Source organism: Paenibacillus phytorum (assembly GCF_013141715.1).
Lineage (GTDB): Bacteria > Bacillota > Bacilli > Paenibacillales > NBRC-103111 > Paenibacillus_E > Paenibacillus_E phytorum.
Genome location: NZ_WHOA01000131.1, coordinates 1 through 54,460 on the forward strand (window position 1 = coordinate 1; position 54,460 = coordinate 54,460).

Genomic DNA, 54,460 nt, shown 5'->3' on the forward strand with positions numbered 1-54,460 from the left:
CTACATTTGGGACAGCCCCCGGAAATTATGATTGCATGTACATTAGTAATGAAAAACAAAGAATGCCCGTGATAACGAGAATGGTGTCCATACCTCGCCACTGTAAAGTGTTTTTCCTCAGCAGCAGCTGTTTGCCGTCGATTTTTTTCAGTTCCATCGCAATGGTCATTTGCTCTGCCTTATGAAACATAGCGAGCAGCAAGGGGACGACCAGCGCCGGGATATCTCGTGAACGAACAATCCCCGGTCGGATTGATGCTTTGCCTCTGGCTCTTACGATGGCTGAGAACCGCTGCCACTCCCGCAGGATGAGCGGAATGAAGCGGAAAATCAAGGAAACGGCCAAAGAAAACGATTCAACCGGCAGCTTAACTTTGCGGAAATATTTCAAGGCCCAATTGAGCCCTTGCACGAGCTGACCATAAGGCGTCGTAACGGCTAGCCAATAGCCTGCCATGAGGACGAGAAACAAACGTGTCAACGTGAGTGCCGTGCTCCAGCCACGCTCCGACGAGAAACCAAGCGGAAACTGCCCTTCAGCGGTTGACCAGTCCAGCCCTGCCAGAAGGATCGAAATGAACATGAAGATCAGGAATGGCAGGGCGATCTTCATGCTGCCGCGAAGGACGGATCGCGGGAGGCCGAGAAACGCGAGGCTGAGGAGCAGCATGGCTGCCGCGAGGCCGCTCCACTGCTGCTGCTGCATCGTCCCGATGACGAGCAGCAGGTAGAGCAGCCACTTCGCGCGCGGGTCGAGCCGCAGCATCGCGGCCTGCGGCGGCTTCGAGGCCACGCCCGCTTCGCGCGTGGCCTGCTGGATCGGCGCTTCCGCTTGCGGCGCCGGCCTAGGGCTGGCGCTGGCGCATTCGCGCAGCGCCTCTGCGATCGCCGGCGCGGCAAGCGCCGGCGTGAGCCGGTCCGGCGCGATGGCGATGCCATAGCGCGCCAGCTCTATAGCGGCCTCCACGCAGCTCGGGAGGCCGACCCCCGCGCGCGTCAGCACCTCCGGCGCGCGGCAAAGCTCTTCCGGCGAGCCGTCGAAGACGAGCGCGCCGCGGTCTAGAACGAGGACACGGTCCGCTAGCGGAAAGAACGTGTCCAGGTCGTGCGTGGCGATGACGAAGCCGCCACGCTCGCGCACGCGAATGATGCGCAGCAATTCGCGGACGGCTGCCGCCTCTAAGCCGGCAGTTGGCTCATCCATGAGGAGCCAATCCGGCGCAGTGGCGAAGGTTGTGGCCAGCGCGAGCCGGCGCTGCTCGCCGCCGCTCAGCGAGAAAGGCGAGCGATCCATGGCGATGACGCCACGTGGATCGAGATCAGAGCAAGCAACGCGAATGCGGCGCTCGCGTTCGTTCGCCCCGAGCCGGTAAGGACGCAAGGAGTACGCGAATTCTTGGCGTACACTGCGCGCGAACAGCTGCTGCTCGGGGAATTGAAATATCAGACCTAGACGCAGAAGATGGGCTTGGTCTACTTTCCGTTTGTGCCACAATGGCTGCTCATCAAGGGTAATCGTTCCTAAGGTTGGTTCCAGAATACCGGCCATGACCTGCAGCAGTGTTGATTTCCCAGAACCCGTATGACCAATCAACAAGGTCAGCGATCCTTCCGACAAGGTGAAGTTGATATCTTTCAGCAGTTGATTGTTAGGGTCATCCGGAGCATCTACCCGAATGTCCTGCAGAGCTATGGACATAAGGTTGCCACCGCCTTAGCCAGCTCTTCCATATCTAGCGGGAGGAGGTCAAGCTGACAACCTTGCTGCAGTAGACCAATGGCTGTCTTGACCACAAAAGGCGGATCAAACCCTAATTCCATACATGGTGTCATGACCGGTAATTCTCCCCCTTCTCCATAAAAAAACGCTCTCGGCTCCCCATCAAAGCTTATCCGTCCCTCTCCAAAACCAACGACACGGGTGGCATCCGCCAACTCTTCCAAACGATGGGTAATCCACACAATCGTCATCCCACGTTTATTCGCTTCACGTACCGCTTGGCGTACTTCCTTCCTTGCCGCAGGGTCCAGCATCGCGGTCGGCTCATCTAATACAAGAATCTTTGGTTGAGCAGCAAGCGCTGCTGCGAGATTCACCAACTGCTTTTGCCCACCGGATAACGTGTTAAGCGTACGCTCGATCGGGATCGTCAGTCCAACGGCAGACAAGGTTTCAATGTACCATTCTTTACGTGCTTCTGTGCTTAAATTCTGCCCATCCGGCAGGTAGTCAAGCTCTTCCTGAACCGTATCTCCAACAAACTGGGCATCCGGTATTTGCAGCACACCTCGGGTTAGCCTATGCTGGTTTTGTTTATGCACGAACTGCCCATCAGAGAGCGGACTTAAGCCCAGTAATACGCTGGCTAGTGTGCTTTTGCCGCTGCCATTGGGTCCTATAACTACAATCCACTCACCCTGATGAATATCCATGGAGACATCAGACCACACTTGCCTTCCTTCTCCCGATTCTGTTCGATAGATCACGGAGGCTTTCTCCAAAGAAGCTAAAGTCTCACTGTTTGCCATATGTAAAATGTTCCTTTCACTTTCACAAAAGATGTGCTATCATCTGAATTGTTAACCATTGTTGATCAAGTTGGTTGACAATACATCAACAATAACAGAAACAGGAGCGATGAACAATATGAAACTCACTCTACGCGGCGTTGTTTTTAGTGCACTATTTGCCGCTATTCTCGTTTTATTCAGCTTTGCGAAAATTTCTCTTCCTATGACACCCGTGCCTATTACATTGCAAACACTCGCGGTTATGCTGGCTGGCGGACTTCTGGGAGCACGCTATGGATTCCTTAGTATGGCACTCGTTGTCGTCCTCACAGCCATCGGCTTTCCCCTGCTTCACGGGAATGGCGGTTTAGGTGTCGTCCTCGGACCTACTGGCGGCTTCATTATGATTTGGCCTATTTCGGCCATGCTTATCGGTCTTATTTTACCTCGTATACGGATGAATGGCATCATGGGATACATCGCAGCATTCTTTGTCCTTGAAGTATTCGGCTCTCTCATTCTATATCTGGCTGGAGTTCCTTGGTTAATGTACAAAGTACCAACTTATACATTCGCCAAAGCTATGGCAGCAGCGTGCTATCCATTCTTACTAGGGGATGCTATCAAAGCCGTGGTTGCAGCACTCATCATTGCTCCTGTTCGCCAAGTATTTCCGCCACAAAGACTTACGGGTTCCTCTTCACATAGCGTGGTTAAAAGTAATAGTCCTACAGATCTTAGCGTTTAAGACTCTAGTTTCCATGAAGGTGGGACCGTTCACCTAACTAAAAATTAACGAACAACGGCCTTACAGCCGTAGAAGATCTGAGCACATACTCAAATCTTTTACAGCTGGAAGGCCGTTTTTTGTTTTGCTTTTCCGAGTGGGGATATCAAATTTTTACGATTTTGTAATGTGCAGCACGGAATTTTTATTCGATTGTAATGCCCTGACGTGTAAGCTAGTTCTTGTAGACAACAGCACGATGCAAACAACAGCGCAATCCAAACATCATCGAATAGGAGTGTTATATATGAAAAACAGCAAAAAGACATTAGCCGCATTAACGATCACAGCAACCGTAGGTTTATCAGCCATTCTTCCGTTCAATGCACTAGCAGCTAGTCCTTTCACGGATTCTGCCAACACAGCTCAAGTTCAAACAGCGATCGAACAATTAGCACAGCAGCAAGTTGTATCCGGGTATGAGAATAACACCTTCAAACCGAATCAGACTGTGACTCGCGCAGAGGTTGCCAAAATAGTCGCATTAGCGCTTCATGTGAGCATGGACCCAGCTGCAGCCAACCATTTTAACGATGTAACGAAAGGCGATTGGTTCTATTCCTATGCAGTTGCCCTTGAGACTCTAGGTGCCATGAAAGATACTTCCGGACAATTCCGGGGAGGTCAATCCATCACTTCCGATCAACTTGCTGACTTGATTGCGAACGTGTTAAAAGTTGAAAAAACAGCGGTAGAAAAGCTGCCAAGCTTTGCATCTATCACAGGCAGTCAAGTGACTCGTGGTCAAGCCGCTCTTCTTATCTTTGAAGCGCAGCAATTAGCTCCTATTCAAGTGACTAAGCTCCAAGCTTTGAATGCCATAACACTGCAAGTTACTTTCTCGGCACCTATTCCGGCGGCAGAATTGGAACTGGATCAAGCGTCCAAAAACTTTGTTTTTGACAACGGCCTAGCGATCAATAATGTTCCACGGTTAAAAACAGGATCCAAATCCACCTACATCATACCAGTACCTACCCAAAAAGTCGGGACAACTTACACGCTGACTTATAAAGGTAAGCCTGCTGGAACTTTCACAGCGAGCACGGAAAAAATTGCCCTGAAATCCACGGCGCAGGTAGCGAGTGATTTGTTTGAAGTTGAATCCCATTTGGCTGATGGTGTTGCTGATTACGGTTATGTGATTGCTGCTTACAGCAAAGGCCGCCCAGGTTCATTCATCGTTGACGAAAACAACACCTATAATGGCAAAACGTATCAAATTCTTTCATCCATGCGTAACCGTCAGGTGCAAATTACCCCAGAGGGCGGCGCAACAATGACAGCGAACTACTTGCCATTCACACAAGCAACTGATGGCCGACAAGCACCTAAGTTTATCCTACCTAACGGTGAAACGTTCCATGCTGGTGTCAAATATACCGTTTCGGCTGACTGGGCTACTCTCGCGAATCCAACTTTTACAGCCAAAGAAATCGCACCATTGACGATCCAATCTGCTGCCGCGGTTGATACGAAAACCATTGCTGTGACTCTTTCGCAAGATCCTAAGGATGAAATTTTCGTCTCCCGCCGTGTTACACTTACCGCAACTGACGGTACTGTGTTAACTGCTGAATACACGCTGACTTCACGTAAAGGCGCTGTAGGTACTTTCGCTCTTCTTAATAACGCTCAACTCGTTCCAGGCACTTCTTATACCATTGCTCCAGTAGGCAAATGGTCTAATGCAACAGGCGTCACTTTGACTTTAACAAAATAATCTTCACATTAAGATAGAGATCCGAGGGTACCTTGAATGAGGTGCTCTCGTTCTATTATTTATCCCTATCCCACAAATCCGAGGTGAATTCCCTTGTTACGTAAAAACCTTTCATTCCTGACATTACTGACTCCGCTCACACTGCTTCTTCTATTAATTGGCTGCGGGTCACGTCCCGACGCGGCCGTTGGTTCCAACATCACAGCAACTTCAGCACCTGTTCCCACACCGTCAGTACCTTCAACAACACCTGTCGTTAGTCCAAAACCAATAAATACCACTCCTTCCGATGCTTCCGAAACCATTTTGATGGTTACACACTCGAAAAGTGACTATCTATCTTTCTTAAACCCAGCTTCCGGCAGCTTCGAGAAACTCATCGTCGGTCAATCTCCTTTCGCTATTGCGGAAGGGCCTAATCATCGCGCCTATGTATCAACAGCGGAAGGTATCGCTGTGGTGGATACTCAGTTACGTAGACGCGTAGCCCTCGTGCCCTACCAAGCAGATGTAGGTAAACCTCAATTTGGCGAATATCGTCCCGGCGGCATGGGTATCGCTGTGTCGCCCGACGGCCGATACGTCTATGTAGGTGTTTACTTACCCGGCAGAAGCAGAAGCCAATTAGAAATCATGGACACGGAGAATCTCGCCATGACAGGCAGTGTCACCGTCGGAATCCGACCGTTCGATGTCATTGCCAGCCTTGATGGCCGTGAAGTTTACAGCATCGACCATGATTCTTACTCCGTGACGGCTATCGATCTTGCCAGTAACAAAGCTCGCACCCTTGAGGTAGCTCCGTATGGTCGCGGCGGATTCGAGAAGCCCCATTATGCGGCGGTTCGATCCGATGGCCGTCTACTTTTGCCTTACCAAGGCCGCGGCCTCGTCGTTCTTGACCCTGTCAGCGGCAAGTATGAGACGAAGCCGCTAACCGGCAACACGCATCAGGAGGGCGTTGCCCTCACACCTGACGGCAAACAGCTGCTCATCTTCGGCATCGGCTCTGCCGGCAGCGCAACCGGCAAGCCTAACTTAACAGTGCTGGACATAGCTACTCATGCTGAGAAAATCATTCTTCTGGCCCGTATGCACCAAATGATCGCCACCAGCGCAGACGGTCGTTACGCCTACCTCACAGGCGGCGTTACTTATGCCGATACCGGTTGGAACGGCATGACCGTTGTTGACTTGGCGTCTGGCGCAGTCCGCGACTTCGAGATCCCTGATTACCCTTTGGATGTGCAGCTGCTGAGTCGGTAAGGTGGTTTTTCATCGTTAAATAGTCTCATGCCAGCTTGAAATAATCTGGATCATTGCGCGGAAATAAGAGTCCCTAGAAGCTTCTATTTCGAGAAAAAGTAGCTAATGGTGGGAAATAAGAGTCTCCAGAGACTCTTATTTGATGCCGAACACAGTGAATCTGGAACATTCCGTGGAAATAAGAGCCCCTAGAAGCTTCTATTTCGAGAAAAAGTGACTATTGGTGGGAAATAAGAGTCTCCAGAGACTCTTATTTGATGCCGAACACAGCACAAATAAACTTTAATGATGCAAATCATCGTCTCAGCGGCTTTATCATCAAAATGATGGCCTTCAGACACTCTTTTATGATGTTTTACATCACTAAAGTTGTCCTCTTAACGGAAAACACCTACTTTAGCGATAAAAAACATCGTTTCAGCCTCTGACGTGTAACTTTTCCGATAGTGAGAAGTCCATTTCGCCTCTCTCAGTTTATTTTGCATGTAATGTAAAACCAAAAGTCCCTTACCCGATAAACGGGCAAGGGGCTTTTTCTATGGGATCTTGCTTTATGGGAAGTTGCTTAGCAAACGGCCGCATGCTTCCTTCACCCATGCTTCGCCATGTAGCCCACCCCAGGGTAGGTGACAATAATCTCCTGCCCCTCTGCAAGGCTCTTAATTTTTTGGCGAATTCTCGCTATCGTGACCCGCAAATATTCAACTTCATCGCGGTATTCACTTCCCCAGATTTCACTTAGCAGCTGTTCATGGGTCATAACTTTGCCCGCATGCTGCAAGAGCAAAGCAAACAAGTTATACTCGGTCTCCGTAAACTTAACCTCAATATCTCCCAGCCATATTCTACGCTGAGCAAGATTAGCCGTCACGGGTCCGAGCGTGATCTCGCTCGTTGTGACGGGCGTCGCCATTCGGCCATCCATCCGGCGAAGAACTGCATTCACTCTAGCGAATAGTTCATCTAATGAGAATGGCTTCGTCAAATAATCGTCTGCTCCTAGGTTGAGTCCCTGCACTTTATCCGCCCCATTGCTTCGCGCAGTCAGCATGATGACTGGTACGCTGGAGTAGGAGCGCAGCCTTTTGAGCACGTCGAATCCGTCCATGCCCGGCATCATCAGATCAAGTAAAATCAAATCCGGATCAAATCCCTCAATCTTCTCAAGCGCCTCAGCGCCGCTTTGGCAGGCCAATGTTTCGAAATCCAACGATTTGAGGTTCGCTGCAACGAAACGCACGATTTTCGGCTCATCATCAACGATCATAATCTTCTTCTTGTTCACTTTCAGCTCTCCTTCCCTTGGAAGCTCGGTATGGAGAGGATAAATGTACTTCCCTCACCAGGCTTGCTCAATACGCGGATCTCTCCGCCGTGCGCTTGCATGATCCCCTTGCAGATCGCTAGACCGAGTCCGGTCCCGCCGGTTTGACGGCTTGATGACACATCAACTCGGTAGAAGCGGTCAAATATTTTATCCACCTGCTCTGCAGATATCCCGATGCCATTATCTTGAACTTCCAGATGAACATAACGCTCATCCGCTTCAGCGGTAATTCGAATTATCGGATGCTGCTCGTTATAGCGAACTGCGTTCGTGAACAAGTTCACGAGGACTTGCTCCATGCGCAGCTTGTCCGCGTAGACCAAAGGCATATCATCGGCCAGATGCACCTCGAATTGGGTATGCTCATAGTTCGCTTGCTGCGGGAGCCTTCTTTTGGCGCTTTCCACGACTGCTTCCAATCGGAGTGGCTGCGGATTGATCCGCATGGCACCCGATTCGATCTTCGATATATCCAACCACTCATCGATCAGATCCTGAATGCGCCCGATGTCTTCATGAATTCCCTCCAGCAGCTCCTGTTTAAAGCTTTCTTCCCACTGAGCATCCACACGAAGAAGCGTCTCGACACCACCGCGTATACTAGTAATTGGGGTTTTAAATTCATGGGATGCAAGGGAAATCAGATCATTCTTAAGCGCATCGATTTCATGCTCCTTGGTCATATCACGCCACACATAGCCGCGGCCAAAAACTCGCCCTTCTCTAGCCACTTGAAACGCCGAAACCATCATAAAGCGCTCTTTGCCCTGCTCGGATTTCACCGTAAAAGCACCCTGCACCCTCGGCTCAGCAGTAAGCATCTGCAGTTCGTCTTGACGTTCGGGCAGCAAAAGAGCAATCCTTTCAAACAGCGCAGCCTCATTCATTGCCCCCAACTCCGACATCGGAATTGCGAAGATTTCGGCCATCCGATGATTGGCATACACAACATTATGCTTCACGTCGATCAGGACAACCGCATCGGACATGCTTTCCAGAACGGCATTTAAGGTCGCATGCTCGTCCTGCAGCCGCTGGGTTCGTTCCTCAACACGATTCTCAAGCTCACTGTTGAGCTGCAGCAGCGCTCCTTGATTTTCCTTAATTTGCTCAGCCATCCGGAAGAAATGATCAGCCAGCAATTGTAGTTCCAGAGGTGAACCCTGAGGAACGACTTTGCTGTCCGGCTTGGCGAAGGTGCCTCCTGCTAGACGCTGCGTGTAGCCAACCAAGGCATGAATGGTTCCATTCAGCCGTTTCGCCAGAAAACTGCCTAGCAGTACGGTCAAAATGAGTGTGAACACCAGCAGCAATATCGTGATACGGAGAGATTCGATGAAAGCAGCATTGACTGCGGCTTTGGACTTACTTACCCACACGATCCAATCGATTTCGGGAATGGCCTTATAGGTAATCAGTTCTTTGTGAGTGGAGGTGCTTAATTGGTAAGTTCCTTCCCCCTGTCGCTGGACTCGTGCATCTTCGGCAACAGGCTCCTTCGATAAATCCGCCATGGATTCAGTCAGTGCTGCGTTCGGATGATAGATGGGTTTACCCGCATGATCCAGAACAACTGGATACGCTTCTTTGCCATAATCATATTTAGTAACGAGCTCCTTAATGGGAGCTAATTCGAGCACGGCGAGCACAAAGCCATCAGCTTGCTTATTTCCCTTATATATCGGTACAGCAATCGCGACTGCCGACTGATTCAAACTTTCTGGTCCCCGGAATAGCGAGGATATGACGGTCTTTTGTGCGGCTTGTACACGTTTGGTGTAATCTCGCTCCTTGACGTCGGCGCCAATGAGTGAAGCATTCGCTGCAGTGTGCGTCGCTTTGATGATCCCATTTTGATCTACAACGTAGATGCCCGTGAAGCCTGCCAAGTTTTCTTGCAGCGATTGCAGCTTTAGCGTTAAGCTCTCGCGTGTACGGAAGGCAGCATCAGACGCCGAAATTGTAGCAGCCAACGTTTCAACCGCATTTCGATGATAGTACATGTAATCTTGGATGGCATCCCCCAGTCGATAGGTTGTCTGCCGCTGATTCTGATTGGACTCCTGCGTAATATGGGTAATTTGAGAAACTTGAAAACTGCCTAGAATTAGTATCGGAATCATCGCCATAATAGCGAAAGTTATGGTCAAATGCGATCGCATAGAATAATGTTTCAAAACAGGGTTCCTCCGCTCTAGCAGCACTATTCTTAGATGTGTTCATTAGCTCTATTTTACCATTAGCAAAAATGTAATGAAAATGAAATCTGAAATTCATCTGATTTTAATGAAGTAAGCTTATAATAAAGTTCGACCCCCCTTTAAAATATATACTTAGACCCGCGGCCCGTTGCTGTGGGTCACTTTTTTGTTATAATGTATAGAAATGTATAGAAACTAAACAAAAAAGGGCGGCTTCTTATGGAAAATGACCTAGAGTTGATTACGACCAAATTTCGCGAAATTAAAAATGTCATCTCCTCTTATTTGATGCAGGTGCTGCCTCACTTTCAGATTTCACCGATTATGATGTATGTCTTGGAGTTTCTGCGCAAACACCCTGAGTGCATCGCGGTGGATATCTCGAATGAATTCGGGCTAACCAGAGGCGCTATCACTCAGCTGTTAGATAAATTGGAATTGCAGGGTTTGGTCATCCGCAAGCCGCATCCCACTAGTCGCAGAAGTCAGCTCGTTCAAATGACGGATAAAGGAAATGAACTGATAATTAGCATCTTAGCTGCGTACAATAAAAAAATCGAACAGCTATTTACCAGCTATTCCAAGGAAGAATTGGCTGCGCTCAAACAGCTTTTAGAAAAATTGCCACTATAATCCCAACGTTCCTGTTGGGATTTTTTATTTTCATCTTGACTAATTTGTTTAATCAATATATTGTTTAATTAATAAACAGTTTAAAACATAAACACATAAGGAGTGTTTTGATTGAATAAAATTATAGCGATCACCGGAGCCTCATCGGGTATAGGCTTAGCGACTGCACTGCAATTTTCTGAGATTGGTTGGACGGTTTACGCAGGAACGCGCAACGTGGAGCGTGATCAAGAGAAATACGGCCATCAGGCTAATCTTCATTTTATCGAAATGGAAGTCACCAGCCCTGAATCTATGGAAAATGCATTTGCCGTTATCGAAAAGAACCACGGTCACCTTGACGTTTTGTTCTGTAATGCGGGCTTTGGATTTTTGAGAGCCTTGGGGCAAGCGACTATGGAGGAGATTCATAACGTTTTTGATACGAATGTTTATGGAGTTATGCATACGATTCGCGCAGGGCTTCCGCTGCTTCGCAAGTCAGATGCTGGACATCTGATTGCAACAACAAGTGTTGGCGGCTTGGTCGGGCAACCCTTTAATGAGATTTATTGCGCGGCTAAATTTGCCGTTGAGGGTTTGTTAGAAAGTTTAGCAACCTACTACAAGCCCACATTTAATATCGATGTTACGCTGCTTGAGCCCGGCGCGATTGCAACCAATTTTAACAGCACCGTCCTCGGTCACGTTCAAAAAACCGGCGGCATTCTAGAAGATGAATATAAGCCGATTATCACGCAGTATTTGGACACCTTCACCAAGCGGAATTTGGTGCCTCAAACGTCAGAATCGGTTGCAGAGGTGATGGTTAAATTAGTCACGGAGCTGGATCCGAAGCCATTACGCATTCGAACATCGGAAGCTGCGGAAGCTTTCGTCCAATATAAAGTGAGTCAAGATCCCACTGGTCTGGACGGCATGCTCAACACTCGTAAACTGCATTTGAATAGGTAAAAATCAAATACCACTTCGGAACGTCACAACGTTCTGCAGTGGTATTTTTCAGTAGATAAGAAAGTATAAGATTTATACTTTTGCTTCGCATCTACCTTGACAAACGCGCTCGTCCCAGAAGGACGACGGAGTCGTTTATCCTTGAATCCAAAAAAAAAATTGCATAAACTAATAACATTAGTTAATATATTATTATAATTAGTTTGCCCGTGAAAGGGAGTGTTGTTATCATGATGATCGTGATGAAAGCCGCCAATTTAGGCTTACGTTTTCTGTTAGAACTTTGCATCCTTGCTTCCCTTAGTTATTGGGGATTTCACGTTGGCAAAGGAGGGCTGCTCAAAGGCGTTCTGGGCATTGGCACTCCGCTGCTGGCAGCCATCCTATGGGGCATGTTCGTTTCACCGAAAGCTTCAATAACCGTCTCTCAGCCTCTTCAATTTTTCATCGAACTCGTTATTTTCGCAGTTGCCATTATAGCCCTTTATGTAACCGGCAAACATTCTCTCGCTATTTGTTTCGCTCTTTTTTACATTCTTCATCGCATTCTGAAGTTCCTCTGGGATCAATAAATCGCGGTCACATTTGGGCGACGAGCAGCCCATCTTTTACAATAACGGTAAACGCAGTTAGACTTTTCGAAGGCACGTTCAGACACACACCTGTATGAGAATCGAATTCCCAACCATGTAAGGGACATACCAGCTCTCCACGTTCCTCTTCTACCATTCCCCCAGCATGCGGACATTTGCGCGACACTAAACGGTAGCTATCTGGTTCGTCGTTTTTCAAAATCCAGTACTTTTGGTTTTCAATCTCAACTTCTGCGGGTAGATCTGTGAATCGTTGTTCCGGACCCAGTTCAATTTCTTTCATCCTAATCCTCCTAGCAAAATGTTGATTACTCCGTCTTAACAGTTTATCGCAATCCAAAGGCTTCTACACATAATTTCCCACAATGTTACGATAGGATGTCCATAATCTTTCGGTACAGTAAGAGTGTAAGGGAAATGACTAACATTCCCTACAAGCTACATATAACCGAGAGGAGTTTTCTAAAATGAAAACACAATGGAAAAAACGCGCAGCTCAAACTAGCCTGCTAGCCGTAATCGCAACTATCGCATTCGGAGCCGTAACTGCATCCGCAGCAGACACGAACAAAGATACGAAATTGATTCAAGGTATTCAAATCTCACAACCTGAAGGCAGTAAACCAGCCATGATGTTCCGTGCGACTAGTGCTAGCTCAGGTCTACTAATGCAGCCATCGCATGAGCGAAACTACTGGAAACTGCTTGCCAGTACCTATTCACCAGAAACTTTATCCGACTGGAAGAAAGCGTTGGAAGATCGCAAACAGGTAGAAAATGAGTTTCCAAAGCCTACTTTTGCTAAAAAAGTGATCTTTAAAAAAGATGCTGAGACTGGTAAAACAGAGGAGAAAGTCCTGACTGAAGACGATGCGCTTCAATTGGAGGGGCTCACAGATTCCGTTACTGCCGTTCCTGCCCTTCCTTCTGTTGCTATCAATTCAGATGGTGTTATAACGCCGCCTACCAAAGATATCATGATCAAACAACTGGTTACCCAAGCACTTCCACTTGAGGGTGCTGTAGCTGGTGATATAATGAAAGCGGAGCTACCGGAATCTTTCAAACGCCAGCAGAAATTAACAGAAGCGGTGGAAGCTGATGATACCGCGGCGATTAAAAGCCTATTGCCTGAATTGTTGAAGGATTATGTGAAGCAAACCGAAGAGCTTCGCGAGTTGACGAAGAAATTGAAAACAGAAATTCCAGCACCCGCTGAGAAATAAAGATTGTTTAGCTGTTTGAATCTAGTGGAACCGATCGCATTTTTAAGCGGATCGGCTCCACTTTTTCCCTATGTAATCAGGAGAGTAGGAGATTATGCAAATGTATCACATTTATCTGGTAGAAGATGAAGAGGATTTAAGAGGCGTCCTGGCAGCATATTTAGAGAAAGAGGGGTGGCAAGTGCGCTCGTTCCCCGATGGAACCTCAGCCCGAGAAGCAATCTCGGAGCGGCCGGACTTGTGGGTCCTCGATATTATGCTGCCCGGCGTAGATGGTTATCAACTGATGCGGGAAATCAAGGCGGATCAACCGATGCAGCCTGTTATCTTTATCTCCGCGCGGGATGCAGATATTGATCGGATTATAGGACTGGAGCTAGGCAGTGATGATTATCTGGCCAAGCCTTTTTTACCGCGGGAACTCGTGATTCGCACACGTAAATTGCTTGAACGTGTCTATGGGGAACGTCTTGGTGGATCGCTGGCAGCCGCCCAAGAACGCCGCGTGAAACTGACCGTTGGACCCTATCTGATCGATGAGCAAGGCCGCATCGTGACCGACGCCGATGGAACGAATCCGGAGCTTACGTCGAAGGAATTCGAGCTGCTGCTTTACCTGGTGAACCACCATGGACAGGTGCTTGAACGTCAGCAGGTGCTTACCGCTGTCTGGGGCATCGATTACTTCGGTACGGATCGTGTCGTCGACGATTTGGTGCGAAGATTACGCCGGAAGCTGCCGGAATTGCGACTTGAAACCGTATATGGTTACGGATATAGGATGGTGAAAGCATGAGAATGCGTCTGGGAAATTGGCCTCTTGCGGTTAAGCTATGGGGGGCGTTCGCCTCCTTAACACTTTTGATTTTTACGCTGCTCGCCATTCTGCTTCCTTGGACATTGAAGGGATTTTTCACTGAGCAGTTGTATGATATTTTACTCGATACTCAGAGCGGTCTTCGTGTGGAAAGCAGCAAAGCATCAACTTTGGCAATCCCCGCGGAGCCAATCATTCAACTTCCGGTTCCCAGTTTTGTACAGGGCATACCTATGGACAAGCGCATTTTGGTCGTACCGAAAATGGACCCCAATGAAACAAGCAATATCCTCCCTAATGAAACTTTGGGGATACGAGCAATCTCGCCTCTTCAAGCGACGACATTGAGCGGACCCGCGATTCAGCATTTCATGATAAGCGGTACTGCTGCCAGCAATCAAACATTTGCTTCGAGCGCTACCATAAGCGAGCCCTTCATGCAGGCTATGGAGCATGATGCCTTCGCACAACAACTGCCCGTAGAAAAATATACACGGAGTATTGAGAATAAGAGTATCTTCTATGTGATTCGAAAAGAAGGTGATCTAACGAAGCCCAACTTCATCGTCTCGTATGCTTGGGGAAACTATCGTAACGATCTCGTGATGACGATGTTTGGCCGGCTCATGCTGCTGATGGTAGGTCTTATTGTCATTAGCTGGCTCCCCTGTCTGGGAATTGCTCGCTACTTCACACGTCCACTCGTTCAGATGGAGCGCCATGTCGGGCGAATGGCTGAACGTGACTGGCACGAGCCTATCTCAACAAGCCGCAAGGATGAGATTGGCCGGCTAGCCAAAGCGATTGAATCCATGCGGCAGCGGTTAGTGCGCCAAGATCGGGCGCAGCAGTTCTTCCTGCAGCACACGTCTCATGAGCTGAAGACGCCTGTGATGGTGATTCGCAGCTATGCGCAATCCATACAAGACGGCGTTTATCCAAAGGGAACCCTCAATGAAAGCGTTGGCGTTATTATGAAAGAGGGCGAGCGGTTGGAGAAGCGGATTCGTGACTTGCTGCTGCTGAATAAATTGAACTATTTAACGGCCCGAGAGAAGCCTTTTCAGCCTTTTGAGATTAATGCAGTCATTGAAGATGTGGTTGAGCGACTGCGGTATCGTCGTCCAGAAATCAAGTGGGAGATGGATCTCGCTCCTCACACCACACTACTTGGTGACCAGGAACAGTGGAAAATAGCCTTGGAAAATATGCTCGACAACCAGCTCCGCTATGCCAAAAGCTGCATTCGTGTCTTGATCAAATCACAGTTACTCGACAATGCAAATGCGATAAAAGGGCAACCCTCCTTATCTGAGTTTTGTATAAGTAATGATGGCCCGCTTCTTGATCAAGCCATCGCGGACAGCCTGTTTGAGCCCTTCCGCTCCGGTGGCGATGGCCAATTCGGACTTGGCCTCGCCATTGTGAAACAAATTATGGACCATCACGGCATGACGGTTCGCGCGGCGAACCAGAGAAATGGCGTATCCTTTTATATCGAACCAGGAAAGCATGCGGACAAAACTAGCGTCCCAAAAGTTTCATAAAGACAAAAAAGCACAAGCAACAGGAAACCGATTCCTGATCGCTTGTGCTTTCTTCCATTGTTCCATAGATGCTCATCTAAATGGGACGATTATGATTTTTTTTCGAGCTTGGCGGAAATACCAGTGAGTAAGACGGCAACTAAAACCATCAGTCCCCCAATCCATGGCGTATGCACAAGTCCCATAGAGCCTACAACCACACCGCCAATTATAGAGCCAATGGCAAATCCGATGTTGAAGGCCCCTATATTGAGGGCTGAAGCCACATCTACTGCGGATGGAACTGTTGTCCCAATACCGAATGCACTGATGGCAAGGGCAAGAAGCGCCCATTTCCCTGAATTCGATGTTTCTTTTTGTATAGTAGCGGACTGTGCGAATGAACGGCTCTACCCTTTAACATTTCGGCTCTGAGTGCTATTATATTTGTATAAGAACTTTTTGATAAGTACGCACTTTGAAGTAGTATAGATACATTTAAGGTATATAGGTACTATATAGTACCCTTATTTTCAAAAGGAGGTTTACCTTTATGCCCTATAATATTCCAGTTGAAGCCACGCTTGATGTGATCGGTGGTAAATGGAAGGTCGTCATCCTGTGCCATTTGGACAAAGGGGACAAACGAACAAGTGAGTTAAAAAGGTTAATGCCCGAAATTACCCAGAAGATGCTTACCCAACAATTACGCGAGTTGGAACAAGACGGAATGGTGAAAAGAACAAGTTATGATCAAGTGCCACCGAAAGTGGTCTACTCCTTGACCGATTATGGTTGGTCATTCAAACCCATTCTGGATGCCATGTGCAACTGGGGGGAGCAGCATATGAAAGAAAAAGATATGGCTCCCATACTAACTCATTAAGCTAAGGTGATACAAGTAACTAATCCCAGGAGGTGTTTGCTTTGAAGATCATGATTTCAGCTTCGGAAGCCATGGAAAAAGGGGTCTGGGCAGAGATACTTCGTCTCTTCGGGAGAGATAAAGATGAGGAAATATGGCCTCAGGAGGAGTTTATATTAACTGAGGAGCAGGCTCTTAAGTTGAATCTTATAAAGAAATAAGCGATTCTATTGAAGACCATCCAGAGGGTGGTCTTCTTTCTAATGGTTTTAGAGCTGGTAACCGCTTCACGGATATATGCAGCCTTCTACCAAAGGTAGACTCCTTTATACGAACCGTCGTTCCGTTAAGAACAACTGCCAAAAAAATGACCCCTCCTGATGGCGGAAGTCCTCATGGATACTAGCAACCATCGCAAAGCAAAAAATGCCCCCGATAACCGGGAGCATTCGTATCATTTCACTATTAAGCTTTGACTTTTGCTTTGATCTCTTCAAGCGGCTTGTGGTTACCATATTTCGGATACTCGCGTGTGGATGGAGCCGCCCAGTGAACCGCATTGCTGATAACGCGGCGGATTTGCTCATTGTAGTACGTACGGTACGTCTCGTGCCCAGGACGGAAGTAGAAAATTTTCCCATTTCCGCGATTGAACGTGCAACCGCTGCGGAAAACTTCGCCGCCTTCGAACCAAGAAACCATGATCAGCTCGTCCGGCTGAGGGATATCAAAGTGCTCACCGTACATTTCCTCTGCTTCAAGATCGATGTACTCACCGATGCCTTCAACGATTGGATGGCCAGGAGCAACAACCCAAAGACGTTCCTTCTCATCAGCTTCACGCCATTTGAGGTCACAAGAAGTGCCCATTAGCTTTTTGAACACTTTGGAGAAGTGTCCGGAGTGCAGCACGATAAGCCCCATGCCTTGCCATACACGTTTTTGAACGCGGTCTACGATCTCGTCCTGCACTTCGTTATGTGCCTTATGTCCCCACCAAATGAGTACATCTGTATTATTCAAAACTTCTTCGGACAAGCCGTGTTCAGCATCATCTAATGTCGCATACGTGACATCAACGGCTCCGCTCAAACCTTCACCAATCGCCGTATGGATACCATCTGGATACGCTGCGCGTACGACTTCGTTTTCTTTTTCATGACGGAACTCGTTCCAAACCGTTACTCTAAGCTTCTGACTCATCTTCTTATTCCCTCCAGGGTAGCGTATTCATTCATACTTTTGAGTATAGTCACTCCCTCGCCGAAAATAAAGGCAAGATCCTGCCTAATTCTTATTCAATAGTGTCCTTCCTCTTCAAACAATGATATACTCATTACTGATAAACCTTACATTTCACCACTTTTTACGTATTCAAAAATGTCTTTTACAGTAGTGAGGTATACATATCCATGGACCCTATATATAGCTCTAGCACCTTCACCGAGATTGTTAATGAAGAAGTCATTTACCAGAACCCATTGCTCTTCTTGAAAATATGGGAAATGAGTTCTGATACCCCGCAGTTCGGGCCTCCTACTCCTTGGCGTTGGCATTCACATATGCAAGTTGAATTTCTTGTGGTCATAGAAGGTCAACTCGGCATCCAAACGAAGCACGATTTTACGGTGATGGCCCCTGGAGATGTCATGGTCTTGGGCTCTTCCCAGCCGCATCGTACGTATAAGCATTCAGCGGATGCCTTGAGACAGATCGTTTTTCAGATTGATCTAAAGCAGCACTTTGACCTTAGCACCATGCCCTACCTGCACTGCTTTTCGGAACTTACTCATCCACTTGAGCAATTTAATGAGCTGTTTCAAGGCAATACAGCCGTCAAGCAAGCTGCTTACAACTTCATCATGCAGATTTACGAAGAGTCGCAATCCCGTAAGATTGGGTACGAGTTGGCGATCAGTGCAGCGATCAAAAATCTCTTACTCTTGATGCTGCGCAATGACAACCGAGATTTCTCGGCTCTTGCCGAGGACTCTGGCATTTCTCGCGTGCGTCCGGCACTAGACTTTATCGACGAGCATCTGAGCGAACGGATTTCGGTTGAAGACATGTGCAGTGTGCTCAATTTGAGCTATCATTACTTTATTAAGTATTTCAAAAAGGTGATGGGGATATCCTTCGTCGATTACGTTAATTACAAGCGGATCAAAAAAGCCGAGCGTCTCCTTCTCACAGGCGACCTCAGCATTATGGAAGTAAGCTTTGAAGTAGGCATACTGAATATGGCGCAATTCTACAAGCTGTTTAAGCGTCATAATCAATGCTCGCCCAAAGAATTTAAACAACGCATGCGCAGTCAATCAGGGCTGACGCCTCTGCTTGCGCAAGCGGACTAGCGCGCTTAAAGCCTCCATGGGAGATCCCGCAGGAGGCTTTGTTATATCCATCAAGGCAGGAAGCCTTGTTGGCTGACAAACACACGCTCCTGCGGGAAATGCCGCAGGAGCTGTTCGCGCACACGCTCGTACGCATCCCGACTGTACCAGTCTGGCAGCTCCAGCGCGTCATAGATAGCGCGCACGCCGATGCGTTCCGTGCGCTTGCCCCCACTGCCATCGCCCATGAAGTAATCGTCGATGCACACCCGATCCACGATGCCCGCAAGCAGCTCGGCGAAATGCTCCGAGCTCGGCAGCGCTGGCGCTATCGTGGCCTGCACTGGAATGCCGCGAGCTGCGAGCTTGCGAAGGGCATTTAGCCGCGTCGGAATCGGCGGCGCGGACGGCGTGAACGCTCGGCGTATATCCTCGCGGTCGGTCTCGACCGTCATGCTGACTCTTACGCGTTCGCCGAGCAGCTTTAATAGATCCGCATCCCGTGTCACGAGCGGACTGCGGGTCTGAACGAACAAGAAGTCCGGCGGATTCGCGGACATCACCTCAAGGAGCGAACGGGTGATTCGCTCCTTATGTTCGATCGGCTGGTAGGGATCCGTGGCCGATGACATGAAGATCGTAACCGGCCCTTTGCTCTTCGCTTTAGTCAGCTCCTTCGCTAGAAGCGCGGCCGCATTTTCTTTTACATCGACCCAATCGCCCCATGCGCCGCTGCGGAATAATGCGACCGGCATCTGCCTCACATAGCAGTAGGAACAGGCGAAGGAGCAGCCGGTATAGGGGTTTAGCGTGTGCGTATACCCCTTAAGAAAGCCGCTCGCTTTCGTGAGCAGCTGCTTCGCCGTCTTCCGGTTTACGTCAATCTTCATAGACTCACCTCCGCTTTTCCCTTTCGAGATCATCTCCTCGATAACCTAGTTAAATATCATCTAATTTCATCTATTACATTGGAGGATAGAGACCATCGATTCATTTCATCCAATCTAGTACTACATTGAGGTGTCTTAATCCAATGTTATATATACTCGCTTGAGGTTGCCGGATGAATGAATCCCTATCTCTGTTGAATGATGTTGTAGAATGTGCAACAATTGCTGCCTAGATATCGCCTTGCTAACTTCGTTGTTGCAAAATAGCCTCTAGGTGTGCGAATTATTGTAGAAATTACAACATTGGCACCACTATACCCATCATAACCTTCACAAAGCTGCTGAACGATTCTAAAATCAAATTTTGGTGTCACGGCCTACCCGTAGTGAGGAGGCATCATGAATGTATCGGCATTGGAGAAAATCCAATGAAATCTCAATTTTGACTTTAGCTTTTGTACTTTCATTGGAATAATCCAATGGAATTTTTTATTTTCTATGAAAATTGTCGATTCTACGAGTTTTAATTGGATAAACTCCAATAGAATCGGTTATCCATAGGCTTAAATTTAAAAGTACTGTAAAAACTCCAATGGATTAGAGTTAAGTGCACCCATATCCAATCATAATCCTGCTCGCTCCAACAACAGCAGCTTCTCCTTGTTCTGGAGTCCACCGCGGTAACCAGTTAGCGACCCATCCTTCCCCACAACACGATGACACGGCACCACGATGAGCACGGGGTTAGCCCCAATAGCAGTGCCCACAGCCCTAACTGCACTTATTTTATCCAGCTCCTGGGCTACCTGTGAATAACTAAACGTTTCCCCATGTGGAATCTCATGAAGCACACGCCACACCGACTGCTGAAAAGCAGTACCACGCAGATCCAACGGCAATGTAAATGTCGTGCGTAGTCCTTTCAAATACTCCTCTAATTGAAGGATATAGGGCTGCAGCTTCTCAGTATCCTCTACCCAGTTAGGCTCAGGCAGCTGCGAACGAGCCCATTTCGCTAATTCCAACCACGAACCCTCATCTACACCACCTGCAGGATCTCCTTCTTGAAATTGTAAATAGCAAAGCCCCTCATCCGTTGCCGCCATCAAAAAGTTATTTTCCAACAAACGAACGACTCCCCAGTAGATCAACTTCGTCTGCTTGGTTTGCATCTCAGACATTCCCTGCTTATATTGCTCCCCGGCTTTCACCCGCATAGTTTGCATCTTCGTTCCCTCCTCGGTTATGTTTAGAATGATTTTATTTGACGGAATTCCGTTGGCGAAAAACCGGTCTTTTTCTGAAACATCGTGGCAAAATGCGCCGCATTCGGTATCCCCACTTGAACACCAATTGCATTCACAGGAGCATTCGTCTCTAGAAGCAGCCGTTTGGCCGCTTCGATGCGTACTTGTTGAAGATACGTTAGAGGTGTGATTCCCTGCAGACGTTTGAAAGTCCTTTGCAGATGATAGACACTTGCATAAAAGTGATCTGCCAGGATCGTCAGCGTCAGCGGCTCAGCATAATGTTCATCGATGTGAGCTGTCATGAGCGACACCCATTCTTCATCAGGCAGCCTCACGCCGTCTGGCCTGCACCTTTTGCAGGGACGATAATTTTCCGAGAAAGCTGCTTGTCGGTTCCCAAAAATCCGGACATTCTCCCTTTTAGGCACCCTTGATTTGCAAGATGGCCTGCAGAAGATCCCAGTTGTCGTCACCGCATAATAAAACGTACCATCATAAGCCGCATCATTCGCAACAATCGCTTTCCAAAACCGTTCTTGCATGACTACCGCTCCTCTCAGCTCCATTTCCCTACTAGCTCAGTATACCCAAACTATGCTGCTCTTGTAAGGGATGGAGGATGAGAAAGCAAGATTACGAAAGCCGCCTTCAGCGATAATAGAGGAAGAAACTTTATCAGATACGAGGAGAACTTAACATGCCACATCTTCAACCATTCGACCCTTCTATCCTAAAATGGTGCGAGCAGACAAGCTCCCTTACACTGCCGCTTCCTGATCCTTTTCGATATGAGCAAAATCTCGGTTATCTATCCCGATCAACCAATGAATGCTTATTCCATGTGGATAACTTGGCTATTTACAAGCTGCTTCCGGCCCAGGATAACCATGTCCTAATCGCTGTCAACAGTGAGGATAATTCCCGGCTGCGTATACAACTACTCCATAGTACCGACGGTACCCTCACCTCCTCCACTCGTGAAGACGTGGCTCGCTATGTGTGGGAGTGGTTTGACCTTGGCACCGACCTTACGCCTTTCTACGAATTGGCCAAGGGTGATCCTCTGCTGAAGCAAGTCACTCAGGACTTTTATGGGCTGCGCCTGATGGGGATTCCAGATCTATTCGAGGCGATGAGCTGGGGCATTATCGGACAGCAAATCAACCTGACTTTTGCCTATACGCTCAAAAGACGTCTTGTTGAAGCTTTCGGCACGCGGCTAGACTGGGAAGGACGGACGTACTGGGCATTTCCTACACCAGAGCGAATCGCCGAGCTTACGTCTGATGCTTTGACCGCCTTACAGTTCACGGGTAAAAAAGCAGAATACTTAATCGGCGTTGCCAAGTTGATGACTGAGGGATTGCTTGTTCAAGAGGAGCTGCTGAAGCGGAACGATTTTGCCGATATGGAGAAAGAGCTGTTAAGTATTCGCGGCATCGGCCCGTGGACGGCCAATTATGTGCTGATGCGCTGCTTGCGGAACCCAGCTGCTTTCCCTCTTGCCGACGTTGGCTTACACAATGCTCTGAAGCATGTGCTTGGCTTAGAGCAGAAACCGACTATTCCTCATATTCGACAGCTTGCTGAAGGATGGAATGGGTGGGAAGCTTATGCGACTTTTTATTTATGGCGTGTATTATACTAGCCGAAAATGATGCGATTACGTGAGACTACCCTACAGATAACTAGACTAAGGTCCTGACCAAAACTTGACTTTCTGACGGTTCATAGCTTTACTTGAAACAGGTATAATTTATGTAAGATGGTTCATTTCTGCTGCGCAAATTAGAGATATTCATGCAAATTTCCACAAAAAATATACGGTTTTTTGTTACAAGGAGAGCATAAGTCATGAAGTTTATGGGACTAATTGAACAATTATTTGCACAATTTGGCTATTGGGTATTGTTGATCGGTTTGCCATTGGACGCTATTGCGCTTCCGATTCCTCCGGGAAATACGACGATGACGTATACGGGTTTTTTAGCTTATAAAGGGGTGCTTAATTGGTTTTTAGCCATGATTGCGGCCTGGGTCGGAAGTTTGATAGGCATGACGATTACCTATTGGATCGGATATAAACTGGGCACGCCTCTGATTGAACGTTATGGAAAACTTCTGTTTTTGAAGCCCGCGCATCTGCAGAAATCTAGAGAATATTACGCGAAGTATGGAAACAAATTGCTACTTTTCAGTTATTTCATACCGGGAATCAGACAATTTATCTTTTATTTTGTAGGCATCATCCGCGTTCCATACCGAATTTTTGCTTTATTCGCCTTCACAGGTTCCGCTTTATGGGTGGTTGTATTTTTCGGAATCGGTTACCTTTTCGGTGATCAGTGGCTTATCATTTTTATGTGGGTAGAAAAGTTTTTGATTTACACCTTGATTGGGTTGTGTATTGCGGTGGCTGTTTTTCTCCTCTTCAAATGGCGTAGTCGTTTGAAAACGGGGCTGCAAAAGCCTCAATAAAGCAGATGCCTAAATCATTTTATATACGAAAAAGGTTGCCCCTTCGGTCTTAGTAAGATCGAAAAGGCAACCTTATTTGATTTATTATGCCGCTGCTTTTTTACGGGTGAGTAAAATAAAACATAGGATCGCCCCTATTTCCATCACGGCTATGATGATGCCTAACGGAACCGCGGTTTGGCTGCCGCCAATACCGACCAACGGAGCAACTAGGCCTCCTATTATAAAAGAAAGCAAACCTAACAATGCTGCCGCGCTGCCTGCTGTTTTCCCTTGATTTTGAAGAGCTAGGGAGGAAGTTGCCACAGAAACAGGTCCAACGCTAGAAACGATAAAGAAAAAAGCCGCCAAAATCATATATAACCCTGCCCCGATTAGGGTAGAAATGAACAGTAACAAGCCGCCGAAAGCGGCAATGGCAAGACCACCAGCTAGCAATCGATGATTGCTTACTTTACCTGCTAACTTGCCCGTGATTTGACCGGCTATGATGACACCTAGACCGTTAATCGCGAAGCAAAGACTAAATATTTGCGGGGAAACGCCGAAAATATCCTGCAGCACGAACGGGGACCCCGAAATGTAAGCGAACATGCCGGCAAAAACGAGTCCCTGCGTTAACGCATAGCCCATGAACATACGGTCTGTGAGCAGTCCTCCGAACGTTCGGAGCGTGTTGGTGAGTCCACCTTTGGAACGACGCTCTGGCGGATGTGTTTCCTTCAAGCCCAACACAGTAGCAAAGAGCATAACCACACCGATCAGACTCAAGACAAGGAATACGCCACGCCACGAGGTGAACTGCAAAATTTGTCCACCTACGATGGGAGCAAGTATAGGCGCAGCCCCATTGACCAACATTAGAAGGGCAAAAAATTTCGTCAGCTCCACACCTTCATACATATCACGAACAATCGCACGGGAGATAACGATGCCAGCTGCACCAGCCATGCCTTGAACGAAACGCAGACCCAGAAATACCCAGATCGTTGGCGAGAACATGCATAGGACCGAGGAAATCGCATAAACAACAAGCCCAATCAGCAGTGGCATTCGCCTTCCGCGCACATCACTCACCGAACCGGCGATGAGCTGACCGATCGATAAACCGAGCATGCAGGCGGTTAAACTCATTTGTGCCAGCGAGGTGGTGGTATGAAGATCATTCGCGAGCACAGGCAGCGCGGGTAAGTACATATCGAGAGAGAGCGGGCCGAAAGAGGCCAGTGAACCGAGCACGAGCACAATCCATAAACGGTTTGAACGACTTACAGATAGCCTTGCTTGGGAAGCAATAGGATTAGACATCACGTATCACAAACTTTCATTCGTAGTAAATTTACGCTACCATCGAGATGTGATTTTGTCTAGTAGGTAACTTTTACAAAGCTGCGCCCAGACGAAAAAAGAGCCTCCAACAACTCCAGCCGGAATCGTTAAAGGCCCTTTTTCCAGAACGTCATCTCTTACTTCGTTACTTTCACCGTAATCTTGTCGCTCGAAGTGACTCCGCCCGCATTGACCAATTCGCTGCGGTACTCATACACGCCAATGGCTCTGCCGGCAATCGTCGACACTGCGCTTTGTGCACTTGGAGAAGCTGCATTCAAGCTCTTCGTTTCGATCAAGATGCCATTCTCGTATAGGCGATACTCGGTAGCGTTGGTGCCCCACCACATGTTCATTGTCACTTTGTAGTTGCCATCTCCATCCCAATTATCTTGAGATAGTACCGGTTTACCTGGAGATGCGTCTGTAATCTTGACCACAAGTGGGCTGCTAGCTGTTGTTCCGAAGGAATTAATAAGTTCACTTGTATACGTGTAAGTGCCGTTCGCTTTACCTTTCACATCTACTTTAGCCACTTGCGCTGCTGGAGATGCGTCTGTCAATGTTTGCGTACTAATGAGTACGCCATTTTCGTACAGCTTGAACACGGAGCCGTTATTTCCCCACCACATGTTCATTGTGACTGTATAATTACCATCTTTTAATCCAGTTGCCTGACCGCTGTTATCTGACAAAACTGGCTTACCTGGCGCCCCAACCGATAACGGCTTCACAACCGTAATAGTCACTGCGTTTGTTGGTACTATTTTTCCATTCAGGGTGACGGTAGCTGTAATTTGTGCAGTACCTTCTGCCAAAGCGCTAACTTTACCTTGTGCATCTACAGTAACTACCGCTCCATTACTTGTGTTGTAGGCAACTATTGCACCACTGAGATCAGCTGGCGTTCCGTTGCTTAATGTACCTGTAAGATGAGTAGCCGTCGTTTCACCCGGTTTCAGAGACACCACGTCAGCAGTAAGGGTAGCTTTACTGAACGTAACGCTAGCACTCACGTTGAATATTTGTGTCGATTGCACCAAATTGCCCGCTGCATCCACTACACTGTATTGCACCGTATGTGCTCCTAGTGCTAGACTTCCCGCAGCAATCGTTTGACCGTTGTTAATCACACTGCCATCCAAAGTCAACGTCTGCGTAGCCACACCGGAGTGTGCATCAGTACTGTTCAAATCAAATCTCAGCGTATCCGCATCTGTTACATTCGCTACTGCGTGACCGGACTCCGTCAACACAGCGACGGGTGCTGTTTTATCTATTTTTACCTGCAAAGATTTCGCCGCTTCCACATTCCCTGCGGCATCTGTTGAGAAATATCCGATCGTACTCGTACCTTCGTTCTGAACTACAATTGGTGCAACGTAAGCAGCTGCTGTCCCACCATTGATACTGTATTCGGTCCCCACCGCACCCGCTGATTCATCCACAGCCGTCAAGGTAACCGTCACATCTTCTTTAAACCAGCCCTCGCTATTTGGAGAACTCGACAATGCCGCCGTCGTCACAGGTGCCACTGTGTCAGCCACTTTGGTGAAGTCGCTCAATCCTCTTGGTTTCAACTGGAATACACCTTTGAAAATAGCAGCCACACCTTTGATATTCACGGTTTGACCTGCCTGGTACGGGAACGTACTCTGTGTTAATCCAGTCCGTGCGTCTACCCGAACATGATTGCTTACCGCTCCGCTAACCGCATCAAATTCAAAAGAGCCAGTCGGTGTAGCACTAATGATATTATTGATAGTTACATTGCTGAGCTCGACCAGTTGACCTTGATTATCGCTTGTTACAGCCGATACAGAAGCTGGTGTAGGTACAGCAGCAACCCCAGTTTTGGCAATTTCCACTGGATCCGTCAACTCGAACTCTGTGTTAAATAGCGCTGTCGAAGCCGTCACTTTCACGGTATCTCCAAGATGGAATCCACTTAAGCTCTGGAACACATACATACCGCCGGTAGCATCCTGCAAGTAAAATGATTGCCCGCCAAAAGAGCCCGGTTCCGTAATTACAACGCCCTCAACAGTCACCAATGTTCCTGCAGCTTTCCCCCGTGCTTCAGCGACGGTGATCTTTGCTGGAATCGGATTCTGCTCTTCCGGTAATGGTTCAGCCGGAACGTTGCCAAGTGTAACGCCTTCGGTCTTCAAGTTCGTTCCGTTTTGACGCAACCTCAAGTTGGCCGCAGCCGTCGTTCCCGGCTTAATTCTAACATTCAAATCTTTTGTAGCATGTCCGTTAATATCTGAGGTCACGCTAAACGTGGAGCTGTACGCGTATGCAGTAGGCCATGTGCCGTCTGCATTTTGAATCATGGCAATTTGAGCGCCCCCGCTGACCAAATAGATACCCACACTGAACCCAGCTACCGTCGTAGACGCAGGCAGGTTATCCACAACTACCCGTACGGGGAAGTCGACTGCATTGGGTAGTGTTGCTTGATGCACAAAGCTGTAAGCTGCGCTCGCTGTTGCTGTTGGTCCGCCGTATGACCCCGGTTTAAATGTACTGCGGTCATACCATTTGTAGCCTGCGTTTGGCGCAGCCCAAGGCTCTGGCTGTGGTTCCGTTGACGCAGCCGGATTTTCAAAAGGCAGAAGTGCCGTCGGCTGATCCAATTGCAAGCCGCTAACTTGAGATAAGCTTGTATAGCTTTCTTTCTTCGAAAGCCAGTTCACCATATTTACAAGCAGCACACCATCATTCTGCTCTTTAAAGCCGTCATAGGTCGTCTTCTTCGCGCCCGTATCCTCGCGGACGTATTTCGGTGTCGCATCTTCAACCGGTGAGGAATCGCCGATAAATCCAGCCTTTCCTGCACCCGCTTTAGCAACAGCCACATAAGGGCCTTCGGCAATGCCGCCTCCGTTATAAACACCTTGATCAACTGCATTTGCCCACGCATCACTTGTTTGCGGCAGGTACACAATCCCCTTCGCCTTTGTCGGATCAAGAATGGCTAATGTAGAACCTGCATGCATAGCCACTGTTGAGACACCGCTGGTAATCCCGAAAGCTTGCTCTGGCGCTACTATTTGATTCGCCGTAATATCTCCTAAAGCATTATAGCGGAAACGCAAACCGAACTGTGTAGCCAACCAGTCCGAACTTGCTACATCCTGCATCGCCGACGAAGCGATCTCTTCTGCGTTCATGCCGCTAGCCGGGTTCGTCCATGCGCCTCTGCGGTAGCCATTGAATACTTCCGAACCGTCCCAACGGTTCTTGTTGCGGTCTGCATTGTAGTGATCTCCGATGAAGAAGATACTGCCGCCTCCCTGCACGTATTGCTCCAGAGCGGCCTGCTCGCTCGTCTTATAAGGAACATTAGACTCCGCAACGACGAATACATCGTAACCACTCAAATCACTCAAAGTAATTGGTGTTGTTTTGCGCAGCTCTTTCACATAATAACCATTATTCGCTAAAGCATTGGCGAAATCGGAGAAAGCGCCATCAATAACCCAATCGGCAGCCCCAGCCGTTTGTTCATGCGTATTGTCGAAAAGCACCTTCTTGCCAGCATTTTCATTCACAACTTTGGCTTCAATGAAAGGAGCTGGATCACTCGGTCCTTCCGCCATAACAGCTTGCCAACTGCTTGTGGCCAATACTTGAAACGGTAACGCGATTGTTACGGCAAGTGTTGTTTTCAAAAGTTTTGCTTTCCATCCTGCTAGCCTACTCATTACAATTCCTCCTTAGCATTTGCTGAGTCAAAAAATTTCTTCATAAGCAGAGGCTTTATGGACAGACAAGCCCAATAATACCTCTAAATTTTACCATGATCTAAAAGGAAAAAGTGATATTTTTTTGTAAAGATAAGGAAGTTTGTGCAGGTTTACAACCGCCATAGATGATTATCTAAAATCAATGAAAATGAGACCTGGAATAATAATGGATCCACACACAAATAAAACCTGGCCGATGGCCAGGTTCTTGTCGAAAGCCTACGTTTGAGCATGGGGAACGAACTTCTCTTTGCTATCACTCGCTCGTTTAGATACCAATCCGCCTTCTTCTCGTCTGTAATGATGAATTATATCGTTACAGACACGATTCCATATCCCTTCGCATCTGTAACGATGAAAAATATCTTTACAGCCTCGCTTAGCGCACAAAACTGCACTTCTTCACTAAAGACCGGGACTGATTTATCCGTTTGTTTACAAACACCGTTCAAAGTACCGGATCGAGAAGTTATGCATCGTTATGGGGGTATCTTATTCTTCCAAAAAAACAGACTTGTTCACATGTGAACAAGTCTGTTTCTTCTCCGTTAAGACGGCTGATTCGCTTTCGTTTGTCCACGATAAGCATTCGGCACAAACCCTGTATGCGCTTTGAACAGCTTACCGAAATAATTCTTATTTTCGTAGCCCAACGAATCGGAAATTTGTTCAACGCTCTTATCTGTGATTTCCAAGAGCTCCTTCGCTTTCTCCATCTTCAGCCGTGTGACGTATTCAATGAAATTCTCCCCGGTTTCCCGCTTGAACAATCGGCTTAAATAGCTTGGATGCAGATGAAGATGGGTCGCAGCATCTTCGAGGGAAATTTTCATATGTAGATGATTATATACAAAGCGTTGACACTCTAGAATTTCACGGTTGTGGGACTCGCGATACACCTGGCCTGCCCATTGAATGGCCTGCTGAAGGTAATCCTTGAGCCATAACTCAAGCTCACGGAGGGATGACAAATCATGAACATCATGATGCAAGAGCTCCGAAGAAAAGGTTGACTGATAGTGCTGAAGAGACTTGAGCCGCATCCGTACGTCGAGAATCATCTTCAGCAGCCATTCCTTTACTTCCATCGGGCGAAATCGGTTATATTGGATAAAATCTATCCACTTCGAGACAAACCCATCGATCATATCCAATCGCTCATCGAAAACAACACTCCGAAACTCATCTAGTGCTTCGGAGTACTGCGCTAACAGCAACCCTCCGTCCCCGAATCCTTCTCTAACATGCCCCGATTTAATGATAGATGACTCCGGCAAATAAAAACGTAGATTCTTCCCTTCGACCATTCGAATCAATTGATCTTTCAAAGATCGTGCATCTTTGATTGGGCTTCCCGTTAGAAAGGTGAATGAAAGCTTCGAGTATTGCTGTAAGCTGCTTTGCAGCTGCCTTAGTGTCTGCTCCACCTTCTGACTGTTGTTGACGTGAAGCTCCGAGTAATGTGGAAACAACAAAACAAATTCTCCGGTATCATAAGTGAAAAGTGCTGTCTCCTTCTGATCGACAAGCAGCTCTTCAACAATATTCTGGATGGTGTATTCAAACAAATCTTTGGATTGAAAGCGATTGTCTGCCTCCTTCACACGATTCGCGTAACCAAAGACCGGAAGTACTCCTTGTTTTCCAAGTCGAATGCCGAAACCTTCAGCTTTCAAAGTCCACTCTTCCGCATCAAACAAGGGCTCATTCACCGTACTGCGGATAAATTGACGCTTGGACGCACCGCGGTGTTGATAAGCCTCCTTCTCGAGATTGCGGCTCTTCGACACTACTTGAACCTCCGCGTCCAACTGTTCCTTCAACCTTCCGAGCAACTCAGAAATGTTGCCAACATTCATCGTTTCCTTCAAGATATATTCGCTTACCGACAGCTTCATCGCTGTTTGCGCATAGTGAAAATCATCGTGACAGGAAAGAATCACGGCCTTCATGCGAGGATGAACCTCACGCAGATGCCCAATGAGTTCCAGTCCATTCATGCCAGGCATGCCAATATCGCTTATAAGCACATCCGTCTTTTCCTGGCGTCCGGCTTCGAGCGCATCCAATGGATTCTCGTAAGCGCCCGTCAATGTATACCCTAATTCTGCCCACTGAATTGAAGTCTTCAGAAATTCAAGCACAGGTAAATCATCATCCACTATAACAACGGAGTACATGGTTACCCCTCCTTTCCTGCTTGTTGTGGAAAGCGCAGCACAATCTGCGTTCCCTGATCTGGTCCGCTTTCGATTTCATAATCAAAACGATGACCATATATTAAACGAAGTCGTTCAAATACATTGTGTAAACCAATGCCCGACAAGGAAGGGCTGCTTGTTTCCTGAAATTTCTGGGTAGGAACGACATCCAAATGATTGCGAAGTGCAGCTAGACGTTCAGGAGGCATCCCGACCCCCGTATCTCTTACCTCCACTTGCAGCCTACCATCCTCACAAATTCTCGAGGCTATGGTAATTTCCCCTGCCTTACTTTTAAGCCCATGTATATAAGCGTTCTCAATAAGCGGCTGTAGTAAAAACCTAGGTATTTCAAGAAGAAGGGTGTCTGAAGCCGCAGAAATCTGCAGTTGTACCCGATCACCGTGCCGAGAATTTAGCAGTCGAATATAATGTTCGTTAATCTCAATCTCCTCATGCAGTGAAATGTATTCATTGTTGCGGTTGATCGTCATCCGCAAGAGAGAGGATAATGAACTGATCAGCTCCGCATTCTCAGAATCACCCTTCATCATGATTTTCAGACGGATTGAATTAAGCACGTTAAATAAAAAATGCGGATTAATTTGCGCCTGCAGCATCGCTAACTCTGCCTTACGCTTTAACTCTTGTTCGCGGCGGTTCTCTTCTAACATCCGTTCAATACGGTCGATCATTCGGTCGAATACATAACCTAGCCGCCCTACCTCATCTCCCCCGCTGACGTTAGATCGCTCACTCAGTTGGCCGGATTCAATACGGACTACGGTTTGGACAAGCCGCGCAATCGGCTTCGTAAGCGTACGCACCATATAAAGGAGCACTACGCCGAATAGGATTAAAAAGAATAACTGAATCAGGAAATCCGTCTTTCGGAAGGACTCAATTTTCTGGGCAGCGGTTTTATAAGGACTCATATTAACAAGCTTCCATTCGGGCGTTAAATGATTGCTATGCAATATGTAGTCTTCTCCATCTACCTTCACAAACGAAGATCCATCCTGCGCCGGAAGCTGATCATAGTAAGGAAACGGATGACCAATTGTGGTGGAGTCTTTATCGACCAGAATACGCCCCTGACCGTCAACAATGACCATCGATTCGTTGTTTTTATATTGATCAAATAACTGTTGGATTGTGCTTAGTTCCATTCCAACAATCACATATCCGTATGTTAATCCATTTATACGAAGCGGTTTTGCTGCCGCCAATATATAAGGTTGATCGGTTGCTTGACTATAATTGGGCTCAGCGCCTATCCATTTGACATTATAACCGGACGCCTTATCCACATCGCTAAACCAACTTTTTTGCAGGAATTCATTCGGGTTAAAAGCAAAGGTTGAATACGAAGCAACATACTCACCATTGGGCAAAAGCAGTGTGACGTATAAATTACCAAATGAGTTGATGACCGTTGACATTTTCTTGAATATCGTCTGTTTATACGCCAAGACATCCCCTTTATCCGTTTGGTCATTTGCTCGGCCTAATTCCCGAATAGAAAGCTGTAGATCCTCATCAAATTGAATGAAATTCATCACATAAAGCATATTTTTCATTTGTCCGTTTACAATCTGATTGACGATCCGCATCGATTCCTGGGAATTATCAGCCACTTGCGACCTCACTGCATCCCGTGTTAGCAGACTGGAGACGTTCATGGAAACGATGGAAGGGAGAACGAGACAAATCAGAATCGTCAGCACCAATTTATTGCGTAGTGATAAGGTACGAAGCCAGCTCGGCACTGCACTCTCCTGCCTTTCGGTTGCATCATGAAATGGGAAAAAGAGGAGCCCTAGGCCTCCTCTTTCAATTATATCAGGAATGGTGCGCCGTTCGTTAATAACTACTTGGCATTGCTCTTACGGATATCTTCAATTTTCGTTTTTGCCGTCTGAATCGTTTTCTCTAGATCCTGCTTGCCTGTCAGGAACAGCTCAACTTGCGTTAAGAATTCCTTCTCTTGCTGCAGGGCATATGTCGGAGGAATAACAAGCTTTGTTGCTTTATTTACTTTCAACGTAGCTAGCAATGAATCCTTATCGATCAGAGCAGCTTGTTCTGGTTTACCATTTTTCAGAATCGCATCTACATTCTTAGCCAAATCGGCTTTCTTCCAACCCGAGAAGAACAGACCCTGTGTTTGAATTCCTTCCGTCGTATACCATTTCACAAAGTCATATGCCGCTTGCTTATTCTTGGAATTTGCTGCGACACCCACGAAGTCCGCGCCTCCAATTGTTAGACCGTTCGCATCTTTCGCGTCGTACTTCGGATATGGAGCAAATACTGTCTTAAATTTCGCATTCAGCGCCAGTTCTCCTACCATCCAGTTCCCTGTTGCTAACATCGCTGTTTTCCCGGCATAGAAAACGTCACGGTAAGCCATTTTCTGCGATATAACTTCAAAGTAAGGAACGGATGTTTTGTCCACATTTTCCATTTTGTTACGTAAATCGAGGGAGAAACGAACCTTTGGATTATCGATATTCTGTGTACCGTCAGGTTTCACAAGGTAAGCGTTATCCATGTCGCTGTTCAGTGCCAATTCGGCGTATTCTTTCCATGTATGGAAGTAGGAACCGTACTGCTTGGCTGCGCCTTCACCCTTGGTCAATTTCTTAGCATACTCCGCATAATCGTCCCAAGTCCACTCTGTTGGTACGGGCAGTTTAGCTTCATCCAACTTATCTTTGTTCAATAGAACGAACCATTCAGCCATTTTACCTGGCAGCGCATAATATTTGCCGTTTACAACAGGATCAAGCTTATATTCATCTTTTACAACGATGTTATCTTTCTTCAAGTATTCATCAAGCGGCTCCAAAATACCTGCTCCTACGCGTTGTGCAAAGTCGGGTGCACTGGAATACATAACAACGTCCATCTGCTCACCGGATGCAGCCAATAGGTCAAGCTTTTTCATCCCTTCTAGGGAGTCACCCTTTTCGGACATACTTTCATAGACCACTTTCACGTTCGGGTGTGTCTTATTATAAGCTTCAACCGTTGCGTTCCAGTTCCCTTGAGCCTCGGTGTACCAGCCTTGTACTTTAATGGTAACTGGCGCCTTAGCCGTTGCCGTTGCATCGTTACCTTTATCTGCTGCCGGTGTATCACTTTTACCACAGCCTGCAAGTGCAGTACTGATCGCTAGGACACCGCTTAGTACTAATAAACTCTTTTTCATAGGAACCCCTCCAAGTTGTATTCGTTATTTTGAAAACCTTTACATGATCGATCGTAACAAACTTGTTTGGAGCACACGAGGCACTATTTTAACCTCATGCACTCATTTTTTGACCTTTTACTCCCTAGCCTTTAACCCCGCCCATCGAAATTCCCTCGATAACTTGCTTTTGACCAATGATGAAAATAATAAGTAAAGGTACGATTGCCGAAACAGAAGCGGCCATGATGAGTGAGTAGAACTCTCCATTTAAATCAGCGAAGGATCGGATGCCAAGAGGCAGTGTGAATAAATCTTTCGTTCTTAAGAAAATAAGCGGGTTCTGATAATCGTTCCATGTCCAGATAAAACGCAGAATCGCATAAGTAGCAATCGCTGGACGTACAAGCGGAGTACAGATAGAGAAGAAAATTCGGACATGACCTGCACCATCCATTCGCGCCGACTCGATAAACTCCTCATGAATGCCCATATAGAACTGGCGAAGCATGAAAGTCCCGAGAACACTGAAGGAACCTAGCAAAATTAAGCCAAAGTGACTGTCGAACAAGCCCATCCAGCGGAACAATAGAAACTGCGGAACGAGAATCGCTTGACTGGGAATCATATAGATCGCCAGCACGAGAACAAAGAGTACATGACGGCCGCGAAACTTGATCTTCGAGAAAGCATAGGCTGCCATGGAGGAAAGCAGGACGGAAAGCGCCGTAGTCAAAACGGAAACCTTGATAGAATTCCAGTAATACAGGGAGAACTTCGTCGACCACACCGTCTTATAATTTTCAATCAAATTCCAATGCTTCGGGATCCACTGAATGGGATATAGAAAAACATCTGCTTCCGGCTTCATAGATGCGGATATCATCCATAAGAAGGGAGACATGAATAATAGGCCTATGATAAACATGAGTATAGTTAGCAGCGTTTTTTTTACATTTTTAAACTTGTCCATCGGTTACTCCTCCTTCTTCTCTAGTAATTAACCCATCTACGTTGTCCAAACCACTGAACGAGTGTAATCAGGAGGACAAACACCAGCAGCACAATAGCCATAGCGGAGGCATAACCGGATTGTAGATTAACGAAAGCTGTTTCATACAAACGATATACGACTACACTGGTTGAATTCGCAGGACCGCCGCCTGTTAGAACGGAAATAACGTCGAACGCTTTAAATGTTCCTATAATGCCGGTTACGAGCAAGAAGAATGTGGTTGGTGATAAGAGAGGCACGGTTATGCTGAAAAATTGTCTCAACTTCGATGCGCCGTCAATGTCTGCTGCCTCATAAAGATCGTTCGGAATCGACTGCAAACCGGCCATAAATATAATCATGTTATATCCGATACTCACCCAGATCATAAGTCCCATTACACAATATAAAGCAAAATCCGGATCAGCTAGCCATTTTGGCGGGTTCGCCATCCCCCAGTCGATTAATATTTGATTAATCGGTCCATAGGTTGGATGGAACAATACCTGAAACACAATAGCTACAGCAACAATACTTGAGATGTAAGGAATGAAATAAATAACTTTAAATAGGTCTTTAAAATGAATTTTCTTATCGATGATGACCGCCAGAACGAGCGAAAAGATCAACGTTAACGGTACTACAATCATAAGAATCAAGTTATTTTTGAGTGATAGAAGAAATACGCTGTCATGCACAAGCTTAACAAAGTTATCTAAGCCGAGAAATTTCACCTTGGAAAATCCGGCAACAAAGTTCCAATTCGTAAAACTGAGGAAAAAGGAAGCTACGATTGGAAATAGTGTAAAAATAAATAACCCAAGTATCATGGGACTGACGAATGCGTATCCGACCAGATCCTCGCGCACCTGCTGCATGGACTGCTTCCGCTTCACTTTTACGGAGGGAATAGTGCCTGCTTGTGAATGTATTTTGGTAGCCATGAAATTCACCCCATGTCGTGTTTTCTCTAGTCTACCTTGGTGGAGAAGCATAGGTAAGTCAATTAATTGACCCCTTTGGGTAAAATTTTAACCTGTGGGTAGGTAATATGGCGGGTTACAAGGATAAATGTGCGAAGCAAGTTAAGTTGCACACTTTAACCATTTAACACGTAAATTGATCGTCGGCTCCCCTTTTTGCGGTCCAAGCCATATTTGATCAAAACAATTCTACTCTCGCAAGCAATATTGTATTTTGTACAACATTAGGCTGGCTAATCCACATAATCCCTGCGATTGTTGCAGAAAATACAACATTTTCTCCCAAAAGCAGCTCTTTTGAAGGAAATGCGGCAAAATTGATGTACAACATACAACATCTTCAGCTTGGGTGAGTAGAAACCACCGAAATTGTTGTACGCTGTACAACTTTCGCTCTTATAAACCGAGAAAAGACAGACTGACTTCTTAATTGCTCCCACTTCTTCATCAAACTAAAAAAATCCGATAAGCCTCAGAGGCTAACCGGATCCTTGATCTTACTTATTCGCTTCATGCACCTTGAGCAGCTTACCTTTAATCGTCGTATTCTTCATGATTTTGAGCACCAACGGGCCCTTACCATTCAAAATATCCACATACGAAACATTGTCCTGAATCGTAATGATTCCAATGTCATCAGCCGTCACACCTTCAATTTTGGCCAGGGTTCCTACAAAGTCTACAGCCCGAATCTTTTTCTTTTTCCCACCGTTAAAATAAAGCTTCATAATGCCCTTGTTCAGTTGGTCACTTTTATCCCTCTTAATGACCGGTGTGGCCTGCATTTTCTGATCAAAAGCGGGTTGTCCAAGATCAACCTCATCCGCCGTGGGAGCGTCTTTTCTCGGTATTTCGAACCCCAGATAGCCTTCAATATCAGATAGAAACTTGTCCTCATTTGGCGTTACAAACGTAATCGCCTTGCCCGTTTTCCCTGCACGTCCAGTTCTTCCGATTCGGTGGACATAGCTTTCTTTTTCAAGCGGAAGATCGTAGTTAATGACATGCGTGATATCCTCCACATCAATCCCTCGCGCCGCGACATCCGTAGCAATTAAGAACCGGAATTCCCCTCTTTTGAAAGCATTCATGACTAGGAATCGATCGTCCTGCATCATGCCCCCGTGGATTTTGTCGCACGGATAGTCAAGCTGCTCCAACTGTCTATATAAGTAGTCGACATGCTCTTGCGTCCGGCAGAAAATGATGCAATTATCGGGATTCTCCACCACGAAGACATCCTTAAGCACGTTAAACTTATCGTTTTCTCGAACCGTTATGATGGAATGCTCAATCTGAACCTTGGACGCCTCCGGCGTTTGAATTTCAATATCGATAGGGTTATGCATATATCGATGGCATAATTGTTCCACGTCATTCGGGAGTGTCGCCGAAAATAACATCGTCATGCGATCCGTCGGCAGCTCATCAATAATCGCTCCCACCTGCTCAATGAAGCCCATCCGCAGCATCTCATCCGCTTCATCGATGACGAGATACTTCAGCCGCTCCAGGTCCAGCGTCCCTTTTTGAATATGATCCAGCACGCGGCCCGGTGTCCCAACAACAACATGGCACTTCTGGTGCAGCTCAATCTTCTGCTTGGCAAAAGGCTGCTTCCCATACAGCGCCACCGCTTTAATCCGCTTGAATCTTCCGATGTTCGTGATATCCTGCTTCACTTGGTCGGCCAGCTCTCTCGTCGGTGTCAAAATCAGCGCCTGCGGTCTGTTCTCTTCCCACTCCACCAATTCACAAATCGGTATACCGAATGCCGCCGTCTTCCCGCTTCCCGTACGTGACTTAACCGTGAGATCCTTCTCCTGCAGCGCGATTGGAATCACTTCGTTCTGCACATCTGTCGGCTGCTCGTATCCTAAACTTTGAAGCGCCCGTACGATATCTTCACTCAAATTATAATCCGTAAAACTTCTTATACCCACGAATAAACTCCCCTTCTTCTTGCTGTTCTTCCTATATTACTACATCTTGCCTCGGGAACAAAAAAAGCCCTTAAAAGAGGGCTTGAAGGGAAACAGACCAAGAAAATTACTGCGCTTTAAACATTAAGTAAATTTCATCTTTATCAGCAGAATGGAAACCAATAATCTCCTTGCAATCCGTTAAAATATATTCTAATCCTTTTGTACTGCCCTCTCTCGTTACACTTCTCTTCTCAATTTTATTGCACGAGGTTTTACTTTTCCCTTTTTGTTTTCCACCGTGTTTATCTCTTGAGTTATCAAATATATAGTTAATTTGCTTCCCATCATAAATGAGATCACTTAATACTGGATCCCCTTCCACTGAGTAACTAGTAATTCTGAGTTTAGATGCTTTCTGTTTTTCAAAATCAGTAATAAAAGAATCAATCTTTTCAAAGTTCATTGGCCCTAGATGACCTACAATAATATCTCCATTATTCTTTGCGTCTTGAAGAGTGTATGTATTACAGCCTGATAGTAAGAATACAGAAAGAACAAGACAAATTATTCTCCTCATGGGTTACCTCGGTTCTATAAATGCCCTATCGAAGGTCTTCAAACTCTCGCAATCTTTATCCCCAAAATACTCCCGTATTGTCCTGATCAACTAATTGTAATTGTTTTTCAAAATTACTATCGGGGTCAATATGATCAACCCAGTGCCACTTATCCCTACTGTCTCTCCAATAGACCTTCCATGCATTTGATTCTAATCTGAACTGCGCAATATCATATTGCGTCCATTCCGTGCCAATATAGGGTTCTCTTTCCTCGATGAGTGTCACATTATTCCCTCTAAATTTATACACCATCCGAATCTGGTTGTTTAAATGTTTGGGTATCTTCTTCTCAATATATTCCTGCAAAATGTTTTCTAATCGTTTCTTTGTGAATTCGTCCAGCATAAATTTCACCTCATATCATTCAAGATTATCTTCAAAATATATATCAATACAGTCTCTTCTCATAGCTCTCTTGTAATCCCTTAGTGATTACTTCAATGGTATATTGAGTTGATTTCACATGTTCTGATAATATTCTTGGAATTGATGGTAAAGAATCCTCTGCTGCCCAAGACTTACTATCCCAAATACCAGAACGTTTAAATGCTTTAGCACAATGAATGAAGCATTCTTCAACCTCTACTCCAATTCCTAATAAAGGGTATCTTTCCTTGGCTTTCATTCGCTTTAGAATTCCTTCATCTTTAATCACAAATGCTCGTCCATTGATTCTTAATGTTTCTTCCAGCCCGGGAATAATAAATATGATTCCAACATGAGGATTCGATAATATATTTCTAAGTGAATCAATCCTGCGGTTCCCAGGTCTTTCTGGAATAACTAAATATCTTTCATTAAGAACAAGAACCGAACCGGGAGCATCTCCTCTTGGTGAAACATCACAATAACCGGCCTCATCTGAAGTAGATAAAAATAATAATGGTGATAATCCTATTAAATCCTGACAATGTTTATCTAAACTGTCAATAACTTTTTGCTTTACAAGTTCACTCGGAGAGCCTATAAGTTCCCTAATTTCATCTTCAGATGTTAAAATTTCTTTAAATGGAACCTTCATATATTGACCTCAGTTCTTTTGTGATTATTATTGCTCATTAATATGATTGAATTGGCCCACACCATAGTTCTTAATCGTCTTTTCTAATGTTTCATTGCTTTTCTCATTCCAAACGAAACTCATCTCGAAAGTTCCCTGTTCAAAAAACAAAGGAAATCTTCGCTTAAACCAATCCTGCATAGGTAACTTTAATGCTTCTTCAATTTCTACCCACAATAGCTCTCCTTCAGGTGGATTTTCGAGTATATCTCCCTCAAATGATGTGGCCAAATAATTAAATACCATATATCTTAGTCCTTTTTCAGGTTCGCAAAATTCATCCAGACCTTTATAAATAATGTCTTTAATAATCAATCCAGTTTCTTCTCGTACTTCCCGAATGGCCCCATTAACTATACTCTCAGGAAAATCAACCTTCCCTCCCGGTGCTATGTATCCTGGGAAGCCAAGTTTATCCGGTCTATTCATTAATAGCACTTTAGTTCCGTCCTGTACCATACACATTGTATATATTTTGTGTGTTACATTTACAGACAAAATGATCAACTCCAGTTATTCTCTAGGTTAGGGTTGTCCCCTTATAAAAAAATCCTTTACTCCCTTAATCATTAATTCAATTAAGCCCATTAAATCCCTGCACTTTTACGAACTACTACTCACTTAATTTACAAAAACAAAAGGAGCTGCCACGGCAGCTCCTTCATTATTTCTTTAATCTTTTTAAGCCTACTCTAATCCCATCTTAAAAGCCTCAATAGCCTGACCCAACCCAGCAAAAGCATCCGAATTCTCTTGAATCGGCTTATCTGATCTAATAGCTTGAACCACATGGTTCAGCAAATTTTCCGGCATGTCCACATCCGCAGAGTGTGCTGTAGCAGCAACGACTACTTGCAGATCAGGGACGACAAATATGCGTCTTCCGCCTGAACCAGATGCATAGAACACTTCATGCTGCTTTTTGCTTCCTCTGACTAGCCCCTGAGTCAAAGGCTTGGACCACCAATAATAGCCGTAACCACCTTGTGTACCATTACTGTAATTGAGGAATACGCGCTTAGTCACCGACTCCCGGATCCATGACTTCGGAATAATGGCCTTGTCTTCCCACTGGCCTTCCTTCAGATACAGATAGCCAATTTTGGCCATGTCTCTTAACGTTAATGCCAGAGCCCAAGCCCCAATCGTGCAGCCCCCAGGATCATGATTCCAGTTGACGTCTGTTATACCGAGCGGCTCGAATAAGCGGGATTTGGCATAGTCAAACATGGACTCACCTGTTACCTTTTGCAGTACAGCAGACAGAAGATGTGCATCACCATTGCTGTAATTAAACATTGCACCAGGCTGGTTCTTAGCCGGACGTTCCAGAACATTTTGCACCCAGTCCGATGAGTACATCATTTCAGTTGAGGATTGTTCGTTTTCATTGTTCCACGCTAGCCCCGAGGTCATGTTAAGCAAATGCTTTAACATGATCTTTGACTTCAGAGGATCACTTTCCAGCTCAGGAAAAAACGAAGCAAGCCTCTGATCCAGACTTATTAGCTTACGCTCAGATAAGGCAATACCGACTAATGCGGACGTCACGCTTTTGGTCACGGACTTCACATCTTGCGGTAAATCAGCTTGGCTGTTCTCATTATAAGCTTCAGCAACCAAATGTCCGTTACGAATAACCGCTACACTATGTACCTGCTGGTCGCGAAAAACTTCGAGCATCTTGGCTAGTGCAGCTGAGTTCATCCCTTGCGCCTCTGGCGTAGATGTTTTCCAACCTTGGGTAGGCCAATCATTAGCCCTTATTTCAGAAATACTATCAGAATTGCTGGATATTTGAGGAAACGATTTGTTCAGAATAGGCACTTGATTATTTTGGGTTCCAGACGCTGACAAAGAAAGGGCCGCTGTTTTATTTCCACTTCCGACAAGTGGTTTATTTTTGTTTTTCATCTCTATCTTTCCTTCCAGTATGGTTTTTAGCCCCCTGTGCTAAGTATTTTACTTTATAAGTGTGAACTAATTATGGCTTAAACCTTAATAGAACCTTAATATTAGCTGAACGTTTGCTGAATTTCCTGTGATTTGAGCCCCATATGTTACAATAATCGTACAAATCCCCTTAAAAGGAAGCTATATTCGGAGGTTAGGCATGCGAAAACTCATATTTTTCTTAGGTCCTGCCGGTGCAGGAAAAACGACACTTGCTAAAGCATGGGCACGCAAGCACGGCGGTGCTTTTCTGGATATGGATACGCTGCTCCGACCCGCGGCAGAAGCGATCATGACCATTGCCGGACAAGACCCGAACGACCGGGATTCCCCCACATACAAGACATACTGTCGCGATTTAGGATACCGCATAACGATGGACGCAGCACTTGAGAATCTCGAACTAGGCTTGGATGCTATTGTAGTCGGACCTTTCACCAAAGAACTAGCAGATCCGATTTGGCTGGAAAAGGAACTTTCAAACGTCGGTGCTACGATTAACGATGTTTGCGTTAGGGCTGTTTTTGTCTATTTACCAAGCGAGAATGCCTACCAAGAACGAATACGGACTAGAGGCTCCGCTTTGGATGTTTGGAAACTGGACAACTGGAAGCATTTTAGCCAGTCGCTCGTTCGTAGGGAAATCAAATGGCTAATTGATCCCTCTTCGATTCTCTATTTCGATAATTCAGGACCACTTTCATCTGTAAAGCTAGATGTACTTGAGCAATTCATTTACAGAAGCTAACGATATAAATAACAACATTGACAATATCTGTTTGTAAAGTAAAATTTGAATTGATTTCACCTTACAAATTGACTTCTGTAATTATAGAATACAAAAAGGATCTACATACTTCTCAAGGGGCAAAACATAAAATGAACTCAAAAACTTCCATGCAAGACATCGCCGATAAATTGGGCATTTCCAAGAATGCCGTCTCCCTGGCCCTCAATAATAAAGCTGGCGTCAGCGAAGAATTGCGCTTTCGTATTTTCGAAGCAGCTAATCAGTTGAACTACCGGACAGATACAAAAACAAAAAAGAAACGCGGCAACCTGCTCGTCTTAATCCCTGAAAACATTCGGAATGATAAAATCTTCTACTACGAAGTGTTCTGGTCCATAGAAAAAAGAGCCAAAGAAAATGGCTACAACGCCATTATCTGCGGTGTTACACAAGAGATGGAGGATCAACTCATCCTGCCGGAGCTTTATCATGAAATTGTATTTGACGGCATATTACTCGTTGGCGTCCTTCATCTTAACTATGTTCGAAAGCTTGTGGATTTAGGAATTCCTCTCGTCACGGTCGATCATTATTACGATAGCTTACAGCTTGACGCTGTGGTGACCGCGAATGCCGAAGAGGCTTACAAAATCGTCACTCATCTCATTGACAAAGGTCATCGGCAAATTGGTTTCATCGGTGCGATTAGTAGGACGAAGAGCTTCAGGGAACGCTGGTCCGGGTACCAAAATGCTATGTCTGATGCAGGGTTGACAGTCGATATGAATCACAATATCGTCAATCCCTCACCACTGGAGGCGTTAAATTCCACCCCCGCCCAGTTAGCAGATCTTCTCGATGCGATGACTTCCATGCCGACAGCCTGGTTTTGTGCGGATGATCGCGTTGCGATTTCCTTCATTCAAATCCTTATTTCCAAAGGCTACAAGGTACCGGAGGATATCTCTGTTGTTGGATTCGGCGACATTGAAGCGGCTCAAATGATCGCTCCTCGCTTAACGACGATCCAAGTGCAGCGCGAACAACTCGGCTATGAAGCCGTAGATTTTCTCATTCGCAAAATCGACTTCGGCGGAAGTCCTGCGAAGATTTCCATCTATGGAGAACTCATTGAGCGTGATTCTTGTAAAGCGTTAGGTTAGAAAATTAAAAAGATACCCTGTTAGTCAATGCTTACACTCTCTGTAAGAGTCTTTTCACTTATCCACTGGAAATGTTATAATATCTGTTAGACGAAGAACGTCCTTGAGCCCTGTGGCGCAAGGGCGTTTTTTTATTCTATTATAAGGAGGCGTTTGCCAAATGCCATTTGAACAAGCACATCAGTCGTTCATAGAAAACCATCATGCACGCAGAACTGGTGAAAGAAAGGGACGTTTACTCAGGGGGCACAACTATGCAGAAAAGCTGCTGCTCCAACAGGTATGGTGGCCGCTATTCGGTAACTTCGACAACCTGCATCCGGAATATGAGATCTACGACTGGAATCGCAAATCGCAATACAAGGATATCATCCTGCATAGTGATGTAAATTTTCGGACAGCACGTAAATGGTTGTATTGTTTAGTCGAAAAGGGCATCCTGCGCTCAATAACTCGCGGTAAATATACCTGTTACTATGAGCTTAAGGAAGGTGCGTGGCAGCATTTGATTTAGTGACATGGGTGTGATGCATTATTACTTAAGCAATGATGTATAGACTCTCCAAGTGTTTTTCACTTCCACTATTCGGTCTCTCAGTCGGGTGTCCACCACCAGATGGGCACCCGCCAATTGAAATCCCCTAGTTCACGATAGTCTAAGTTGTATTTTGTGCAACAATACACCTTCCTCACGCCACTGTAGCCTACTACTATTGTATTTCGTACAACAATTTGAGCTCAAATCGCCTATTTCCGAGCGATTCCCACCTAAATGTTGTACGCGGTACAACAAAAAGCCAATTTGTCCAAAGAAACCGCCATATTGTTGCACAAAATACATCATTCCGGCGAGTGGGAGATATTAGTTGAGAATCGGAGTTGAGCAAAACGCCGCTGCGCCCTGCTAAGATGCACAAAATACAACAATACGGTGCAAGTTGAGCTAAACTCGCTGTTTAAACACCATTTTAACGTTGTTTAATTAACCTACAAATTATACAATGAATAAAAACATAAGAATGAGGTCCCACTATGCAAATTGAGGTTTCGACCAAAAATATGTTCTTCCTAGAATGTTTCTCCTCGGAGACCCGAGTGAAAATCATTGAGCTGCTGGGTGAAGAACCTTTGAATATCAAGCAATTATCACAGCGGCTGGAGATTTCATCCGCTATTGTGACTAAGCATATACAGAAGCTAGAACAAGCCGGAATTGTTACGTCCGAAAGTATGACAGGTGTTCGCGGGACACAGAAAGTATGTTACTTGCAGCTCGAGCAAGCGATGCTTCAGTTCAAAGCAAAGAAACCGTATGAACATCCGACGAATACGATTTCAATTCCGGTTGGCCAATATTCATCCTTCGAAGTGAGGCCTACGTGCGGCCTTGCTTCGCCTACGCAAATTATTGGCGTCATTGATGACCCCAGATATTTCGCGGATCCCCAACATGTGCATGCCGGCATCCTCTGGTTCGGGAGCGGCTATGTCGAATATAGAATCCCTAACTTCTTTCACAGCAATCAGAAGCTTCGCTCCATGGAGATATCTTTTGAAATCTGTTCCGAGGCACCCGGGTTTAACGAGAATTGGCCATCCGATATTTCCTTCTTTATCAACGAAACTCCCCTTGGTCAATGGACGAGTCCTGGTGATTTTGGAAAGCAAAGGGGCGTGCTATCCCCGGATTGGTGGGGAAATGGTTTCACTCAGCACGGTCTTTTGAAAATCATCACCGTCAATCCGCAAGGCTCTTTCTTGGACGGAACGAAGATTTCCGACATCACCATCCAAGACTTAGATATTTCTTTCGCAAAAGACATACATTTTCGAATTGCTTCCTTAGAAGACTCCACAAACTGCGGCGGTATTACGTTGTTCGGCAAGCAGTTTGGAAATTATGAGCAAGACATTGTGGTGACGATGCATGAGGATAAATAGGATCGTATAGTTAACGAGCCCTCTAGGTCCGTTGACGACAACAAAATGTCAAGTAAATCCCCGATTTGCAGATTTAAAATATGAATAATCTGGAAATCCCCACATTGACACCAAACTTGACAGAAAAAAAGCACCTGTACAATTTTAGCCAAAATACGGTGCTTTTTCAAGGGGAAAAAGAGGGACAAAGGGGCTCCCAAAACAAAGCTAACTTTACATACGTTGTAGATGGCTCAAAGTATTACACATTTGCATAGGCTAGCTGCAGGCCATCTAGTGCAGGTATGAAATGATGGTGAGTATCCAATATCGCATTCAGCGTGTGAAGAGCATCTTGGTTCTGCTGACTAAGCTTGGCATTCTTCTTAAGTCTTACCAGCAAAGACTGGTTGGCGATAACCTCAAGCAATTGCCTTTTCAGCTCCACCGCATTCTTCACTTCAATCGCCGCTCCAAGGCCAACAAGAAATGCCGCATTATCCTGCTCTTGACCAGGTATCGGCTTGTACAGCATCATCGGTAGCTCGAGTGCGAGTGCCTCGGATACGGTAAGCCCTCCCGGCTTCGTCACGATCAGATCGGATAAAGCCATCAGCTCGTGGACATGATCCACGAATCCTGTGACCATCACGCGATGACGCGTTTTCTCGCCACCCAGCTCCTCCTCTAGCTGCTGCTTCAGCTTCTCGTTGCGCCCGCATACGAATACAAACTGCACCGGCACCGCCAAATCGTCTGATTGCAGCACAGACTTAAACTGTTTGCCGATCAAGCCATGTCCGCCGCCCATCACCAGTACAGTAGGCATGTCACGATGCAAACCATGCTTATCACGAAGCTCGTTCCGATCATACGTTTGCGTGAAAGGCATTCGAATCGGAATACCCGTCACTATAATACGCTGCTCCGGAATCCGGTAACGTAGAAGCGATTGCTTCACATGCTCCGCACCAACGAGATAACGATCCGTACCGGGATGAACCCAGTAGCTGTGATCCGTATAATCGGTCATCACTGTCACCGTAGGCACCGTGGTCAATCCGTTACATTTTAAGTATGACATCGCCGCGGCCGCTCCTGGAAAAGTGCATACCACTTCCGTCGGTTCCTCTTCTTGCAGCAGTTCCAGCATCCTATCGGTGCTGAACGATTTCATCTTTTTGAACATATGGGACAATGTATTATCCTCTCGCGTCTTGCGGTATAAATACCCGTAAACCGAAGGCAGACTTTTCACCCATTGCATATAGCAGTATTTGCCCACCGAATGCAGGTAAGGATGCGTCCACTCCAGGAAATCAACCACCTTCACGTCCACATCTGGTTTATAAAACCGTGCAGCTTCCAGAATCGCTTGCGCTGCTTTATTATGCCCGTCCCCTAGGCTGCCTGTCAGGATTAATAGTTTGTCCCTACGTTTCATCTTCTAAGTCCCCCTTCGAACTTTCGCTGCTGCGTATTCACAGCCACCGATTCTTTCAGCAAACCAATTCTAAAACGTTCCACGACGTACACAACACCCTCAGAAACCAATACAGCACCCACGATATCCAGAAGAACATGCTGTTTTACCAGCAACGTCGATACAATAATGAGCAATGACATGCTTGTAACGGCTATTTTATAGGACCAAAATATAGTTGTTGATCTTAAATAGGCTTTCATCATTAAATACGAAGTTAATACATGTGTACTTGGAAAACAGTTAAACGGTTGATCTGAGCGATACACCCACTGTACCATCCGCAGCAGCCAATCGCTTCCGGTTAGCTCCGGCCGAGGAACAGTCGTCTGATATATAGCATATACCCCATAACACAGGAGCAGACCCATTATGAACTGAAAAAGTGTTTTATAGTACATGCTGCGATCCTTATAAGCCAAATATAAGAACCCAACCAACAGAAATCCATACCAAGACAGGTAAGGTATAACGAAGCTCTTCATAAATGGAATTTGCCGATCCAAATCCGTAACTAAGCTGTAAGCCACCCCGTCCGCCTGATTCAGATGAATGTAGATGAGACCCACTAGGGGGATCAATAGCAAGCCGCTGCAAGCCATTATATACGACCACCACGAAGTTTTTTTCACATCAATTCCTCGCTCTCCTTTACGTTATCTTCATTATAAAAGAGATCCAATAACTTCTTAACGCACTAAGGTACTGTCTTTCGTTAGCCAAAGGTCGCGAAAAAACCTAGACCAAAGTCTAAGTTCTATTTTTTGCAAAAAGGAAAAATACACAGAAAAGACCTGTGACTAAGGCACAAGTCTAAAAGGCTATGGAAGTAAGTAAATGCTTATTTATTTCTGTTAGATCGCTTCTTATAACGTAGAATTTTATATAAAATAGCCCCGGTCAAGCCAACAAAGACGGCGATAGCAATCCAACGATTAGACATATTGTCTCCTATGAAAGATTCCGTTGTATCTTTAGCCTCTTTCAACGGGACCTCTTTGTCTTTCAAGTAGTCGAGCTCTTTGGAGGCATCGGCAAGCTTTTTGGAAGGTGAGCAAAGCGGGTTTACCCATTCGTTCCCTTTCTTTTTTAGAAAAAGGAGATAGTGCACTCCTTTCTCACTTGGCCCGTTAAGTGATCCCCATGTGATGTCCTCATCCACATTAATTGTATGTTCCTCAATACCTTTAAAACTTTTTACGACAGTTAATTGAATTTGATTACTCTCCTTTTTGCGAACAACGCCCTCAACAAGTCCAATAATGACTCCATCATATTGTTCATAAGCCTGCTCCATCGATGGCATTTGCGCACAGGATAGCGCATAGGTATTTACGGGAAATAGAAACACAAGAAGAGCTATCCATATGATTAGTTTATTCAAGCCAACACCGCCTTTTTTAAATAAGACGGATTTGACTGGTAATTGTTGCAAAATTATGTAAAAACCTGTTTTACGAACAGACTAGGATCGGCATCAAGCCTATGCCTAGTACAAGCTGTATAACTTCCTTCAAGAAATCAGCTTCGTCTGCTTCGCCTTCTCCGCAACTTTCTGGGTATAGCCGCTGAGCGGCTTTTTTAGTGCTAGAGCAATAACGTAGCAAATCGCAATGAATAAACAGAGGAAGAACGCATCTCTAAGTACCACGGAGAGCAGCATACCACCAACCGCCTCGCGCATGATACCTACCGCATAAGTGAACGGCACGAGCGGGTTAAGCTTTTGAAAAAATGGCGATGCCGTACTAACCGGGAACGTGCCGCCGGAGCTGGAAAACTGAAGCACAAGGAAGATGATCGCAATGCCTTTGCCTATGTTCCCGAACACAGAGACCAATGTGTATGTGATGGTTATGAACACTTTGCTGATGAGAATCGCAAAAATTATGAACCAGAACTTATCCACAACATATGTGCCCAGGAGGTACATATCGCCGAGCGTGACGATTATGGCTTGGAGACATCCAACCGTCAGGAAGATGAGCATACGTCCAAAGTAGATATGGTGCGGCTTCAGCAAGCCGTCTGGGTTATCCACATCCACTCTCATCATCGAAACAAGCAGCATAGCGCCTACCCACAGGGATAGCGTTGTATAAAAAGGCGACATCGCCGACCCATAGTTCGGAATAGGGAAACGCCTATCCTCTTTAATCAGCACAGGATTCGCGAGGAAATCGCTTTGCTTCTGAATATCATTTTGCAGCAGTCGGAGAATTTCTTCGATACTACCCCCGCCTTCCACCTTACGGATTTGATCCGCAGCCTTGCGGACAGCCGCCTCAAATTCTGGCAGATCATTGCGCACAAGGTTAGCTGCTAAATGAACGGCACTCTCGACCTCCGGAAATTTCGTCTGGTACAGATCGGATAATTTACGGATTTCATCCTCAGCCGCTGGCAAATCATTACGCACAAAGTCTGCTGCCTCATGCAGTTTTTGCTCGACTTTGGGTAGATCATTACGAACGAACGGCGCGGCTTCATTGATCGCGTTGGTGAACTCGTTCATTTTGGTCTGAAGGGTCGTTGACGCTTCATGTACCTTCGCGCGGATATTCGGCAGATCCTTTTGCAGCATATCGAGCTGAGCTTGCGCGAAATGAATGCCGCTCTGCGCATCCACTAAGATCTCTTTGATGTTCGGCAGTTGAGATTGTAGTGTCTGCAGTACAGTAGCTGAGTTTTGGGCGATTGATTTCATCTGATCCAGTGCTTTGGTGATGTTAGGAACAATTTCCGAGTCATAGCGCGACAAGATATTGCCTAATGCGCTGCTCGCCTCTTTGGACAATGTGTTCAAATTATCCACAAGGTCTTTCGCAGGCTTCTCCCCGCGCTGAATGGCCGATTGGATCTTACTTAACGTTTGAAGTTGGTTATTGAACTTGGTTTTGACACTGTTCAAACGGTCTATGGAGTCGGCAAGCGGGCCATTCGGTAAGTAAGTGTTCAAACGCGTAAGCAGGTCGACTGTTCGGTCAATGACCGCTACGCCTGTAGTAAGGCGATCCGTGAACAGCCCTATTGCAGCCAAAGCTTTCTGCGGGTCAAGATTAGCATCCTGGAGCAAGCCAGTAAGCTGCGTTACCGCATCCGCTGTCTGCTGAAGCAATATCAAATTCTGCTTAACGACAGGGATAAGCGCTTGGAACGCCGCATCATTATTTTGTAAAAAGTTGGCCAATTGGCTTGCAAACGCACCACCTTGCGCAGCAATGGTCTCTATTTTAGGCAGAGCGTTTAACGCCGCGGTAACAATTTCATCCGCCTTGCGAGATTTATCAATCGCTGTGTTTAGAGCCTCTTCGACCTTGCCGAAGTTCTGATCCAGTTCTGCGATACGATCAGCGGCCCGCTGGATCTCCGGCAGTTTTTCCTGAATGACCAATACCTCTTGCGCAGCTGATTCAATCTTTGGCCAACGCTCTTCAATCTTTAGAATCGTATCACCGGCCCGATCCATTTCGGGAATCCGTTTCTCGAGCTCGACGATTTTCTGCCCCTTTTCCTTGATTTCGGGCAGCTTCTGCTCGATCTCAAGCGCTTTATCACCCATAGCCGTAATCTCCGGCAAGCGCTTTTCCAACTCAAAGATTCTTGACTCCATATTCCGAATCGTCGGAAGCTCTTTCTCCAAATCGATACCCAACGCTTTCATTCGCGTCAAAATAGACGTGCTCACCGTTTTAATAAAATTTTCGCTGATTTGCGCAGTCACACTAGAAGCACCCTTACTTGTTATTTTAGGAGCGACCGCATTAATTTTCTCATTTACCGTGTATAAAATCTCCGGCTTTTCCATCGATCCATCCACAATACTTGTTATTTTTCGCGAAAAATCATCCGGAATAATCAAACTTGCGTAATAATCCCCTTTTTCAACACCGTCCAGAGCCTCTTGCTCGTTCACAAACGTCCAACCCAGGGAATGATTATTTTTCAAATTATCCACAACTTCATTACCGATATTAATGGCTTTATCCTCGACAACTGCCCCCTGGTCTTTGCTTGTTACCGCAATTTTGATACCAGACGTATTGGCATAGGGATCCCACATCGCCTCTAGATTAATCCAAGCATACACGGATGGTAAAATAGCTAGTGCTATCATAAGAAAAAGACCTGTGGGCACTTTCCACAAGTTCCTAAGATCCGTTAAATAAATACTCAAAATTTTCTTCATAATACCTCCACAACTTTCGACGATATGGTTAATGTTACCTTGCACCTATGTTACCATACACTTATTTGCCATATTAGTGAAGACCATACTAAAGAATATCCAAAATCCCCCCTATGGAATTCATCGGAAGGAGTTCTCCTCAATGTTAGAAACCTTCATGGCTGTGGGTAAGTTGTCCTGTGGATATGTGTATAGATTGTCTGATTTATTATACACAGCCTGCTCTGTGGACATGTTGATACTGTGGATAACTTTGTGGATAAGTATAATATGATCGGCATGGAGTCGTAAAAAGAGGGACAAAGAAGCGAGGTCAGAAAGCAGGTTGATAGGTGCAGGCTTGAAGAAGCGGAATTCCCGTTAGAGAGAGCTATTTTAGATCGAGAAAAGAGGGAGGGGATGTGAGTTATTATCAGAAACGTGATTACTTTAGGCTCGGTTTTCGAGCCTATTTCAGTTAACACAAATTGAAAGCTCGGCATCCGTGCTTTCGCACATATGCTGCTTACCTACAACAACTTTAAGCTCATAAATCGGCTTCTCAGCCTTTTTCCCATACTAGCGTATGCAGCGGTACAAGCACACAGAGCTGGTTGCAAAGGTATTTACTTTTACAAAAAGGCATGCTATTCTTATTTCGATAAGTATAGAAACAACAGAAAGGAGCAAACTACAATGGTTGGTGTCAGTATGGAAGCCAAGCAAGCGGTGAAAGTTCATAAAGCGTTAGGCGAACCTACTCGCTACAAAATTTTTGAGATCCTGATCAAAGAAAGCAATTTATGCCCCGCGGAACTTGAAAACCGCTTGGAATCTGTGGCCTTATCCACACTGTCTCATCATTTGAAACAATTAACAGACTGCGGACTGCTTGACTCCAAAAAAAAAGGAACGTTCGTATACTTCACCGTGAATTGGGAAAATGCTAAAAAATTCGTACCTTATTTGCTTGATTAATTTTTTCGTTTTATATTTCTACATATTTAGAAATATAAAAATATCCCTTATATCTGCTGCAAATGTATTTTTTTGATCCATATTTCAATAAATCTAGAAATATAAAAATTAATATGAAAGAGGTTATCTGAATGTCAAAAACATGGAAAATTTACATCTTAGCACTCCTTAGTTTTTTAGTGGGAACATCGGAGTTCATTATTGCGGGAATATTGGATAAAATATCGAACTCGATGGATATTTCATTAGTGGCTGCAGGCCAACTGATTACCGTTTTCTCTCTCGTCTACGCGATCGGCACTCCGATCATCATGGCCTTAACCTCAGGCTGGAACCGGCGTAAGCTGCTCCTCTATGCGCTTGGTTTGTTCGTCATCGCTAATGGATTGGCCTTTGTCATGCCGGGATTCGGACTGTTCGTCAGTGCTCGAGTCTTAATGGCTCTTGGAGCCGGGGTCGTCGTTGTTACCTCATTGAGTATCGCAGCTATGATTGCCCCTCAAGGAAGACAGGCCAGCGCGATCGCAACTGTCATCATGGGCTTCACTGCCTCCTTGATCGTCGGAGTCCCGCTGGGTAGAATGATTGCTGCTTCATACGATTGGAAAATGGTGTTTGGCGGAATCGGCGCACTCGGTCTACTAGCGATGGTCGTTATCGCCTTAACTATTCCATCTTTACAGGGAGAGGCAGCCATACCCCTTCGTAAACAATTGGCTCTTTTGAAAAATCCAAAAATAGCTATGGCCTTGTCAGTTAGTTTCTTTTGGCTGGGTGGTTATTCAATTGCCTATACGTACATTTCACCTTATCTTGTAACGATTACCGGTATGGGTGAGAAAACGCTGAGTACTGCCTTGTTTGCATTCGGTATAGCCAGCCTTATCGGCTCCAAGCTCGGGGGCTACAGCACCGATCGTTGGGGAGTTAAGCGAACATTAACGTCGGGTATGCTGTTACATGTAATCACGCTTATTTTGTTAACTTTGGCCGCACACTCACCCAGCGTAGTATTTCCATTGCTTATCTTGTGGTCTTTTGCCGCTTGGTCGTCAGGGCCTACACAGCAATATAATTTAGTTACACTAGCCCCAGAATCTTCAGGTATTATGCTCAGTCTGAACAGCTCGGTTATGCAGCTTGCGATGGCTGCTGGCGCCGGTGTTGGTGGTGTTGTAGTTGGACAAATATCTCTGGCGTCCGTTACTTGGATCGGAGCGATCGGCGTTGGAATTGCTACGGTCATCACAATCTTATCTTTCAGAAGATCAAGCGTAAGAAGCAAGGCTACCTCTGAATCTTCAGTTGAGCCTTTGCAAAGAGCATAAGAAATCTAGAGGTGGCATTGGAAAAAGACAAAAAAGGATAATCCGGCTCTAATGGAGCTATGGATTATCCTTTTTCATCTGTCATGTTAGTCATAAAATTCCAATAAAACTGTCTGTAGTCCAAATCTAGCGCGATCCTAATTGTATTCGGATGGGCGGTGGCGTTTGGTCGAAAATCGGCAATGCTTTGCCCCCTAGCGATTCCTTCTTGGGTAACTATATGAACCGGTCGTCTCATCCACTGGAACATATGTCGATTAACAAGAGCCATCATTGGAAGTAAGTCATGCGGCGGGGCACCTTGAAGTTGGGGCATAGACGTCTTATAGAAATCGTAATAAACATCAAAAATTGGTTTGAAGAGGGGCACCTTTCCTACCCTGTTGATTGAATCACTCATATCTTGCGTCACAATAGCCTTATAGGTCACATTTAACGGAAACAGGGCAATGGGTCCGCCGCGCCTCATGACAAGATCAGCTGCGACTGGGTCCCCAGCAAAATTCGCTTCAGCCACTGGCGTAACGTTGCCTGGAACAAGAAAGGCACCACCCATGATATAATAACCCTTCACCTTTTTTATCAATTCACCATACAGCATAATTGCCATTGCAAGAGAAGTCAGTCGCCCGGTATCGACAATGATGAGCTCGCCACCATATCGTTCGATGATGGATTTCACGATTCCAAAATTTTGCCCCTCCGAAGCAAATGGAGGAACTATCGAACCGAGCCCATGCGTCCCGTGGACTTTGGTAATATAAGTCGGAGATTCACCTGTCATTGGCCGTTCCGCCCCTTTGATAACCGGCACATCATTCAGTCCCAATAAATTGAGAAGAAAGTGTGCATTCTGGACGGCATCCTCGACTGGAACATTCCCGTAGCTGCAAACAATTCCGACAATGTTGATTGTTTTCGTAAAGCTAGCATACATAAGAGCGACAGCGTCATCGACCCCCATATCGGAGAAAAACAATACGTTAGTTGTCATTGCATCCCCCTTCGATACAGAACTCCTTATATGTTTATGAACGCGGTTAATGCAACATGCGATAAACAGCGAAGAGGTCTTGCATAAAGAATGGGATGGAAAATAACCGAATTAGCGGTCATACAGGGTCGTTATAATGAAAAGATTATCGACCATGCCTAAACTCCCCTTAAGTAGTGGACCTTCCCCGACTTTAGTACAGCTTCCATAACCGTCGACGGTCTGTTTTCGTAGAAATTCAAAGAAGTTACAATAAAGACATAAGAACGAAGCAGACATACAACATGCTTACATTTGAGAGGAGAC

Annotated in this window: 46 protein-coding genes and 2 pseudogenes; 20 read left to right on the top strand and 28 right to left on the bottom strand. The window is 45.9% G+C overall.

Annotated features, from left to right (window positions below; all coding sequences use genetic code 11):
* Nucleotides 1-25: 25 nt before the first annotated feature.
* Both GC098_RS20090 and GC098_RS20095 read right to left on the bottom strand, forming a co-directional pair.
* Complete coding sequence (locus GC098_RS20090; protein ID WP_171645038.1) at nt 26-1,699, bottom strand: ATP-binding cassette domain-containing protein; 1,674 nt, start codon at nt 1,697-1,699, stop codon at nt 26-28.
* Entirely contained in the window at nt 1,690-2,529 is an 840-nt protein-coding gene (locus GC098_RS20095) for an ATP-binding cassette domain-containing protein (protein WP_171645039.1), read from the bottom strand. Before GC098_RS20095 ends, GC098_RS20090 begins: the two co-directional genes overlap by 10 nt.
* Nucleotides 2,530-2,647: 118 nt before the next feature.
* Here GC098_RS20095 and GC098_RS20100 point away from each other — a divergent pair, with 118 nt between their 5' ends.
* From GC098_RS20100 to GC098_RS20110, 3 genes are all read left to right on the top strand, one after another.
* The gene (locus GC098_RS20100) at nt 2,648-3,259 is read left to right on the top strand and encodes a biotin transporter BioY (protein WP_171645040.1); all 612 of its coding nucleotides are present in this window, start codon (nt 2,648-2,650) and stop codon (nt 3,257-3,259) included.
* Between the two features lie 286 nt (nt 3,260-3,545).
* Nucleotides 3,546-5,021, top strand: coding sequence for an S-layer homology domain-containing protein (locus GC098_RS20105; RefSeq protein ID WP_171645041.1), 1,476 nt, complete (start codon nt 3,546-3,548; stop codon nt 5,019-5,021).
* A 93-nt stretch (nt 5,022-5,114) separates the two neighbouring features.
* Nucleotides 5,115-6,287 carry a YncE family protein gene (locus GC098_RS20110; RefSeq protein ID WP_171645042.1) on the top strand — a complete coding sequence of 391 codons (1,173 nt, stop codon included), beginning with the start codon at nt 5,115-5,117 and terminating at the stop codon, nt 6,285-6,287.
* 589 nt (nt 6,288-6,876) lie between these two features.
* Here GC098_RS20110 and GC098_RS20115 read toward each other — a convergent pair.
* Both GC098_RS20115 and GC098_RS20120 read right to left on the bottom strand, forming a co-directional pair.
* Nucleotides 6,877-7,572, bottom strand: a complete 696-nt coding sequence (locus tag GC098_RS20115; RefSeq protein WP_312880234.1) for a response regulator transcription factor — start codon at nt 7,570-7,572, stop codon at nt 6,877-6,879.
* A 2-nt stretch (nt 7,573-7,574) separates the two neighbouring features.
* Complete coding sequence (locus GC098_RS20120) at nt 7,575-9,791, bottom strand: ATP-binding protein (RefSeq protein WP_171645043.1); 2,217 nt, start codon at nt 9,789-9,791, stop codon at nt 7,575-7,577.
* A gap of 243 nt (nt 9,792-10,034) precedes the next feature.
* Here GC098_RS20120 and GC098_RS20125 point away from each other — a divergent pair, with 243 nt between their 5' ends.
* From GC098_RS20125 to GC098_RS20135, 3 genes are all read left to right on the top strand, one after another.
* On the top strand, nt 10,035-10,448 hold the full coding sequence (locus tag GC098_RS20125) for a MarR family winged helix-turn-helix transcriptional regulator (protein WP_171645044.1): 414 nt from the start codon (nt 10,035-10,037) through the stop codon (nt 10,446-10,448).
* Nucleotides 10,449-10,559: 111 nt separating this feature from the next.
* Entirely contained in the window at nt 10,560-11,402 is an 843-nt protein-coding gene (locus GC098_RS20130) for an SDR family oxidoreductase (protein ID WP_171645045.1), read from the top strand.
* Nucleotides 11,403-11,632: 230 nt separating this feature from the next.
* Nucleotides 11,633-11,974, top strand: a complete 342-nt coding sequence (locus GC098_RS20135; protein ID WP_246358751.1) for a YrdB family protein — start codon at nt 11,633-11,635, stop codon at nt 11,972-11,974.
* Between the two features lie 7 nt (nt 11,975-11,981).
* Here GC098_RS20135 and GC098_RS20140 read toward each other — a convergent pair whose 3' ends face one another.
* The gene (locus tag GC098_RS20140) at nt 11,982-12,278 is read right to left on the bottom strand and encodes a Rieske (2Fe-2S) protein (RefSeq protein WP_171645046.1); all 297 of its coding nucleotides are present in this window, start codon (nt 12,276-12,278) and stop codon (nt 11,982-11,984) included.
* A 184-nt stretch (nt 12,279-12,462) separates the two neighbouring features.
* Between GC098_RS20140 and GC098_RS20145 the strand changes: the two genes are divergently transcribed.
* The 3 genes from GC098_RS20145 (at nt 12,463) to GC098_RS20155 (ending at nt 15,585) form a co-directional block, all read left to right on the top strand.
* A complete protein-coding gene (locus GC098_RS20145) occupies nt 12,463-13,221 on the top strand; it encodes a hypothetical protein (protein WP_171645047.1) in 759 nt (252 codons plus the stop codon).
* Between the two features lie 100 nt (nt 13,222-13,321).
* Nucleotides 13,322-14,017 carry a response regulator transcription factor gene (locus GC098_RS20150; protein WP_171645048.1) on the top strand — a complete coding sequence of 232 codons (696 nt, stop codon included), beginning with the start codon at nt 13,322-13,324 and terminating at the stop codon, nt 14,015-14,017.
* Nucleotides 14,014-15,585: a HAMP domain-containing sensor histidine kinase gene (locus GC098_RS20155; protein WP_246358752.1), complete on the top strand. Its 1,572-nt coding sequence runs from the start codon at nt 14,014-14,016 to the stop codon at nt 15,583-15,585. The genes GC098_RS20150 and GC098_RS20155 overlap by 4 nt, the downstream gene beginning before the upstream one ends.
* Before the next feature lie 89 nt (nt 15,586-15,674).
* On the opposite strand, the pseudogene GC098_RS20160 reads toward GC098_RS20155, so the two are convergent.
* Nucleotides 15,675-15,869 (bottom strand): annotated as a pseudogene (locus GC098_RS20160) (MFS transporter); the annotation flags it as partial.
* A 248-nt stretch (nt 15,870-16,117) separates the two neighbouring features.
* Between GC098_RS20160 and GC098_RS20165 the strand changes: the two are divergent.
* Nucleotides 16,118-16,450: a winged helix-turn-helix transcriptional regulator gene (locus GC098_RS20165; RefSeq protein ID WP_171645049.1), complete on the top strand. Its 333-nt coding sequence runs from the start codon at nt 16,118-16,120 to the stop codon at nt 16,448-16,450.
* Between the two features lie 41 nt (nt 16,451-16,491).
* Nucleotides 16,492-16,650, top strand: coding sequence for a hypothetical protein (locus GC098_RS20170; protein WP_171645050.1), 159 nt, complete (start codon nt 16,492-16,494; stop codon nt 16,648-16,650).
* A 244-nt stretch (nt 16,651-16,894) separates the two neighbouring features.
* On the opposite strand, the gene GC098_RS20175 is transcribed toward GC098_RS20170, so the two are convergent.
* Nucleotides 16,895-17,632 (bottom strand): ThuA domain-containing protein, encoded by a 738-nt coding sequence (locus GC098_RS20175; protein ID WP_047678043.1) that lies wholly within the window; start codon nt 17,630-17,632, stop codon nt 16,895-16,897.
* A 209-nt stretch (nt 17,633-17,841) separates the two neighbouring features.
* On the opposite strand from GC098_RS20175, the gene GC098_RS20180 reads away from it, so the two are divergent.
* Nucleotides 17,842-18,783 (top strand): helix-turn-helix domain-containing protein, encoded by a 942-nt coding sequence (locus GC098_RS20180; protein WP_171645051.1) that lies wholly within the window; start codon nt 17,842-17,844, stop codon nt 18,781-18,783.
* 50 nt (nt 18,784-18,833) lie between these two features.
* Here the strand turns inward: GC098_RS20180 and GC098_RS20185 are convergent, their stop codons facing one another.
* The 3 genes from GC098_RS20185 to GC098_RS20195 form a co-directional block, all read right to left on the bottom strand.
* Entirely contained in the window at nt 18,834-19,652 is an 819-nt protein-coding gene (locus tag GC098_RS20185) for an SPL family radical SAM protein (RefSeq protein WP_171645052.1), read from the bottom strand.
* A gap of 623 nt (nt 19,653-20,275) precedes the next feature.
* Nucleotides 20,276-20,878 carry a methylated-DNA--[protein]-cysteine S-methyltransferase gene (locus tag GC098_RS20190; protein WP_281367098.1) on the bottom strand — a complete coding sequence of 201 codons (603 nt, stop codon included), beginning with the start codon at nt 20,876-20,878 and terminating at the stop codon, nt 20,276-20,278.
* 23 nt (nt 20,879-20,901) lie between these two features.
* Nucleotides 20,902-21,444, bottom strand: coding sequence for a bifunctional transcriptional activator/DNA repair enzyme AdaA (locus GC098_RS20195; protein ID WP_281367099.1), 543 nt, complete (start codon nt 21,442-21,444; stop codon nt 20,902-20,904).
* A gap of 155 nt (nt 21,445-21,599) precedes the next feature.
* On the opposite strand from GC098_RS20195, the gene GC098_RS20200 reads away from it, so the two are divergent.
* Together GC098_RS20200 and GC098_RS20205 are read left to right on the top strand one after the other, a co-directional pair.
* On the top strand, nt 21,600-22,550 hold the full coding sequence (locus tag GC098_RS20200; protein WP_171645054.1) for a DNA-3-methyladenine glycosylase family protein: 951 nt from the start codon (nt 21,600-21,602) through the stop codon (nt 22,548-22,550).
* A 206-nt stretch (nt 22,551-22,756) separates the two neighbouring features.
* Nucleotides 22,757-23,380: a DedA family protein gene (locus GC098_RS20205; protein WP_171645055.1), complete on the top strand. Its 624-nt coding sequence runs from the start codon at nt 22,757-22,759 to the stop codon at nt 23,378-23,380.
* A gap of 84 nt (nt 23,381-23,464) precedes the next feature.
* Here the strand turns inward: GC098_RS20205 and GC098_RS20210 are convergent, their stop codons facing one another.
* The 13 genes from GC098_RS20210 to GC098_RS20275 form a co-directional block, all read right to left on the bottom strand.
* Nucleotides 23,465-24,688, bottom strand: coding sequence for a multidrug effflux MFS transporter (locus GC098_RS20210; protein ID WP_171645056.1), 1,224 nt, complete (start codon nt 24,686-24,688; stop codon nt 23,465-23,467).
* A gap of 158 nt (nt 24,689-24,846) precedes the next feature.
* Nucleotides 24,847-28,419: an OmpL47-type beta-barrel domain-containing protein gene (locus GC098_RS20215; RefSeq protein WP_171645057.1), complete on the bottom strand. Its 3,573-nt coding sequence runs from the start codon at nt 28,417-28,419 to the stop codon at nt 24,847-24,849.
* 590 nt (nt 28,420-29,009) lie between these two features.
* Nucleotides 29,010-30,641 carry a response regulator transcription factor gene (locus GC098_RS20220; protein WP_171645058.1) on the bottom strand — a complete coding sequence of 544 codons (1,632 nt, stop codon included), beginning with the start codon at nt 30,639-30,641 and terminating at the stop codon, nt 29,010-29,012.
* A gap of 2 nt (nt 30,642-30,643) precedes the next feature.
* Complete coding sequence (locus GC098_RS20225) at nt 30,644-32,431, bottom strand: cache domain-containing sensor histidine kinase (protein ID WP_171645059.1); 1,788 nt, start codon at nt 32,429-32,431, stop codon at nt 30,644-30,646.
* Nucleotides 32,432-32,532: 101 nt separating this feature from the next.
* The gene (locus GC098_RS20230; protein ID WP_171645060.1) at nt 32,533-33,876 is read right to left on the bottom strand and encodes an ABC transporter substrate-binding protein; all 1,344 of its coding nucleotides are present in this window, start codon (nt 33,874-33,876) and stop codon (nt 32,533-32,535) included.
* Between the two features lie 124 nt (nt 33,877-34,000).
* Nucleotides 34,001-34,828: a carbohydrate ABC transporter permease gene (locus GC098_RS20235; RefSeq protein ID WP_171645061.1), complete on the bottom strand. Its 828-nt coding sequence runs from the start codon at nt 34,826-34,828 to the stop codon at nt 34,001-34,003.
* A 20-nt stretch (nt 34,829-34,848) separates the two neighbouring features.
* Nucleotides 34,849-35,793, bottom strand: a complete 945-nt coding sequence (locus GC098_RS20240; protein WP_171645062.1) for a carbohydrate ABC transporter permease — start codon at nt 35,791-35,793, stop codon at nt 34,849-34,851.
* A gap of 536 nt (nt 35,794-36,329) precedes the next feature.
* Nucleotides 36,330-37,775 carry a DEAD/DEAH box helicase gene (locus tag GC098_RS20245; protein ID WP_171645063.1) on the bottom strand — a complete coding sequence of 482 codons (1,446 nt, stop codon included), beginning with the start codon at nt 37,773-37,775 and terminating at the stop codon, nt 36,330-36,332.
* Between the two features lie 106 nt (nt 37,776-37,881).
* The gene (locus GC098_RS20250; protein WP_216625351.1) at nt 37,882-38,334 is read right to left on the bottom strand and encodes a DUF4362 domain-containing protein; all 453 of its coding nucleotides are present in this window, start codon (nt 38,332-38,334) and stop codon (nt 37,882-37,884) included.
* 55 nt (nt 38,335-38,389) lie between these two features.
* Nucleotides 38,390-38,722, bottom strand: coding sequence for a DUF3024 domain-containing protein (locus GC098_RS20260; protein WP_171645064.1), 333 nt, complete (start codon nt 38,720-38,722; stop codon nt 38,390-38,392).
* Between the two features lie 43 nt (nt 38,723-38,765).
* Entirely contained in the window at nt 38,766-39,398 is a 633-nt protein-coding gene (locus tag GC098_RS20265; RefSeq protein ID WP_171645065.1) for a pyridoxamine 5'-phosphate oxidase family protein, read from the bottom strand.
* Between the two features lie 27 nt (nt 39,399-39,425).
* Complete coding sequence (locus tag GC098_RS20270; RefSeq protein ID WP_171645082.1) at nt 39,426-39,902, bottom strand: 8-oxo-dGTP diphosphatase; 477 nt, start codon at nt 39,900-39,902, stop codon at nt 39,426-39,428.
* A gap of 222 nt (nt 39,903-40,124) precedes the next feature.
* Nucleotides 40,125-41,351, bottom strand: a complete 1,227-nt coding sequence (locus GC098_RS20275) for a serine hydrolase domain-containing protein (RefSeq protein ID WP_171645066.1) — start codon at nt 41,349-41,351, stop codon at nt 40,125-40,127.
* A 199-nt stretch (nt 41,352-41,550) separates the two neighbouring features.
* Here GC098_RS20275 and GC098_RS20280 point away from each other — a divergent pair, with 199 nt between their 5' ends.
* The 4 genes and pseudogenes from GC098_RS20280 (at nt 41,551) to GC098_RS20295 (ending at nt 45,224) form a co-directional block, all read left to right on the top strand.
* Nucleotides 41,551-42,138 carry a P-loop nucleotide/nucleoside kinase family protein gene (locus GC098_RS20280; RefSeq protein ID WP_171645067.1) on the top strand — a complete coding sequence of 196 codons (588 nt, stop codon included), beginning with the start codon at nt 41,551-41,553 and terminating at the stop codon, nt 42,136-42,138.
* A gap of 131 nt (nt 42,139-42,269) precedes the next feature.
* Nucleotides 42,270-43,283, top strand: a complete 1,014-nt coding sequence (locus GC098_RS20285; RefSeq protein WP_171645068.1) for a LacI family DNA-binding transcriptional regulator — start codon at nt 42,270-42,272, stop codon at nt 43,281-43,283.
* Between the two features lie 160 nt (nt 43,284-43,443).
* Nucleotides 43,444-43,650 (top strand): annotated as a pseudogene (locus GC098_RS41950) (hypothetical protein); the annotation flags it as partial.
* A gap of 665 nt (nt 43,651-44,315) precedes the next feature.
* Nucleotides 44,316-45,224, top strand: a complete 909-nt coding sequence (locus tag GC098_RS20295; protein WP_171645070.1) for an ArsR/SmtB family transcription factor — start codon at nt 44,316-44,318, stop codon at nt 45,222-45,224.
* A 241-nt stretch (nt 45,225-45,465) separates the two neighbouring features.
* Here the strand turns inward: GC098_RS20295 and GC098_RS20300 are convergent, their stop codons facing one another.
* From GC098_RS20300 to GC098_RS20315, 4 genes are all read right to left on the bottom strand, one after another.
* Nucleotides 45,466-46,647, bottom strand: coding sequence for an MGDG synthase family glycosyltransferase (locus GC098_RS20300; RefSeq protein WP_171645071.1), 1,182 nt, complete (start codon nt 46,645-46,647; stop codon nt 45,466-45,468).
* A complete protein-coding gene (locus GC098_RS20305) occupies nt 46,644-47,318 on the bottom strand; it encodes a phosphatase PAP2 family protein (protein ID WP_171645072.1) in 675 nt (224 codons plus the stop codon). Before GC098_RS20305 ends, GC098_RS20300 begins: the two co-directional genes overlap by 4 nt.
* Before the next feature lie 209 nt (nt 47,319-47,527).
* The gene (locus GC098_RS20310; RefSeq protein ID WP_171645073.1) at nt 47,528-48,070 is read right to left on the bottom strand and encodes a hypothetical protein; all 543 of its coding nucleotides are present in this window, start codon (nt 48,068-48,070) and stop codon (nt 47,528-47,530) included.
* 129 nt (nt 48,071-48,199) lie between these two features.
* A complete protein-coding gene (locus GC098_RS20315; RefSeq protein WP_171645074.1) occupies nt 48,200-50,875 on the bottom strand; it encodes a YhgE/Pip domain-containing protein in 2,676 nt (891 codons plus the stop codon).
* 675 nt (nt 50,876-51,550) lie between these two features.
* On the opposite strand from GC098_RS20315, the gene GC098_RS20320 reads away from it, so the two are divergent.
* Both GC098_RS20320 and GC098_RS20325 read left to right on the top strand, forming a co-directional pair.
* A complete protein-coding gene (locus GC098_RS20320) occupies nt 51,551-51,832 on the top strand; it encodes an ArsR/SmtB family transcription factor (protein WP_171645075.1) in 282 nt (93 codons plus the stop codon).
* Between the two features lie 131 nt (nt 51,833-51,963).
* Nucleotides 51,964-53,160 (top strand): MFS transporter, encoded by a 1,197-nt coding sequence (locus tag GC098_RS20325; protein ID WP_171645076.1) that lies wholly within the window; start codon nt 51,964-51,966, stop codon nt 53,158-53,160.
* A gap of 64 nt (nt 53,161-53,224) precedes the next feature.
* Here GC098_RS20325 and GC098_RS20330 read toward each other — a convergent pair whose 3' ends face one another.
* Nucleotides 53,225-54,154 carry a nucleoside hydrolase gene (locus GC098_RS20330; RefSeq protein WP_171645077.1) on the bottom strand — a complete coding sequence of 310 codons (930 nt, stop codon included), beginning with the start codon at nt 54,152-54,154 and terminating at the stop codon, nt 53,225-53,227.
* Nucleotides 54,155-54,460: the final 306 nt, after the last annotated feature.

What these genes read in the sequence shown, in the direction of transcription:
- GC098_RS20135 (WP_246358751.1), top strand. Translation starts at nt 11,633, where the DNA reads ATGATGATCGTGATGAAAGCCGCCAATTTAGGCTTACGTTTTCTGTTA.
- GC098_RS20150 (WP_171645048.1), top strand. Translation starts at nt 13,322, where the DNA reads ATGTATCACATTTATCTGGTAGAAGATGAAGAGGATTTAAGAGGCGTC.
- GC098_RS20195 (WP_281367099.1), bottom strand. Translation starts at nt 21,444, where the DNA reads ATGCAAGAACGGTTTTGGAAAGCGATTGTTGCGAATGATGCGGCTTAT.
- GC098_RS20285 (WP_171645068.1), top strand. Translation starts at nt 42,270, where the DNA reads ATGAACTCAAAAACTTCCATGCAAGACATCGCCGATAAATTGGGCATT.
- GC098_RS20300 (WP_171645071.1), bottom strand. Translation starts at nt 46,647, where the DNA reads ATGAAACGTAGGGACAAACTATTAATCCTGACAGGCAGCCTAGGGGAC.
- GC098_RS20155 (WP_246358752.1), top strand. Translation starts at nt 14,014, where the DNA reads ATGAGAATGCGTCTGGGAAATTGGCCTCTTGCGGTTAAGCTATGGGGG.
- GC098_RS20185 (WP_171645052.1), bottom strand. Translation starts at nt 19,652, where the DNA reads ATGAAGATTGACGTAAACCGGAAGACGGCGAAGCAGCTGCTCACGAAA.
- GC098_RS20240 (WP_171645062.1), bottom strand. Translation starts at nt 35,793, where the DNA reads ATGGCTACCAAAATACATTCACAAGCAGGCACTATTCCCTCCGTAAAA.
- GC098_RS20265 (WP_171645065.1), bottom strand. Translation starts at nt 39,398, where the DNA reads ATGAAGGTTCCATTTAAAGAAATTTTAACATCTGAAGATGAAATTAGG.
- GC098_RS20200 (WP_171645054.1), top strand. Translation starts at nt 21,600, where the DNA reads ATGCCACATCTTCAACCATTCGACCCTTCTATCCTAAAATGGTGCGAG.
- GC098_RS20220 (WP_171645058.1), bottom strand. Translation starts at nt 30,641, where the DNA reads ATGTACTCCGTTGTTATAGTGGATGATGATTTACCTGTGCTTGAATTT.
- GC098_RS20180 (WP_171645051.1), top strand. Translation starts at nt 17,842, where the DNA reads ATGGACCCTATATATAGCTCTAGCACCTTCACCGAGATTGTTAATGAA.
- GC098_RS20175 (WP_047678043.1), bottom strand. Translation starts at nt 17,632, where the DNA reads ATGAGTCAGAAGCTTAGAGTAACGGTTTGGAACGAGTTCCGTCATGAA.
- GC098_RS20325 (WP_171645076.1), top strand. Translation starts at nt 51,964, where the DNA reads ATGTCAAAAACATGGAAAATTTACATCTTAGCACTCCTTAGTTTTTTA.
- GC098_RS20230 (WP_171645060.1), bottom strand. Translation starts at nt 33,876, where the DNA reads ATGAAAAAGAGTTTATTAGTACTAAGCGGTGTCCTAGCGATCAGTACT.
- GC098_RS20295 (WP_171645070.1), top strand. Translation starts at nt 44,316, where the DNA reads ATGCAAATTGAGGTTTCGACCAAAAATATGTTCTTCCTAGAATGTTTC.
- GC098_RS20125 (WP_171645044.1), top strand. Translation starts at nt 10,035, where the DNA reads ATGGAAAATGACCTAGAGTTGATTACGACCAAATTTCGCGAAATTAAA.
- GC098_RS20140 (WP_171645046.1), bottom strand. Translation starts at nt 12,278, where the DNA reads ATGAAAGAAATTGAACTGGGTCCGGAACAACGATTCACAGATCTACCC.
- GC098_RS20105 (WP_171645041.1), top strand. Translation starts at nt 3,546, where the DNA reads ATGAAAAACAGCAAAAAGACATTAGCCGCATTAACGATCACAGCAACC.
- GC098_RS20275 (WP_171645066.1), bottom strand. Translation starts at nt 41,351, where the DNA reads ATGAAAAACAAAAATAAACCACTTGTCGGAAGTGGAAATAAAACAGCG.
- GC098_RS20330 (WP_171645077.1), bottom strand. Translation starts at nt 54,154, where the DNA reads ATGACAACTAACGTATTGTTTTTCTCCGATATGGGGGTCGATGACGCT.
- GC098_RS20165 (WP_171645049.1), top strand. Translation starts at nt 16,118, where the DNA reads ATGCCCTATAATATTCCAGTTGAAGCCACGCTTGATGTGATCGGTGGT.
- GC098_RS20260 (WP_171645064.1), bottom strand. Translation starts at nt 38,722, where the DNA reads ATGCTGGACGAATTCACAAAGAAACGATTAGAAAACATTTTGCAGGAA.
- GC098_RS20090 (WP_171645038.1), bottom strand. Translation starts at nt 1,699, where the DNA reads ATGTCCATAGCTCTGCAGGACATTCGGGTAGATGCTCCGGATGACCCT.
- GC098_RS20270 (WP_171645082.1), bottom strand. Translation starts at nt 39,902, where the DNA reads ATGTGTATGGTACAGGACGGAACTAAAGTGCTATTAATGAATAGACCG.
- GC098_RS20250 (WP_216625351.1), bottom strand. Translation starts at nt 38,334, where the DNA reads ATGAGGAGAATAATTTGTCTTGTTCTTTCTGTATTCTTACTATCAGGC.
- GC098_RS20145 (WP_171645047.1), top strand. Translation starts at nt 12,463, where the DNA reads ATGAAAACACAATGGAAAAAACGCGCAGCTCAAACTAGCCTGCTAGCC.
- GC098_RS20235 (WP_171645061.1), bottom strand. Translation starts at nt 34,828, where the DNA reads ATGGACAAGTTTAAAAATGTAAAAAAAACGCTGCTAACTATACTCATG.
- GC098_RS20315 (WP_171645074.1), bottom strand. Translation starts at nt 50,875, where the DNA reads ATGAAGAAAATTTTGAGTATTTATTTAACGGATCTTAGGAACTTGTGG.
- GC098_RS20280 (WP_171645067.1), top strand. Translation starts at nt 41,551, where the DNA reads ATGCGAAAACTCATATTTTTCTTAGGTCCTGCCGGTGCAGGAAAAACG.
- GC098_RS20095 (WP_171645039.1), bottom strand. Translation starts at nt 2,529, where the DNA reads ATGGCAAACAGTGAGACTTTAGCTTCTTTGGAGAAAGCCTCCGTGATC.
- GC098_RS20205 (WP_171645055.1), top strand. Translation starts at nt 22,757, where the DNA reads ATGAAGTTTATGGGACTAATTGAACAATTATTTGCACAATTTGGCTAT.
- GC098_RS20215 (WP_171645057.1), bottom strand. Translation starts at nt 28,419, where the DNA reads ATGAGTAGGCTAGCAGGATGGAAAGCAAAACTTTTGAAAACAACACTT.
- GC098_RS20210 (WP_171645056.1), bottom strand. Translation starts at nt 24,688, where the DNA reads ATGTCTAATCCTATTGCTTCCCAAGCAAGGCTATCTGTAAGTCGTTCA.
- GC098_RS20320 (WP_171645075.1), top strand. Translation starts at nt 51,551, where the DNA reads ATGGTTGGTGTCAGTATGGAAGCCAAGCAAGCGGTGAAAGTTCATAAA.
- GC098_RS20190 (WP_281367098.1), bottom strand. Translation starts at nt 20,878, where the DNA reads ATGCAAACTATGCGGGTGAAAGCCGGGGAGCAATATAAGCAGGGAATG.
- GC098_RS20100 (WP_171645040.1), top strand. Translation starts at nt 2,648, where the DNA reads ATGAAACTCACTCTACGCGGCGTTGTTTTTAGTGCACTATTTGCCGCT.